Here is a 56,618-nt window from a genome sequence, read left to right on the forward strand (position 1 = left end):
TCAGGTCGGCCTGCAGGTAGACCTGGTCGATCTCCTGCGGAAGCTGTGCGGCAAACGCCTCGGTCTCGAGCGCACCACCCGCACGGAGGGCGACGGTCCACGACGGCTCGCCGCCACGATCGTCGAGAAGACCCCAGTCGACGGCGACGCGATGCATGCGGGAGACGCGCAGCGGCCACTCGGAGTCGAGCGGATACGCGCCCGTCCACAGGAGGGGCGCGACGATGCCGCCGTTCTCGGTGCGAAGGCCCGGAGGCAGCGCGTCGATGAACCCCGTCACGACGATGCGCCAGCGCGCGACGGTCGATTCGCGGAGCCAGCGCTCACCGGCATCCGTCACGATCCATTCGCGCTCGACAGCCGCCGCGAGCCCCGCCGCGGCTGCTGCTTCGACGAGGTCGTCGAGGTGCTCAGCGGATGTCACGATCCCGGCCTCTGCGAGACGCTTGCGGTCGGCGGCGCTGACGGTTCCCGCTCCGGTGCGTGTCAGAGGCGTGTGGGTGCTCGAGAGGAGCACGTCGGCGAGCGCACCGGCCGTCGCGAACGCGCGCTCGGCGGCTGCGGCATCCGAGGCGGAGGCTGCCGTCGACACGTCCGACTCGTCCGCGCGGAAAGCATCGGGTCGGGATGCCGACAGGGCCTGGACCCGGTCGGCGACGACACCGTAGAGGGCACCTGTCTCGTCCTGCAGCGCGAGATCGCTCGGGAGGGGGGCCGTGGCATCCGGTTCGGAGAGGACGGCGAGGAGCGACCGGGGGAGGTGGGTCAGCGCGCGATCGACCGAGACGGGATCGAGGAGGGCTGCCGCGGCATCGAAGAAGTCGTTCCAGTGGGCGGTGGGTGACACTCCGCGCGCGGCGAGCGTGGCAGCCAGCGCGTCGTCGTCACGGAGCGACAACCATGTCGCCAGTGCCCGTTCGTCAGAGGCCATCAGGCTCCGCGATTTGCGCGCGCCCTGCGAACGAAGCTGGAGATGAGGATGAACAGGATCATCGCGAAGGCGATGATGGGGCCGGCCCAGACGATGATCGTGACCACGGGCCACAGCCCTGTCGAGAAGTCCGCCTGTTCGAGCCCCGACCCCGTCCCGATCATGATCGAGAAGAAGCAGGCGATCGAAAGGACGAGCAGCCCGAGGGACATGAACGCCAGGATGCGATCGATACGGCGGACGGGAACGTCGTCGCCAGGGGTGTGCGTGCTCATCCTGATCAGCCTACTCCCGCGCCGCCGGTGGCGTAGGCTGGTGCGGTGGGCCCGGAAGGCCCTCTTCCGTCATGCCGTGAAAGCGGCAGTGTTACTCAGCGAGGTTTTCCATGCCCACCGGCAAGGTCAGGTTCTACGACGAGGAAAAGGGTTTCGGCTTCATCGCGTCGGACGACGGCCAGGACGTCTTCCTGCACGCGACGGCGCTGCCGGCCGGCACCGCCGCTCCGAAGCCCGGTGCGCGACTGGAGTTCGGCATCGCCGACGGCAAGCGCGGTCCTCAGGCGCTCTCGGTGCGCATGCTCGAAGCTCCCGTGAGCCTCGCCAAGCGCGCACGCAAGCCCGCTGACGACATGGCGATCATCGTCGAAGACCTCGTCAAGCTCCTCGACGGCATCGGCGGCGATCTGCGTCGCGGTCGCTACCCGAGCGGTGCCCACGCCAACAAGGTGGCCGCCGTGCTGCGCAAGGTCGCCGATGAACTCGACGCCTGACGCCCCTCAGGGTGACACCGACGCCGAGAGCGTCGAGTCACCCGTGACGGATGCCGAGACAGGCGAGGCCGCTGAGGCCGAAACGACCGAGCCCGAAACGGCCGAGCCCGAATCCGGCGCGGCCGAGCAGGACGTGACGGCAGAGCCCGAGTCGGGCACGCCGGACGTGACGTCGGACCCCGAGCCGGAGGTCACGCCGGAGCCCGAGAGCACGCCGGAGCCCGAGCTGATCGAGCCGGACCCGTCGCTGTTCGAAGCGCGCGACCTTGCACTCGCCGCGCTGCACGAGATCACGCCCGAAGCGACCGTCGGTCCGCCGGCGGGCTATCGGGTCGAGGCCGGCGGCGTCGTTTCCCTCCGTTTCGAGAACCGCCTCTCCGGGTACCCGGGATGGTTCTGGACGGTCAGCCTCGCTCGCGTCGAGGACTCGGAGCCGACGGTCCTCGAAGTCGAGCTCCTTCCCGGCGACGGTGCGCTCGTCGCGCCGGACTGGGTGCCGTGGGCCGTCCGGCTCGCCGACTATCACGCGGCGCAGGCTGCTCTCGCGGCCGTCGCCGACGAAGAGGACTCCGACCTCGACGATGATCTCGACGACGTCGATGATCTGGATGCCGCCGACTTCGACGACGACGGTTCGTCGATCCTCCACGCGGGCGACGTCGACGGCGTCGACATCGACGAGCTGTCCGAATCGGACGAGGAGGACTTCGACGACGACGAGGATGACTCCGACGAGGACGACTCGGACGAGGACGACTCGGACGAGGACGACTCGGACGCGGACGACGATGACTCGGACGACTCGGACGAGGACGACGACTCCGACGAGGAAGACTCGGACGACGACGATGAGTCGGACGAAGACGACTCCGACGAGGACGACGACCCCGACGAGGACGACGACTCCGACGAGGACGACGACCGCGACTGACGACGGTCCTCGACCGTCGCCAGCTGCGCGCGGGAGAGGAGCGGCGCCGGTGGGGCACGGAATCCCGGGCTGGCGGGGAGGGTCGCGCTCTGTACGGCGGTTTGGGGCGGCATCCGTCGTGCGGGGCGCGGATCGTGCGCCCCGGGCTGAGGGAGTGCGCCCCGGGGGTGCATAGCGCGCCCCGCTCGCGGCGAGCTGCGCGGGGGTGGAGCGGCGAGCCGGTGGGGTCGCCCTTTGTACGGCGGTTTGGGGCGGCATCCGTCGTGCGGGGCGCGGATCGTGCGCCCCGGGCTGAGGGAGTGCGCCCCGGGGGTGCTTAGCGCGCCCCGCTAGCGGCGAGCCGAGTGATCGGCGTCAGCCGAGTCGCTCCACGGTGTAGTCGATGCACTGGATGAGCTTGCGCACGTCGTCGGGCTCGATCGAGACGAACGTCGCGACGCGCAGCTGGTTGCGTCCGAGCTTGCGGTAGGGCTCCGTGTCGACGATCCCGTTCAGTCGGAGGCTCTTCGCCACAGCGGCGGCATCCACCGTGTCGTCGAAGTCGATCGTCGCGACGACGGGGGAGCGGTCGGCGGGGTCGGCGACGAACGGCGTCGCGAACGAGGTCGCCTCAGCCCACGCGTAAAGGGCGTCCGAAGACTCGTGGGTGCGCGCGTCGGCCCACTGGAGTCCGCCGTTGTCGCGGATCCACCCGAGCTGGTCGTCGAGCAGCAGGAGCGTCGCGAGCGCGGGGGTGTTGAGGGTCTGGTTGAGGCGCGAGTTGTCGAGCGCGTTCTTGAGGCTCAGGAACTCGGGGATGTATCGACCGGATGCCGCGATCCGCTCGATCCGCTCGATCGCCGCCGGTGAGACGAGCGCGAACCACAGACCGCCGTCGGACCCGAGGTTCTTCTGCGGCGCGAAGTAGTAGACGTCGGCCTCGTGCACCGAGAAGTCGATGCCGCCCGCGGCGCTCGTCGCGTCGATGACCGTGAGCGCGCCGTCGTCGCCGTGCACGCGCTCGATCGTCGAGCTCACACCCGTGGAGGTCTCGTTGTGCGGCCACGCGTAGACGTCGACGCCTTCGACGGCCTCGGCGAGGAGCCGGGTTCCCGGCTCGGCCTTGCGCACATCGGGCGCGTCGAGCCACGGGGTCTTCGCGGCAGCGGCGAACTTGCCGCCGAACTCACCGAAGACGAGGTTCTGCGAGCGGCGCTCGATGAGGCCGAACGCGGCGGCATCCCAGAAAGCGGTCGATCCACCGTTGCCGAGGATCACTTCGTACCCCGCCGGGAGGCGGAAGATCTCGCGCAGAAGAGCGCGGACGCTCCCGACGAGGTCTTTCACGGGTGCCTGGCGGTGCGACGTGCCGAGGATGGCCGCGCCGGGGCCCATGAGGGCCTCGAGCTGCGCGGGGCGGATCTTCGACGGGCCGCATCCGAATCGACCGTCGACGGGCAGGATCTCGCGGGGGAGCACGACGTGGGACATGATCCGATTCTAGAGAGGCGCGGCGACATGCCTCCGCCGCGCGGCGCCCCGTGACGCCTCCGGTGTCGTCGGGGGCAGATAGGCTGTCCTTACCTGCTTCCCAGTGCGCGAGGACTCTGCATGACCGATCTCATCGACACCACCGAGATGTATCTGCGCACGATCCTCGAGCTCGAGGAGGAGCAGATCCAGCCGCTGCGTGCGCGGATCTCGGAGCGTCTGGGGCACTCGGGTCCGACCGTGTCGCAGACGGTGGGGCGCATGGAGCGCGACGGTCTCGTCGTCGTGTCCGACGACCGGACGCTTCAGCTCACCGATGCCGGTCGCCAGAAGGCCATCGACGTCATGCGCAAGCACCGTCTCGCCGAACGCCTCCTCTCCGATGTCATCGGGCTCGACTGGGCGTATGTCCACGAAGAGGCGTGCCGGTGGGAGCACGTCATGAGCGAGCAGGTGGAGCGCCGCCTCATCGAGCTTCTGGGGCACCCGACCGAGTCGCCGTACGGCAACCCGATCCCCGGTCTCGACCAGCTCGGAGACGTGCCCGCGAACAACTTCGACCAGGGCGTCGTCGGTCTCGTCGCCAAGCTCAACGCCGCGGGCGAGCCGATCTCTGGCACCGTTCGTCGCCTCGCTGAGCCGGCCCAAGTCGACCCCGAACTGCTGCAGCAGCTCAAGAGTGCGGGTGTCCTTCCCGGAGCCAGCGGCGACTACCGCTACAACGAGGGTTACGTCCTCGTGCAGATGCACGGCAACGACGAAGGGCTCGAACTTCCCGTCGAGCTGGCATCCCATATCTTCCTCGTCGACGAGGTTCGCTGACCCACATCTTGGGGTTCGCGGCACGGTGAACGTGACAGATTCGTTACCTTCCGGTAGCCTCAGACAGTCCGCAGGCGAGAAGCCCCGCCGAAGGACTCCGCGAAGATTGCCTCTCCGGCTCGTCGTTTTCGCGGTCAAACCCGCACATCGTGCCCCGAACACCGAGTGTTGACGAGCCAGCGCCCCCGGCGCAGAGGCGCCGGAGGTCAGTTTGACTGAAGAGAACGAATCGTCCGCGATCGAGTCCGAGGTGGACGCCGCCGTCCCCGCACGACGCGATCGCTCGGCAAGAAGTCTCAAGAAGAAGAGTCCCCGCTCACCGCGCCCCGCACGTCCGGCGTCCCGAACCGCCGTGAGCACCCGAAGCGCCGCGAAGCCCCGAGCTGCCGCAAAACCCCTGCGCAGCTTCGTGATCCTCGCCATGGTCGGCGGACTCGTCGCAACCGTCGCGATTCCCGCGTACTCCGCCAGCACGCGCCTTCCCGCTGCGGAAGCGCAGACGCTTCAGCAGAGCGCGGCCGGTGACGCCCAGTCGCTCGTCGTCGCCTCGAACGCCCTGACGGCGGATCTGTCGCGTCAGAGCTACTCGGCGACGACCGAAGACGAGATCAACAAGAAGAAGGCGGCTGAGGCTGCGGCCGCGGCGGCAGCAGCGCGTGCACGTGCGCAGGTCTCTTCCGTGGCATCCGTCCCCGTCAACGTCAACCTGGTCTCACCGGGTACGGGGGAGGTGCGCTGGCCGATCCTGAACTTCACGAAGGGCCGTGGCCTCGGCGACTCCGGATACCACCAGGGCGTCGACCTGCTCGCCCCGGGCGGAACGCCGCTCTACGCGGCCGCCGCGGGCGTCGTGCGTATCTCGCAGGAGGCCTACGGCGGATACGGTGTCGCGGTTGTCATCGACCACGTCATCGGCGGACAGCGCGTCTCGACGCTTTACGGCCACATGACGTACGGCAGCCGCCAGGTCGTGTCGGGTCAGTCCGTCGAAGCGGGCCAGATCATCGGCCTCGTCGGCAGCACCGGCAGCTCGACCGCCAACCACCTCCACTTCGAGGTGCGTATCAACAACGGCATCGTCGACCCCTGGGCCTGGCTCGTCGCCAACGCCGGCTGATCCGGGCGTCGCTCCGGCCTCGCCCGGTCGGAGGATGGGCCGTTTGTCGGAGTTTGCGGGCCGGATGGCTCCGACCGGAGTGCGATTCTCCGACCGCCGCACGACCGCCGCGCACGCGCCACGGCTCCAGAAACGCGGTGCGTTGCCGACACGCAACCGTGCGTTCACCCCGGGAACGACCCTCGTCGGCCGTGCGTGGGTTAGCCTGTTCCCGACTCTGAGAGAAGCGGAGGGAGCCGATGGGCAGCAGTCCCCGCATTCGAACCACGGATGCATTGGGTCGCCTCGTCCTGCGGCATTGCACGAGCGGATGCCACGGTAGCTCCGTGGTGCCAAGGCGTTGTCTATAAGACAGCGCCTTTTTTCGTGCCCCGAAGCCGACCTCATCGTCGTAAACGAACAACCGAGAAGCCGTCCCGGCCGTTCGAGAGGATGAGGAATGCGCACTCTTGTGCTGAATGCGGGGTATGAACCCCTCGCGGTCGTGTCGTTCAAACGAGCCCTCGTGCTCGTCATGAACGAGAAGGCCACTGTCGTGGAACTCGTCGATGGTGATCCCGTCTGGGCAGCCCGAGGTTCTTACGAGAGACCCGCGGTGATCCTGCTGACCCGATACGTGCGGGTGCCCGGCGCGCGTCGCGTGCCCGTCACGAGACGCGGGGTGCTGCGGCGCGACGGACACCGGTGCGGCTACTGCGGAAAGGCGGCGTCGACCATCGACCACGTGCTTCCGCGGTCGCGCGGGGGAGCGGACTCGTGGGAGAACCTCGTCGCGTGTTGCCTGCGGTGCAACAACGTCAAGGGCGATCGCACGCCGCAGGAGATGCAGTGGGAGCTGCGCCTCAGCCCGCAGCCGCCGCGTGGCGGACAGTGGATGGTGCGCGGAGCCGAGCGTTCCGATCCGCGGTGGGAGCCGTATCTCGCCCTCGCGGCGTGAGTCCGATCAGCGGTCGTCGAGCAGCAGCAGCCAGCGTGTGAGGACACGCTCGAGGTCCGCGGCATCCGTTCGTCCTAGTTCGTCCACGAGACGGTGCTCGTTGGCGAGGTGCGCCGTGAAGGCGCGGTCGATGAGGTCGCGTCCTTCGGGGGTGAGCCGCACGATCCTGCGGCGGGCATCGGATGCTTCGGTCCGCCGCTCGACGAGTCCCCGGGCTTCGAGCCGGTCGACGCGCTTCGTCAGCCCGCCCGTCGTGACGAGGGTGTGGTCGGCGAGTTCCCCCGCTGCGCGCTCGTAGGGCTCTCCTGCGCGGCGGAGGGTCGCGAGCACGTCGAACTCCCCCTCGGAGAGTCCGAATTCGCCGTAGACGGCGACGAGGCGCTCCGTGAGTTCGAGGGCGACGCGGTGCAGGCGCCCGATGACGCCCTGCGGTGACGGGTCGAGATCGGGGCGTTCGCGACGCCATTCGCGCTGGATCTCGGCGACGCGGTCGAGGGGAGCGGCATCCATCCGTCCACTTTATCTTCCCGGTAAGGTAAAGTGTCTTCCGTGGAAGATAAGCGGTGGCGGTGGATCCTGATCACGGCGATCGCGCCGATCGCGTGGGGCGCGACGTACGTCGTGACGCGTCAGCTCCTTCCCGCAGACGCGCCGCTGTGGGGCGGCGTGCTGCGGGCGCTGCCGGCCGGACTCCTCCTGCTCCTCATCGCGCGGCGCCTGCCGAGGGGATCGTGGTGGTGGCGCTCGCTCGTGCTCGGGACGCTCAACGTGGGCGGCTTCTTCGTGCTCATCTACGTCGCAGGCCAGCGGCTGCCGTCGAGTCTCGCGGCGACCCTCATGTCGACATCGGCGGCGTGCATGCTGCTGTTCGCGTGGCTGCTGCTCAAGCGGCGGCCGCGGCTCGCGGCGGTTGCCGGTGCCGGGATCGGGCTCGTGGGCGTCGGGATCATGCTCGGCTTCGACCTCGGGGCGGCGGATGCGTGGGGAGTCGCCGCGTCGCTCGGAGCGATGGTCGCGTCGTCGCTGGGGTTCGTTCTCACGGCGCGGTGGGGCTCCGATGTGCCGGCGCTGCCGATGGCGAGCTGGCAGCTCATCGGAGGATCGGTCGTGCTGCTTCCGGCTGCGCTGCTCATCGAGGGGGCGCCTCCTACGCTCACGGTCACGTCGGCGCTCGGGTTCGCGTTCGTCTCGCTCGTCGCGACGGCGCTCGCATACGTCGCGTGGTTCACGGGACTCCGACGCCTCTCGCCGGGGGTCGTAGGGATCGTCGGGCTCCTCAATCCCGTTACGGGAGTCGTGCTGGGGGTCGCGGTGGCAGGAGAGGCGTTCGGTCTCGCGCAGGGGGTCGGGATCGCGCTCGTGCTCGGGGGTATCGCGCTCGGGGCGCTGCCTCCGAAGGGGTCCCGCCAGCGATCGGCGGTTTCGCGACGGCATCCGGCAGTCCCGGCCACCGGCGGGTCGCGCGTGGCGTGATGGGATGGGGGCATGACTCGTGCTCTCCTCGTGATCGATATGCAGCGTGCCTTCGACGACCTCGACTTCTGGGGTGCGACGACCAACCCCGCCTGCGAGGGCAACGTCGCGGCGCTCCTCGAGGTCTGGAAGGGGTCGGGGGAGCCGATCGTGGTCGTGCGGCACGACTCGACCTCGGAGGGGTCGCCGCTCGCACCCGGCAACCCGGGCAACGTGCTCGTCGACCCCGTCGCGGCCGTCGAGCCGGCGCTCTTCGTCACGAAGAACGTGAACTCCGCGTTCTATGGCGACCCCGATCTGCACGCGTGGCTGCAGGAGAACGGCATCACGCAGGTGGTGCTGTGCGGCATCCAGACCAACATGTGCGTCGAGACGACAGCGCGGATGGCGGGGAACCTCGGATACGACGTGACGGTCGCGCTGGATGCCACGCGCACGTTCGACCTCGAGACCGAGATTCCCGGCCTCGGCACCGTGACCCGCAGCGCCGACGAGCTCATGGCGACGACGGCTCTCGGCCTGCAGGCGGGCGGGTTCGCGCGCATCGCGACGACGGCGCAGCTCACGGGGTAGCCTTGTCTCGAACATAAGTGTCGGAAGTGCCCCGTATCGTCGTTCTCACAGTTGAGAGTCTAGAACATCTGTTCTAGCCTGTGGGAATGAGGGGCAGCATGCAGTCGACGGCTACGCGTGCATCCGCTGATGAACTGCAGCGTCTTCGTGCGCAGGTCGATCGGATGCAGGGGCGCAAGCTCGATGCGCCCGTGCTGCCCGTCGCACCGCCGCTCGCGGAGCTTCTTCCCGGGGGTGGTCTGCGTCCGGGGGCGGCCTATTCGCTCTCTTCGTCGACGTCGCTCCTGCTCGCGCTTCTCGCACAGGCATCGCAGACGGGATCGTGGTGCGGTGTCGTCGGGATGCCGCGGCTCGGCGCCGAAGCGGCGGAGTCGATGGGGGTCGACCTGTCGCGGCTCGTGCTCGTTCCCGATCCCGGGCAGCGCTGGCTCGCCGTGACGGCGACGATCGCCGACGTGCTGCCCGTCGTGGCCGTGCGTCCGTCGGGGCGCGCGCCCGACGGCGAGATCTCGCGGCTCGCGGGGAGGCTCCGCGAGCGCGGGGCCGTGCTGCTCGTGCAGGGTCCCTGGCCGCAGGCCGAGGCGGTGCTCGAGGTCGGAGAGCCGGGGTGGGCGGGTCTCGGGCGCGGGCACGGCTACCTCGCGGAGCGCACGGTCACGGTGACGTCGTCGTCCCGGCGCTGGCCCGTCGCGCGTCGGCGGCGCCTGTTGCTTCCGGATGCCGCGGGCCGGATCGCCGAGGCGCCGTCGCTGCTCTCGCGGGTCGAGCCGCGGCCCGAGGTGGTGGCCGATCCTGCCGAGCGCCGTGACGTGTGGTCGAAGGCGGGATAGCCGTGGCCGTCGATGCACCCGAGCGGAGCCTCGTGCTGTGGTTCCCCGACTGGCCCGTCACGGCGCTCACGCGAGCCGCCGCGACGGAGGCTCCGACGCGCACGTCTGCGGGGGGTCGGGGGAGGCGGGCATCCGGCACGACGGCGGGGTCGTCGTCCGACAGGCCGGAGCCGCTCGACCCCCGGCTTCCGATCGCGGTCGTCGAGGCGAACCAGGTCGTCGCCTGCTCGGCGGCGGCGCGGGCTGACGGCGTGCGGCGGGGGCAACGGCGGCGCGACGCGCAGGCGCGGTGTCCGGCGCTGCGGATCGTGCCGGCCGACATCGCCCGCGACCAGCGCGCCTTCGCGCCGCTCATCGCGGCAATCGAGGACCGGGCGCCCGGTGTGCAGCTCGTGCGGCCGGGGCTCTGCGCCCTCCGTGCCCGCGGACCGGCCCGCTACTACGGCGGCGAGGAGCAGTCGGCGCGCGTGCTCGTCGAGGCGCTGCGGGGTCTCGGGATCGAGGATGTGCGGGCGGGGATCGCCGACGGTCCCTTCACGGCCGAGCAAGCCGCGACGGCCGGCTCGACCGCGAGGGAGCCGGTCTTCATCGTGCCCGCGGGTGGGGCGGCAGGCTTCCTCGCGCCGCTGTCGGTGAGCGTGCTTGACTCGACGGCGCTCGCGGCGGTCGCCCCGCCGAAGGGCGGACGCACCTCGGCGAGCGACGACCTCGTCGGACTCCTCGCGCGCCTCGGGGTCCAGACGCTTGGCGCGTTCGCCGCGATGCCCGAGGAGCGGGTGCGAGAGAGGTTCGGGCCACGCGGCATCCGTCTTCACGACCTCGCGGCCGGAAGCGATTCGCGTCCCGTACAGCCACGCACCCCGCCGCCCGAGCTGCATCGCGAAGTGGCGTTCGAGCCGCCCGTCGAGATCGCCGACCAGGTGGCGTTCGGCATGCGCGTCGCCGCCGACGATTTCATCCAGGGTCTCGGCGCGATCGACCTCGTGTGCACCGAGCTGCGCGTCGAGCTCGTGGGCGACCGGGGCGAACGCAGCGAGCGGGTGTGGCTGCATCCGGCGTCGTTCGACTCCGCCGCGATCGTCGACCGCGTGAGGTGGCAGCTCGGCGAAGACGCGGAGGGCCTGCGGAGCGGTGTGACGCTCGTGCGGATCTCTCCCGAGGCGGTGGATGCGGCATCCCATCACCGTCCCGCGATCTTCGGATCGGGGCCGGAAGAGCGGGTGCACCACGCCCTCTCGCGCGTGCAGGCGATGCTCGGGCATCGGGCCGTCGTGACGCCCGAGATCGGCGGAGGGCGCTGGCTCACCGAGCGGCAGGTGCTCGTGCCGTGGGGTGACCGGGTCGTGCTCGCGAAGGAGCGGGGGCGTCCGTGGCCGGGGAGCCTTCCCGACCCGCTGCCGACGACCGTGTTCGCCGAGCCGCCGACGGTCGAGGTGACGACGCTCGGAGGGTATGCCGTCGAGATCGACGAGCGCGGCGCTCTCTCAGCGGCGCCGGGTGTGCTCGTCGAGGGCGGCAGGCGGCGGGCGATCGAGTCGTGGGCGGGTCCGTGGCCGATCGTCGAGCGCAGCTGGGACCCCGTCCGCGCGCGCCGGGCGCATCGGTTCCAGGTCGTCGATGCCGACGGGGCCGCGTGGCTCCTCGTCTGCGAGAACGGCGGCTGGACGATCGAGGGGGCATACGACTGATGGGGTTCAACAACCCGTCGGTGCCGTGGGCCGAGCTCGAGAGGGTGCTCAGCGATCGGCGGCGACCCACTGAGATCCCTACGGGCGCGAACGGCGGCGACAGTCCCGCGTGGTCGCGCAAGCGTGGTCCGTACGTGCCGGTGCCGATCGAGCGTCCCGTCGACGCCGTGCCGTATGCCGAACTGCACGCGCATTCGTCGTACTCGTTCCTCGACGGAGCCTCCTCGCCCGAAGAGCTCGCCGAGGAGGCCGAGGCGCTCGGGCTGCACGCGCTCGCCGTCACCGACCACGACGGCTTCTACGGCATCGTGCGGTTCGCCGAGGCCGCCGAGTCACTCCAGCTCAAGACGGTGTTCGGCGCCGAACTCTCGCTCGGGCATCAAGACCGGTCGCCGACTCCGCAGCGGAGGGGCGAGGCCGACCCGCTCGGATCCCACCTGCTCGTGCTCGCCCGCGGCGAAGAGGGATACCACCGGCTCGCGGGAGCCATCACGCACGCGCAGCTCCGCGGTGCCGAAAAGGGGCGGCCGCTCTACGACCTCGACGAGCTCGCCGATCAGCTGGGCGAGCACGCCGTGATCCTGACGGGATGCCGCAAGGGCAGCGTCCGTCGCGCGCTCGCCGCCGCAGGGCCCGAGGCGGCCGCCGACGAACTCGACCTGCTCGTGCAGCGCTTCGGCCGCGATGCCGTGCACGTCGAGCTGTTCGATCACGGCAATCCACTCGATACGCGCGAGAACGACCTGCTCGCCGCGATTGCCCGCGAACGGGGACTGCCGCTCGTCGCGACGAACAACGTGCACTACTCGGTGCCCAAGCGGCAGCTGCTCGCGGCAGCCGTCGCCGCGGTCCGCGCCAATCGCGGGCTCGACGAGCTCGACGGGTGGCTTCCCGTCCACTCGGGTGCGCACCTGCGGTCAGGACTCGAGATGGTGGAGCGGTTCGCGCGGCATCCCGATGCCGTCGCCCGCACGGTTCCCCTCGCCGACGAGATCGCCTTTTCGCTGCGGCGTGCGAAGCCCGCGCTGCCGAAGCAGGAGGTTCCCGAGGGGCACACGCCGATGACGTGGCTGCGGCACCTCGTGTGGGAGGCTGTGCCCCGCAAGTACCCCGACCTGAAGGACGAAGACCGGGAGCGCATCGAGCGCGAGCTCGGAGTCATCGAGCTGAAGGACTTTCCGGGGTACTTCCTCATCGTGCACGGGATCGTGCAGGAGGCCCGGCGCCGCGGCATCCTGTGTCAGGGGCGCGGATCCGCCGCCAACAGCGCCATCTGCTACCTGCTCGACATCACGGCGGTCGATGCGATCGCCTACCGGTTGCCGTTCGAGCGGTTCCTGTCGTCGCTGCGCGATGAGGAGCCCGACATCGATGTCGACTTCGACTCCGACCGGCGCGAAGAGATCATCCAGTGGGTGTACGAGAAGTACGGGCGCGATCGGGCCGCGCAGGTGGCGAACGTCATCCAGTACCGGCCGAAGAACGCCGTCCGCGACATGGCGAAGGCGCTCGGGCACTCGCCCGGCCAGCAGGACGCGTGGTCGAAGCAGGTCGACCGGTGGAGCGGCGGTTTCGATACCGGCTCAGTCGGGGGAAAGCACGACACGAGCCACGACATCCCGGATCGGGTGATCGAGTTCGCCGCGGAGCTGCTGAAGGCGCCGCGGCATCTCGGGATCCACTCGGGCGGCATGGTGCTCACCGACCGGCCCGTCGGCGAAGTCGTGCCGATCGAGCACGCGCGCATGGAGAACCGCACGGTCATCCAGTGGGACAAAGACGACGCCGCGTGGATGGGGCTCGTCAAGTTCGATCTGCTGGGGCTCGGGATGCTGGCAGCGTTGCAGTACTGCTTCGACATGATCCGCGAGTCGACGGGTGAGGACTGGGAGCTGTCGACCCTGCCGAAGGAGGAGCAGGGCGTCTACGACATGCTGTGCCGTGCGGATTCGATCGGGGTGTTCCAGGTCGAGTCGCGCGCGCAGATGGGGTTGTTGCCACGCCTGCAGCCTCGGCAGTACTACGACCTCGTGGTCGAGATCGCGCTCATCCGGCCGGGGCCGATCCAGGGTGGCGCGGTGCATCCGTTCGTCCGGCGCAAGCTCGGCCACGAGAAGGTGACGTACCCGCATCCGAAGCTCGAGCCGGTGCTCGAGCGCACGCTCGGGGTGCCGGTGTTCCAGGAGCAGCTCATGCAGATGGCGGTCGCGATCGGTGAGGTGAGTGGTGAGGATGCCGACCTCTTGCGTCGTGCGATGGGGTCGAAGCGCGGGGTGGAGCGCATCGAGTCGCTCAAACAGAAGCTGTATGAGGGCATGGCGAAGAACGGCCTGGTGGGCGATGATGCCGATGCGATCTATGCGAAGATCCAGGCGTTCGCGAACTTCGGTTTCGCCGAGTCGCACTCGCTGTCGTTCGGTCTGCTCGTCTACGCGAGTTCGTGGATCAAGCTGCACTATCCGGGTGCGTTCCTCGCGGGTCTGCTGCGCGCCCAGCCGATGGGCTTCTACTCACCCGCGACTCTCGTCGCCGACGCCCGCCGCCACGGCGTCGAGGTCCGCCGCCCCGACCTCCACCTCTCGGGCGTGGAGGCCCTCCTCGAGCCCGTCGCCGATGAGCCCGCCGCCCCACCAGACGAGCACGTTTCCGCTGGTCGAGTAGCCGGCGCAGCCGGCGTATCGAGACCCGCCCCCACGTACGAGGCCGCCCCCGACGCCCCCACCAACGAAGCCGGCACCCCAACCGCTGGTCGAGTAGCCGGCGCAGCCGGCGTATCGAGACCCGCCCCCACGTACGAAGCCAAACCACCCCCCACCGGCATGCCGTCCTGCACCCACCGCATCCAACCCCCCGTCCCTCCGTTCGACCCCAACACCCCCGACGACACCGCCGCCCACCGCCGCGACGGCGCGTTCGCCGTCCGCCTCGGCCTCGCCGGGGTCAAGGGCATCGGTGCGAAGGTCGCCGAGCGGATCGTGTCCGAAAGGGATGCCGCGGGCCCGTACCGCGATCTTCGCGACCTCGTCCGCCGCACGGGTGTCACGGGCCCGCAGCTCGAAGCGCTCGCCACTGCCGGCGCGTTCGACTGCCTCGGCATCGCCCGGCGCGAGGCGATCTGGCTCGCCGGCGCTGCCGCACAGGACCGCGTCGAATTCCTGCCCGACTCACTCGTGTCGGTGCAGCCGCCGTTGTTCACCGACCCGTCGAGCTACGACACACTCGCCGCCGACCTGTGGGCGACGGGCATCTCGGTCGACGACCATCCGATGACGCACTACCGTTCGGCGCTCGATGCGCGGGGTGTGCTGACGTCGCGCGAGCTGAGGTCGCACGAGAGTGGCCGGCGGGTCGAGGTCGCGGGGCTCGTGACTCACCGGCAGCGGCCGGCGACGGCATCCGGAATCACGTTCATCAACCTCGAAGACGAGCACGGTCTCGTGAACGTCATCTGCTCGGTGGGGGTGTGGAACCGCTACCGCCGGGTCGTGCGGGATTCACCGGCGCTCATCGTGCGGGGACTGCTGGAGCGGTCGATCGAGGGGGTGACGAATCTCGTGGCCGACCGGTTCGACGATCTGCGGGTGGGGGTGCACCACAACTCGCGGGACTTCCGTTAACGCCAGAGCGGGCCCCCGACGAATCGGGAGCCCGCTCTGTCACGCATCTCAGGCGCGGGTCGCGAGCGCGAAGCGCACGGATCCGTCCTGAGCAAGTTCTGCATCGAGGATGCGGTCTTCGAGTGCCGCGGCGGCGCCGGCGTCGAGAAACACCTGTGCTCCGTCGCTGGCGACGACGGTGTCGGTCGCCTCGGGCGCGGGTGCGACGCTGAGCTCGAAGCCTGCCTCGCCTCCCGTGTCGCGAATGCGGACTCCACCGTCGTCGGGGACGTTGGGAACACGCGAGACAATCGCCTTGACAGCCTCCGCCGCGGTGTCGGTCATCGTGAGCATGGTTGCTCTCCTTCCGGTTTGCGGGCATCGGACCGGCCACGATTCCGAGAATCCGGGCGATGTGCAAGCGTGTCGGCGCGATATCGCCCGACTCCCACCGGATACGGAGGTTCGCCGCGCCGGGGTCGATATGGTTCACCCGCGCGCGCAGAGAGCGAAGACATAGTCCTCGGATGCCGGTGTCGCCAGCCCCCGATCCCGCAGCACCGTGAGCTCCGGCGTCGCCGGGTCAGCGCACGCGTCGTCGAACGAGAAGCCCTCGACATCCGAGTACTCGATGTCGATGACGTGCTCGCCGTACACCGCCGTGTACGCCCCACATTCGTCGAACACGGCGCACTCTTCCGCAATCGCGAAGTCGAACCCCGCTGTGACGTGGAGGGTCTCGGCGTCTTCGGAGGCGTTCTTCTGCCCGGCCGCGAGTCCGCGCTCCTGGGCGATCTCGACGAGACGGGTCGCGAGCGCCAGGTTGTCGCCGAGAGTCAGCGCTCCCGCGCTGCGGGCGTAGGTGTCGAGGTTGTCGAACTCGACCGCGTCGTATCCGTCGTCGGCGCATCCCTCGATCCATGGCTCGACGATCGCGGCGATCGCATCCCGGGACTTCTCTGTCGATGTGTCGAGCAGAGCTTCATCGGGCCAGTTCGGATCGAACACGAGCTCACCGGCAGAGTCGCGCAGCAGCACCTCGTCGGGCCACGCATCGAGCTCGCCAGGCTGCGTCTGGAAGCCGTTGACGTAGCAGATCGAGTAGGCGCCCTCCGCGGGCGGGTCGCTGCGGTCACGCGCGACGACATCGATGCCATGGGGCGGGTCGTAGGCACCGCCGAGCTGGTAGTCGACCGCTCCGCTCGTCGGCGGCAACTGCACTCCGGTCGGGGGAGCGGATGCCGCGGCACACCCCGTCGCGACGAGACCCAGCGCGAGCACGGCGACAACAGCGAGGGAGGGGCGGTGCACCGTCTGACGGTACCCCGCGGGCGGGCGACTCAGAACGCGAGGGGGATGACCGCGAGGAACACGATCACCGGCGCCGCGCACAGGCCGAGGAGGGCGTAGCGGCCCCAGCTGATGGTGACGCCGACGGCTTCGAGGCGCTGGTGCCAGAGGAGGGTCGCGAGCGAGGCCCACGGGGTGATGAGCGAGCCGGCGTTAACGCCGACGAGCAGCGCGCCGAGGCGGGCGGGGGAGTTGGCGACGTTCTCGAGCGCGAGGTATGCGGGGAGGTTGTCGATCGCGTTCGCGCCGACGAGTGCCGTTCCCGCGAGGCGCCAGAGCGAGACGAGGTCGTCTCCGTGTCCGGCGATAGCGGCGATGACGGCGTCGGCGCCGAGCGACTGCAGTGCGCCGACGGTCAGGAAGAGCCCGGATGCGAAGACGACGAGCTGCCACGGAAGGAGGCTCGGCCGAACCGTCCGCGGTGCCCGCCAGAGGAAAACGGCGATGAGCACGACGGCGGCGACGGATGCCGGCATCCAGGGTGGGATTCCCGAGACGAGGAGGGGGAGAAGGATGCCGACGACGCACGCCGAGAAGATCAGCAACCCGCGATCGGCGATGGCGGGCGGGGGAGCGGGCTCGAAGTGGCCCGCGAGCGAACGGCGGCTGACGAGCGCGAGGATCGCGACGGTGACGACGATCGCGATGAGGGCCGACCATCCCATGAGTTGGATGAAGGCGAGCGGCCCGGGGGAGTCGAGTCGGTGCTCGGCGAGCAGGTTGGTGAGGTTCGAGACGGGAAGCGCGAGGGATGCCGTGTTCGCCAGCCACACCGTTGCGAGGGCGAACGGGAGGGGTGGCAGGCCGTTGGCGCGGGCGACGCCGACGACGACGGGGGTGAGGAGCACGGCCGTCGTATCGAGGGAGAGGAACGCCGTCGAGACGACGGCCATCGCGACGACGAGGAGCCAGAGGGTCCAGGTGCGTCCGCGCGAGATGCGTCCGAGGAACGACGCGATGACGTCGAAGAGGCCCGCCGTCGCGGCGAGTTCGGCGACGACCGTGATCGCAATGACGAACAGCAGGATCGGCCACACGCGGTCGAAGATCGAGCCGATCATCTCGGGCGGGAGGATGCCGGTGAGTGCAGCGACGATCCCGCACGCCAGCAGGCCCGCGCCCACGATCGCCAGTTTCACTCGTCAATCATGGTGGCTGTGGTGGATGCCGGTCGCGTCGGGGCGCGTGACACGCGGGTGCGGCAGGGCTCGGCGGCTAGACTGGGGCGGCCAGCCTCTGTAGCTCAGTGGAAGAGCCACTCCGTCCTAAGGAGCGGGTCGGGAGTTCGAATCTCTCCAGGGGCACCGTCTCTTTTTTGCTATGACCAGGGATTTATCTACTCTGTGGCGCTGCCGTCATGTCTCCCGGCACGCGGTTCGTCGTCTAAATGCCAGCCTCTTCAGTTCATGTGTTGGGTACGAGGTATCTCATGACGACGGCTCTGCGGCTACGCGCGCCCGTGTATCGCGGTTGCATCGATGTCGCCGGTCGACATCATGGATTCATTCACCAGGTAACGTCAACGGGGTGATCGTGGACTTCCCAATGGACCTCCCAGCGGATCCCGCCCGTGACGAGGTGGTAATCGACCTGAGGCGCCGCGACCCCGACGGGCAAGTCACGGGCCAAGTGCTTCGAGACACCTTCGATCAGCTCTACGACGGCGTGCGGACCCAGCGATATCGGTGGGACCAGCTCTTCAAGACAGAGAAGACCCACTTCGGAACGCTCGCCGAGATCAACCTTCAGCGGCAGTTTGAGTACGACGATGGCAGCAAACTCGATTTCAGCATTGCCGGACACGAAGTCGACGCCAAGTACAGTCAGACGCCGGGTGGATGGATGCTCCCGCCTGAGGCGATCGATGAGCTTTGCATGGTGATTACTGCGAGTGACCAGGCTTCGAAGTTTTCGGTAGGAGTCGTACGCGCCTCTGCGAGCCTACTGAACTCGGGCCAGAACCGAGACGCTAAACGGACGCTCTCAGCGGCCGGTCGAGCTTCGATCGTATGGCTTGCGCGACATGCGGAACTGCCTCCGAACACCCTTCTTCATATGACAGATGAGGACCTTGAGGCTGTCATGGGGGCGGGAGGTGGTACGGCACGCGTCTCGGAGCTGTTTCGCCGCACAATTGGCAGGGTGGTTGGACGGGCAGCGATCGCTACGGTCGCTGCCCAACTTGATGTGACGAGGCGGGTGCGTGGTGGTGAAAGCGGCTCACGAGACCCTCTTGCAAGGGAAGGTATTGTCATTCTGGGTGGAGCCTACGACTGGCAGCGCCAGGCTGCTCGCAATCTCGGCCTTCCTATCCCGCGCCGCACTGAGTACGTCGCGGGGTACGTCCGTCCCGCTCCTCAGGGATGGCGTGAGTTGGTCGCCCATGGTCCTTCCGGACTTGAAGTCGTCTCAGCTACGGCGGCAACGCGCGCGCCGTTCCCGTTGGCGTGGTACGGCGAGCGGCGGCACGGACCGCTGACCTGAGAGAACTCGGCGCGGGCGCTCCCAATGTCTGTGGCTCCTGAGAAACTGGTCTAATGATGGACGGACTCGGGCCCGAAGAGCGGCTGACAGCGGTGGAGATTTGCGCTGGGGCTGGCGGGCAGAGTCTTGGGCTCCACCTCGCCGGCTTCAGACACACGTTGGCTGTTGAGATCGATCGAGACGCCGCGGCGACTCTGGAGCGTAACTTGTCCCGCCTCGCCGAGAAGGAGGGGCATGAACCACCTCTGGTGGCAGTCGGAGATGTGGCCGACTCTTCGGTCTGGGATCCGCAGAGCTACACCGGTGTATCGCTGCTAGCGGGCGGTGTGCCCTGTCCGCCGTTCTCGATAGCGGGCAGGCAGCTTGGCTCGTCCGACGAGCGCGATCTATTTGCTTGGGCAGTCGAAGTCGCGGGCAAGATGAATCCAGACGCTGTGCTTCTCGAGAACGTACGCGGGCTATCCATGCCGCGGTTCGCGGGTTATAGACAGGCGGTGCTCGACCGTTTCGCGGAACTCGGCTACCGGGCTGACTGGCGCCTTCTTGAGGCCAAGGACTTCGGAGTGCCCCAGCTCCGCCCCCGCTTCATCTTGGTTGCTCTTCGGGAGGAGTTCGCACCCTACTTTGCATGGCCGGAGCCGATGCCGACTGTTCAGACGGTGGGCGCTGCCCTATACGACCTGATGGCGGCAAACGGATGGCAGGGTGCGGAAGCGTGGGCAAAGAGAGCGAACCGCGTTGCGCCCACGGTGGTCGGCGGTTCCAAGAAGCATGGTGGTCCCGATCTCGGCCCCACACGTGCCAAGCGCGAGTGGCGATCGTTAGGTGTCGACGGTTTGGGCATTGCTGACGCTGCGCCGGGACCAGACTCGCCTGCGGATCTCGTCCCCAAACTGACGAATCAGATGGTTGCACGGATCCAAGGGTGGGCAGGTCCCGCCTACGACTGGGATTTCGGAGACGGCAGAGGCCGAAAGACGACGACTTATCGACAGATTGGGAATGCCTTCCCGCCACCTATGGCGAGGGCGGTCGGCCTTGCTATCGCCTCTGCCCTCCGGAAGGAGGGACACCCAGCCGGTGATCACGGAACTCGCAGCCAGTACAGTGATGAGATTTATAGAGCCATGCGGGAGCACGGCGGGTATGTCTCACTGGCGGGTCTTCGAAGAGCGCTCGCCGGAACTTTGACCGAAGAGGAGATCGAACGTCGGATTGAGTTTCTGCAGCAGGACTTCGAGATCGACGTCCGCCAGCGTGGTGGTCTCCTCACCTATCGGCTCGGCAACTGGCGCGCCTTCCGTGGCCAGGATGACCACGCACGTCACGAGGCATTTGCGACAGATCGCCTCCGCTCGAAGATCAGCTGAAGAGCCATTGGGTGGCTGCTCGCGACAGGGGGCTGTGGAAGAGGGGACTGCTGCACGGATAGTGACATCTGATCTGGCTTGCCCGAGGGGTGGGCCTGGAAGGTTGTTGCTGTGCCCAAGCCCTATCCGAGCGAGTTCCGTGACGGCGTGGTGCGCGTCGCTCAGAACCGCGAGTCCGGAGTGACGATCTAGCAGATCGCGAGAGACTTCGGTGTCCACCCGATGACCCTGCAGAAGTGGTTGCAGCGCTCAAAAGTCGAGGATGGTTCCGTGTCCGGCGTTGCGGGCACAGAGTCGGCGGAGAATCGCGAGCTGCGCAAGCGTGTCCGGCTGCTCGAGCAAGAGAGCGAGGTCCTTCGTCGTGCGGCGGCGTATCCGTCGCAGGCGAACCTGCCGGAACGAGGTTCTACCCGCTCGTGATGGAGCTCGCCGCCGCAGGGATCCCTGTGACGGTGACGTGTCGGGTCCTCAAGCTCTCTCGCCAGCCCTACTACCGATGGATGGCTGCTCCCATCACCACGAGCGAGGTGGTGTAGGCGTATCGCGCGAACGCGTTGTTCGACGCGCACAAGGATGACCCCGAGTTCGGGCATCGACTGCTTGCAGACGAGGCCGCGGAGGCGGGTGAGGCGATGGCGGATCGGACCGCGTGGCGGATCGGATCAACCAACGGCTGGTTCAGCGCTTTCGGAAAGCCCAAGCGCGGCGGGGGCTACCGGCCCGGACCCGCGGTCCATGACCATCTCTGCGCCCTTACCGACGAGGACGGCAGAACGCGACATGTGTTCGCGGCCGAGGCGCCGAACGAGCTCTGACTCACCGACATCACGGAGCACGATACGAGTGAATGGAAGCTCTATCTCTGGTGATCAAGGACGTGTTGTCCGGTCGGATCGTGGGCTACTCGGTTGATTCGAGAATGAAGTCCAGATTGGCCGTCCAAGCGCTCGAGAACGCCGACGCCAGCCCCGACTCGGCGGATTGACGCCCATCGAGTTCGAGGTCATCATGAACACGACCGTCGCACTGGCGGCGTGACTAGAATCTGTCACCTATCCGTGCAGCAGTCCCATCGGAGGTTATCTGCTAGGCGCCGATGGTTGGGGTGACTTCGCGGCGCGATCCTTGGGGTGGGGCTCGAAGTCTATTCGGCTGTCAGGCAGCGGAGGTTGGTGAAGTATGCGCACTCGGCAACCGAGCTCTCGGTGCATGCCGAGGTCTCTCATGCATGGCATGCTGAAACTCGCGCACCGCGGTCCTGTCTTGTTCGATATGCTCGCCGAGATTGGGGGCAGCGATGGGGAACGGTCTGAGTGATGCGTTAGCGCGTGCCGGGTGGGAGGCACTTGAATTGCCGAATCTGGAGCGCTCGTTCACTCGAAGTCAGTCGTGCATCGCAAAGGCTCGTGATCATCTCGCTAGCGAGCTTGTTGATGCTGATCCACGTATTGATGTCGTTGTCTTTGGGTCACTCGCACGATACGAAATGACGGAGGCGTCGGATCTCGACTGGCTGGTCGTCGTGCATGCATTGCCGGACAAGCGCACATCAGTTGAGGCCGCGCTCGCCGCTGCCGATTCGCTGCGAGGTGTGATGAGTGGCGACGGCGGTGAGATTCGTGAGCACGGATCGAGCGGCGTCTTCGGGCAGATGGTGTCGGCGGTCGAACTGGTCGAGGTGATCGGACTCCAGGCAGACACGAATCACTCGCACACACGACGCATCTTGCTGATCGAGGAGTCGGTCTCTCTCCGAGACGAAGTGCTGCACCGCAACCTTCTAACAACGACGTTCCAAAGATACCTAGACGCACACCCGCCGACGTCGACTGGTGTCCCTCGATTCCTTCTGAACGACCTGCTTCGGTACTGGCGCACGGTGACGGTGGACTACCAGGCGAAGAGTCCCGCACAGTCCATGTACTCGCTCCGCTACTTGAAACTCATCGTCTCGCGAAAGCTCACATTCGCCGCATCCTTGCTCCCGCTGCTCGTGCTCGCCCTTCAGGAGCCTCGACCAGACGTGGAGGAGCTTGCCGAGAAGCTGTACGAGTCGTTTCGCCAACCCGCCCTTGTCAGACTCGTTGACTCTCTCGCCATTTTGAGCAAGATGTGCGCTGAGGTCGCTGATCCCGCCCAGCAAGTCTTGCGGATCGCAGAAGAGTTCAACGGTTTACTCGGTGACGCCGATTGGAGAGCGCGTATCAACGAGGCGAGCCGCCGTCCGAACCCTAAAGATCAGAATGAGTTCTCAGCCGCTCGGGCGCTCGGGCGCCTCCTGCAGGATAGTCTTGAGCGCATCTTCTTCGCTGAGCCGCTGCTGCCGTTGACGCGCAGCCTGCTACTGTTCTAGAATATATGTACGAATGAGGGTGACATGACACTGACGCCAGACGCCACGAGCTGCAAGACATGCGGCTTCGGCCTGTGGATCCCAATCCCCGGAGGCGACTTGAGCTCGTCTTTCATGGGGTTGTACAGTGATGCTCGCTTCCCTGGCCGTTGCATCGTGAGCCTAAACGAACACGCCGAGCACCTCGACGATCTTCCCAAAGACACTGTTTCGTCCTTCATGATCAACGTAGCGATGGCCTCAAAGGCCTTACGGATCGCGACAGACGCGCCTCGCATCAACGTTGCGATCCTGGGCAACCAGGAGGGGCACGTCCACGCACACCTCATTCCTCGATATCCCGATTCCGAGCCGCTACCCAATAAGGCCCCCTGGGAGGACCCTCGACCTCGAGGTGCTCTTGACGAAGGGGACGAGAGGCGCTTGGTCAATCTGATCGCACGCGCACTGACGCAGGTCAAAGCACGGTCCAAGGACGAGGCGGGAGCCTCGCGAATGCCCCGCCGCTCGGGGTCACGTGCGCTGCCGCTTCTCTCCTCAGGCGCTGAGTCTCTCGTCTAGTAGATGACGACGCTGCGTGCCGCAGATCTCCTTGTCGGAGGTGGGGGCATGGCACTGGGCCTCGAAAGGGGCGGATTCGAATTGGCGTACGCGATCGATGAGGATCCCGATGCAGTTCGAACGATCCGCTCAAACCGTGAGCACTGGCAAGTCGAGATGCTGGATGTCGGCGAGCTGTCGGCGAAGCAAGTTTCAGGTCTTGACCTAATTTCCGCGGGGTTGCCGTCGCCGCAACGCCCCAGTGAGTCACGCGATGCGCGTGGCGGACGCGACGCGAACGACGCCGTGATTTCTTGCGTCAACTTGGTGTCCGAGGCCCAGCCTAGAGCTATCCTTTTCGAAAGCACACGGTCACTGTTGTACGAGGTGCATAGACCTCTCTTAACCTGGATCACACGTCAGCTTGAGGAGAGTGGGTATCAACTCGAACTGCGCATGCTGGAGGCTTCAGACTTTGGGATTGCTCAACGTCGACCCCGCGTCTACCTTGTTGCGTTCCAGCGAGATGCGTTCAAGTCGTTTGAGTGGCCCTACCCTTCGTTCGAGCACGTCACTCTTGGGGAGACTCTTCACGAGGAGATGTCAGCCTTGGGATGGAGGGGCGCTGATAAGTGGGCTACCAATGCGAATCGCGTAGCACCGACAATCGTCGGGGGATCCCGACGACACGGCGGCGCAGACCTGGGGCCCTCCGGGACGAAGAGTGCTTGGTGGCGGCTGGGTATTGACCCGACCGCAATTGCCGATGCATCCCCCGGGCCGGATGACCCGATGGAACTCGCTCCTCGACTAACTCTCCGAATGATGGCGAAGCTTCAAGGTCTGGAGAACTGGCCGCTACACGGTTCGAAGAGTCATCAAGCTCGACTGATCGCCTCTGCAACTCCCCCAGCGGTCGCGGAGGGCATCGCACTCTCCATCGCTGGAGCACTTCGCACTGGTGCTTGAAGACTGCATGGGCAGTCGGACCAGAGGCCGCAACGAGATCACCGCACGCCGAGGTCCTGCTTCATCGCCGCCGCGACCGGGCTTGCGCTCATCGTTCGCACGACCGCAGAGATCCCACGATGACATGGTACCGGTCCGCCCTTCGGCCCTGACGGCGAAATCGTCGCCGATCGCGATCGTGCGTCAGGATTGTTCCGCCAGACGGTGCAGGTCGGCCTCGTTTTCACACGTCGCAATGGCCTACTTTTCGAGCGTCGTCGACAGTGGACTCGGCCACAGTCTTGGCGGCGCGGAAACGAGGCGTTCGCCATGGATGGGTGCATCGGATTCAAGACCGTGGTCGAGAATGAGTCACCCCCCGAGCCGAGGGCGAGGTGACTCAACCGTCACGACAAGGTGGAGCGCAAGCACTCCGCCAACTGGCCCAGGCCAGCCACCTCTGAGGCTTGAAGGCCGCTCAGACCGAGACTTACCAGTTCCGAAGGCTCGCCCACAATCGCGGCGCCGTTATCTTGATGACATGCAGCTTCAACACGATCCCGAGCCTTCGTCGGTGACCAGCATCTCCAAGTGGAAACGAGTACTTGCGTCTCTCGCGATCATCCCTGATCCGACAGTCCCGGTGGCACGCGACCTCCGAACAGATCTCTCGCCGCTAGAACTAGCTAACGTCATTCGACAACAGTTCTATAAGGACAGGAACTACCTCCGATTGAGGCGCAGACGCTGGATCATTGGGGCGATCGCAATTCGGCTGCTTGCTCTTGGATTGTCAGGGGCGGCGACAATCCTTCTAGGGCTCTCTAACCTGTCAGGTGCCGCTGCGTGGGGCTTTGCATTGTCGGCGCTCGTGACATCGATCACGGCGCTGGAGCCATTTTTCAACTTTCGGTCTCGATGGGTGTCGGCGGATGAGGCACTGGCGCGTTGGCATAGTGCCGAGGAGGCATTGACTCTCTACGTGGCAACACGAGCCGAGGACGAGCTTTCGACGCCTGAGGTAGTCGCCTTTGATGGAATGAGACAGGATGAGTGGTCGAGATTCACTCAAGATTGGCTCGCTGACCGTCGCAGCGCGGGTCCTGGACCGCACTCCTGAGCACGCCGCATCGCAATTGAGGCACGAGGAGCGCCAAGTCACCTATGCACGCACGACGACGCGGGTCGGAAGAGTCTGTTCGACGACCCATGACGGGGAGCAGGGCACCTGTTGCCGGGGCGAGCGGGGCGGCGGGAGAGGCTATGGACCGGCAGGTACGGATTGTGGACCCCTGTCGACGAGGGCGCCTTCGACGAGCTCGTCGGGAAGGATTCCTAGGAGTGCAGAATCATCGGGGACGCGCCGACACCTGCATCAGGCGGGTACGTGGCAGCGAGGCTGCCGCGATGCGGAGAGCCACCTACGGACTTCTTCGTCCAGGCCGGCTGGGCCCTACTGCGAGCGATGAAAGTGCGTGAGTGCGCCGCTGTGGTCACTGCAGCGCTCAACGGGATCATCGAGCTCCACCGACGCCTCGGCCGCGGCGACCGCAATCGCCAGAACTACCGACTCCGCATGCTCCTCGTCGCGGACAGCCTCACCGGTGACCCCCCGCCGGATGTCTGAAGAGCCAGCATACGTAGAGTAGAACAGGTTCCTCGCGCGGCTGAGCTTCACGTCCTCCACGCGTCCGATGGTTCTGCCGTTGAGTCGCACTGGCGGCAGGAGTTCCGCCGCGACATCTGGGTGCCTGAAGGCAGAGTAAGAGGGTCCTCTATCGCTAGTCTCAGCAGATGGAGTGGGGAAGTCTGGCCGACTGGTTTGCTGCCATAGGCACGGTGGGAGCACTGTTCGCGACTCTAAGTCTGTTCGTGCACTCGCAGCGAAGCGAGGCTCGTCGCGTCGGGCAGGAACTAAGCCTGACAGCAGAGGGTCTGTACGACGAGGATGCGTTCTCGCTGGAGAAACGCATCATCTTCAAGATGCGGTTCCGAGTTTACAACTCCGGATCAGCGCCCATACATGACGCACGCATCCTTGCCTACGAAGACGGCAAGACACTGAGCGCTCACGCACTGTCGGTCGGTGGTGAGCCGATAGAGCCTCAGAGGAGTTTCGTCTTTATATGGCCCGTGGAGAGCACCCTCGTGATGGACCGTATGTACATTCATCACACTGACCGGACCGGTCGCGAGTGGGTTCGCAACGTGCACTCCGGCGAGGTTCTCAAGCGAAGTGAGGCGAAGGAAGTCTTGAAGGCAGTCCCTTCCCTAACCAGCTACTCTTTCGAGCGCGAGGGTGGCGGCGCGGACCTGTGATGAGACTCATCGCATTTGAGGGTGTAGCCGGAGTTTGAATCCTCCGGCTTCGAGCAGTGATCGAGTGATGTAGTTCTTCGGGTTCCGGAACCCCAAGGCCGAGCCGCGGAGGTGCTGAGGTGTCTGTTGATGGCCTTCGTTGGTCTGTTCGAGGTGCGGGGGTGATCGTACAATGCCAGGACGTCGGTGGCAGGACGGGTGAGCGTGCGGCTGAGTTTGCGGAGTTTGACGAGCAGGGCCGGGATGCTGCTGGCGAGCGAGTCGATCACGGACTGCATGACGAGCTCCCCAGTTCCGGTCGGGTTGCAGGTAGGCGGTCCATCATCCGCTGGTAGATGCCCCAGGTCGCCTCGACCTCGCCGTACTCCTTGTCCGCGAACAGCGCTTCAGCCGAGCCTGCTGTTTCTCGTGAGCAGGCTTCCGCCGGTGTGGAGGGTGCGTCGGGCGTTGTAGCGGGGGTCGTCTTTCCGGCCCGCCGGCCGAAGGTGTCACGCTGAACCCGGCACTCGTCGAGCGCGTCGCTGACCAGCCTCACGGCGTGGAAGGGGTCTATCACCGTCACCGTGTCTGGTAGTTCCTCCGCGGTCGCGGTCTCCAAGCCGAACCCGTCCATCGCGACGACCTCCGGTGCGTCGCGCGAAGCTTGGGGGACGCTCGACGAGCCAGGTCTTGAACACCCCTTCGAGCGCCCCTCGACCATGTCCAGCAGCCGCGATGGGCTCGTCTTCTCGCGGATCGGGGTGAGATCGACTATCGCGGCTCCGAATGTCGTGTGGCGCCAGACATGCTCGTCGACACCGAGCACCCGAACGCCAGCGAACCGGGCAGGGTCACCGATCAGAAGCCGACGGCCCTCACCGAGAGTCGTTGTTCGCGGTGTGCCAGGACTCTCCGCGGCCGGCGGCGACAGGAGAAACGGTGAGGTGGTCGATGACGAGAGCGTCCAGCGCCCACCGCGGCCCGCCGCGCGACAACTTCGCCTTTGGCTCCGCCACCGCGGTCGAGTCCTGCTGCCAGAGCCGACCGCAGCCGGAGCAGGTGAACCGGCGGATCCGATGCAGCTCGGGACTCTGGAGGTCTCGATGCAGAACGTCTTGTAGCGGCACAGGCCGAGGTCTGGCGTGCAGCGCGAAAGGGGGAGGCGGCGATGGCGACCGATCTCTTAGCCTGGGGCGCCGAGCGCGAGCCGCGGGATCGGGATGTACAGCTGCTCTGCCACGAGGAGTTCTGAATGGGCAGACGCTTCGGCGCGTCTCGTGGGCTGTGTCGGCGCGGGTTCAGGCCGCGCTCTCAGAATCTCTTGCGTGTTCCCCTCGGAGTCTCAGTGCTTACCGACTCGGTCGGAGTGCCGAGTGCCGCCATTCAACCGATTGTCCAGCCCGTTCTCCGGCGACCGTCGGGACGAACGTCTGAGGAGCGTGACGACGGTGAGCCACGGGAATAGTCGGATACGCCTGCGCCTATCCGATATCGTCGTCGCATGATCTCACTCCCCGATGACCTGGTGACGCTCGCTGCTGAACGCCGGCTTATCCCATTCGTCGGCGCGGGTTTTTCTGCATCTTTGGGCCTTCCATCCTGGGAGAGACTGCTCGAGCAGGTCTGTGAGCATACTGATGGTGTCGTGAGCTTTGAGGAGCTGAAAGAGGCCACGAATGGGGACTACCTTCAGATTGCTGAGTATCTATATCTGCGACACGACAGGCAGATCGGGCCAATCAGGCACCAAATCGAGACCAGTTTCGCGAGCTCTGCGGCAGATCCGACTAGGTCGGGAGCGCACATCGAGCTTGTCAACTTGGACGCAGGGCAGATTTACACGACCAACTATGACGACATGATCGAGCGGTTGTTCCGATCTCTTGGCAAATCCGTGACCCCGGTCGTGCTTCCAAAAGATGTTGCTCTCGCAGATCCAGACCGAACTCAGGTCGTGAAATATCACGGCGATCTCAAGCATGAGAGAACGCTCGTGCTCACGGAGTCGGCCTACTACAAGCGGCTTGATTTTGAGTCTCCGATGGATCTGAAGTTTCGATCCGACCTTCTGGGGAAGTCCGTGCTGTTCATGGGCTACAGCTTCCGAGATGTCAATATCCGCATCATTTGGTTCAAACTCATGGAGATGATGCGCGATGTACCTGAGGCTGACCGTAGGCCATCGTACATAGTGCGCTTCGAATCCAACCCCGCTCTGGAGGCACTCTACGCCGCGGTTGGCTTGAAGACCATCGTCCTCAAACCCGACGGAAAATCACCCACTGACCGGGAGCGTAGCGACCTACTTGGAGCATTCTTGCTTGAGTTATCGCTGAGGGCTGGGCGCGAGCCTAGTCGAACTAGCGAAGGGACGAGGTACGTATCGACAGCGCTCCTTACCGCGGTTTCTCGTCTGACCAGGCGAGTCGGGGACTTGTATCCACCTGTTGGTGGGATTAGATACCGGTCGCCCATTTTCCGCGACGACCCCCGTATTGAGCGGCTCCTAACAGCCGAGGTCCCCGACGGACTCCACAGAGATTGGGAGAAGCACACGTCTGATCTTCTTCCTGCGCTAGGAGTGACCGCCGACGTACTCGCGGTACTTCAACGGGTCCAGAATCCCGATGCGCTAGCGGCCTACGTTGTGCGAGTCCTAGGCTTCAGCGGAGACCCCGAGGCTCGCGGCGACAAACTGAAGCTGCTGGCCGCGGATGTCCCATGGGACCGTGTATGGAAGGGCAAGATTTCTCTCACCGAAGCGAACGAACTGCTCGACTCGCTCTTGCGAGAAGTCACGTACCAGGCCACGCGCGCCGCCGATGAGGACATAGCCTACTTGGTCGACCTGGCCGCGCGGATGTCCAGAGGGAAGCTGCTGGACCCCGAGTCGGAACCTGGCGTCGTGGACGCGAAGGAGACGATCGAGCGTGCGGCCGCTCTGCTAACGCTCGCAACGGAGATTTACCCGTCCATCGCCACGATGAAGGTCACGGACGGACCTCCTGACCTTGCACAGCTGCTTGACGATATCGCAAAACGGCATGCCAACTTCGAACCTGTGGAGCTAGACACCGGCGTTCTGGGCCCCGCGATCGCGGGGCGCATCGTAGGAAATCGCCCGGGCGCCAATCGACAACCGCGTCCAGTCTCACGCGCGACCACTCCCGTGCCTCGCACGGTGAAGCGGCAGCCTTGACTGGCAAAGTCAGCTACCTCCAGTAAAGAAGACACCTACTCGGCTTTCGAGTGCGGCGCGATGCAGCGGACGATTCGGACCCCCGTGCGACCCCGCACTTCTTGGAGGTCTGCACCTAGCCGCTTGCACCCGCCTCGCCCTAGCGTGGACCCCAACATCCCCGTACGACTGCGCCATAGGGAGCGCCGCGGTTACCGGATGGATCTCGCCGAGACGCCCGCGAACGACCGGGAAGAGTATCTCGACTACCTCACGACGAACTGCGCTGTGCCGTTCCGCGCCAACACGGCCGACCGGGATCGCCAGCAGACGTTCGTGCACATGCACCGCGAGTTCGGGCGCATGACGGTGTTCGAGAACACGTACTCCAACTACACCGGGGTGCGTCCCAAGGGAGTAGCGCGGTCGAGCGACGAGAAGATGATCACGATCGGGATGCCGCTGGGCCCGATGGACGTCGCGCAGGGCGACGCCCAAGTGCGGGGGAGCGCGCGCTCGATGGTCGCGTTCTGGGGGTCTCGCACCCTACGGCGCCGAAGTGGGCGGCGCGATCTACTACAGCCCGCCCTTTATCGACTAGCGTTCCTTGGCGTCTCGCTTCATGTCCGCCAAGATCTTCTCGATGGTGTCCGGTCCTTCGGTGTCACGGATCGTCGTCGGCCGTTCGTTCGAGTTGAACGCATCGTCGGTGGGGGCGGGTTGGTCCTCAAGCTCCTCCGCCGTCTCTTGCGGCGCAAGCAGTTCCTTCTCCCAATCGAGCAGTGGCTCCGCTCGCGAGGTCTGTTGTTGAACTACTCGTAGGGCTCGGTCAAGGTAGCCGAACGTGCGAGCTTCGTTCTCGGTCGCCTGTTCTGCCACTGCACGAGCTGCGTCTGCTCGCCGCTGCGCTTCGGCTGCTTCCTTCCTGCTCCGACGGGCGATGACGAAGCTCACGACGGCGACAATGGCTGTCGCGAGAGTGATCGTCGCACCCACCCCGTTGAAGACGAGGTTCAAGAGATCGTAGATGTCTCGCTGCACGCGGTCAGACTAGCGGGCACGTCCCAGATCGGACGTGAGCGTTTGGGGGCGCGAGGAGGAGCCGACGGCGACTCGGCGACCGGCGTCACGGCCGGTGATTGCGCTCCGGCTTCGGTGTCACGCTCTCCGGAAAGACGCGGCAGTCGTTCCGCTGCTCGGCCGATCGTTCAGGCACGGTCGTGGAGTGTGATGTGGTAGCCGTCGAGGTCCGCAAAGGTGAACGTGCGCCCGAAGGGGCCGTCGATCGGATCAGCCACGATCATGTGCCCGTCGTTGGCGAGAGCGTCGTGAATTGCCTGGACATCCGTCGCGTGCAGCCAGATGGCAGCTCCGAGACCCGGCTGCGATACGGCATCAAGCTCGACGCCGGGCGCGAGGTCGCGGATCGCGAAGGCGATCGGCTTCGTTTCGAAGACCACCGCGTGTGGCGGCCCTGCGGGGGAACGGACCAGCCCAAGGTACTGCTCGTAGAACGCTCGCGACGCCTCGAGATCGCGAACTTGAAGGGAGATGAAGTCGGGCCCGGTGACGGCCATGATGTCCTCGTTTCGATGTAAGTCTTCTGACATTCCAAATCTATGTCAGACTTCTGACATGAGTCAAGTGGAACGCGGCGTGGACCTCGAAACATCGATGGGATACCTGCTCAAGGAGGCAGCGACCGCGCTCCGGGTTGCGATGGAAGAGGTGCTCCGCCCGCTGGGGATGACCGTCACCCACTACGCGTGCCTCGAACTTCTTGCTCAACGGCCCGGGTTGTCGAACTCGGATCTCGCTCGCGGGGCCTTCGTAACCCGCCAATCGATGAACGTGCTGCTGCAGGCGCTCGAGCGCGACGGAGCCGTGTCGCGGCCGCCGACTGCTCCCGTGGGGCGAGCGATCCCGGCACAGCTCACCGCCAAGGGTCGAGCGCAGCTGGAAGAGGCCAGCGCCGCGGTGCGCGCGGTCGAACTACGGATGCTGAACGACCTCACGCCATCCGAGCGAGAGAGTGCTTTCAGGTTGCTCGGTCAGATGACCCGCTCACTGCGGAGCACCACCGACGTCGCCTGATCCCGATCGGGATGCGGATGGACGGGGAACGCGGGTCGCCTGGGCGTTTCAGATCGGGATGCCAACGGTGCACGGTTTGGGTCTACGGTGTCGTGCATAACACACATGAAGGCGCTTCTCGGCCGGGGCTCGGAGTTGGACACGCTTCGGTCCCTTTTTGCTGCCGCCCGGAACTCAGCCGGGGGCACCTTGCTGGTGCAGGGCGATGCCGGAGTGGGCAAGACGACGTTGCTCGAAGCAGCCCTTGAAGACGTCGCGGGCATGCGGGTGATGCGAATTACCGGCTTCGCGGCCGAGTCATCGCTGGCCTTCAGCGCGCTTCAACGGCTCGGTAGACCGCTCTCGTCCTACACGGGGAGTATCCCCGAGGCTCAGCAGACGGCGCTGGGGGTGGCTTCGGGGCTCGCGATAGGTGCGCCGCCGCAGCGCGCACTTGTCGGTCTCGCATCGCTGTCGCTCCTGGCCGCGGCAGGCGACGACATCCCGACGATCTGCGTCGTGGATGACACGCATCTCCTCGATCGCGAGTCGCTGGACGTGATGGGTTTCGTTGCGAGGCGATTGTCGGCGGAGGCGGTTGCCGTCGTTTTCGCCACGCGACCCGACGAGGAGGTCTCGCGGGCGTTGGCCGGAGTCCCTCGGCTGGAGTTGGCCGGCCTCGACGCCGAGTCGGGTGCGACTCTGCTGCGCGAGTCGGTGGATGGCGAGCTGGATCCGTCGATCGTCGCAGAGTTCGTGAATTTGTCTGGTGGAAACCCGCTGGCGCTTCGTGAGCTGGGGTCGGAGTGGACGGCGGAGGAGCTGACGGCCGCAGCGATCGCGCACTCACCGACTCCCATCGGGCGTCAGCTCGAGGCGCACTACACCGAGCGCGTGCGTTCGCTGCCGGAACACACACGGCTGTGGCTGCTCGTTGCCGCTGCAGAGTCCACGGGGGATGCATCCGTTGTCCGGTCCGCCGCGACCGCTCTGGGCCTGGACGATGCGGCATCCGCGACGGCCGAGCGGGCTGGACTGGTGTCAGTGCACGACTCGGTGCGGTTCCGGCATCCGTTGGTGCAAGCGTCCGTCTACAACAGCGCGGCGGATCCGGATCGTCGCCGCGTGCACGGCGCCTTACGAGCAGAGACTGCGGCTCGCGGGCAGCGGGAGCTGGCCGCCTGGCATGCCGCTGCAGCGAGCAGCGGACTGAGCGCGGAGGTCTCGGAAGAGCTCGCCGCCGTCGCCGACCTCGTCGCGGCGCGCGGTGGACTGGGATCGCGCGCTCGTCTGCTCGCTCGTGCCGCGGAGATCGCCCCCGAGCCTGCGGCGAGCCACCAGTTGCTCGTGTCGGCAGCGGAGGCGGCCATCGGATCGGGCGCCGCATTGCTCGCCCGCCAGCTGCTCGAGCGCGTCGACACGTCGCAGCTCGATCGTATCGGGCGCGGCCGGACGCTCATGGTCGGCGCACTGTGCGCCCTCTTTCTCTCCGACCCCGTCGAACTCCGGCACGGAGTCGTGGGTCTGCTCGAGGCCGCCGACGAGTTCCACGACATCGCGCCCGAACTCGAACAGAAGCCGCTCCTGATGGCGCTGACCTTCGCCCACACCAGCGAGCAGGGCACCCAAGGCGTGACGATCGACCAGGTCGCGCGACGCGTACGCGAGGGAGCCGGCGTTCTCGACGGCCACTACGCGGTCGCGCTGGCCGCCACGAGTTCATTCATCCTCGACGACTACGCCACCGCAGCCCCACGGCTGCGGGACGCGGTGACGATGTTGCGCGAGCTCGACGACGCGGCACTGCTCGAGTTCAGCTTTTACTCCGTCAATCCGACCGTCGGGTTGTGGGATGCCGATGCCGCATCGGAACTTCTCCGCCGAACAGTCCGCGTTGGGCAGCAGATGGGAGCCCTGCGCGAGGTCGATGCCGCACTGTGGGTGCTCAGCGCCGTCGAGCTGTCTCGCGTAAACCCGCGGCTGGCAGGTGAGTACCTTGCGCAGGCGGACGAACTCCGGCGCGCACTCGGCTATGTCGAGCAGCAGATGGTCAACTCCGCACTTCTGGCCTGGCAGGGGATGCCACGTGCCACGGTCGAGCAGATCTCACACGGGATGCGCGAAGCTGGCTTCGGGGGCATCGCCCGCATGACGATCGGGGCTCTCGCGATCAACGAGATCGCGGATGGCGAGTACCAGCGGGCCTTCGATCGCTTGTCCGACCTCGTCGCGAACCCGCAGATGCAAGCGTCGTTCCACCACATCCCGGAGCTGATCGAGGCCGCCGTCCGCAGCGGCAACCGCGACGCGGCTCGCACCGCCGCGCAAGACCTTCACCGGTACGCCGAGGTCGCCGGCACTCCGTGGGTGCGGGGGCTGGACGCGCGGTGCCGGGCCCTGTTGGCGACGGATGCCGACGCCGAGACGTACTTCGAGGAATCCATCGCCCATCTGAGTGCAGGCAGTCATCGCAGCGACCAGGCCCGCACCCGGCTTCTTTTCGGCGAGTGGCTGCGGCGAGTTCGCCGCCGCACCGAGGCGCGCGCGCAGCTCACTCGGGCGCTTTCGATCTTCGAAGACGTCGGAGCCGACGCTTTTGCTCGACGCACGAGGCGTGAGCTGGCGGCCGGGGGAGACCCGCAACGAGCGACGCCTCCGCTGCGGGGTGATCTCACCGCCCAGGAGGCGGAGATCGCGCGGATGGCCGGGCATGGCGCCACCAACGCGGAGATCGCGGCTGCCCTGTTCATCAGCGCCAACACCGTCGACTACCACCTGCGGAAAGTCTTCCGAAAGCTCGATGTGACGTCGCGTCGTCAGCTCGCCGAGCACTTTCCGCAGACCACGTAGCGCGCTCATCGCGTCGCAGCCGAGGCACCCTCGCCGTCGGACTACGAACGCCACGTGGTGCGCCGTGGTGAGGTGGACGAGCACGATGGCGGCATCCAGAACCACAGGAGGATGTCATGCCCTACGTCACGACCGAAGACGGCACCCAGATCTTCTACAAAGACTGGGGGAACGAAGGCTCGCCGGTCCTCCTCAGCCACGGCTGGCCGCTCAACTCGGATGCCTGGGAGGCGACAGCACTCTTTCTCGCCCAGAACGGGCACCGTGCGATCGCCCACGACCGCCGCGGGCACGGTAAATCGACCCAGACGTGGGGAGGCAACGAGATGGATACGTACGCCGACGATCTCGCCTGCCTGATCAACCACCTGGATCTCCGCGACCTCACCCTCGTCGGTCACTCGACAGGCGGGGGCGAGATCGTCCACTACGTCGGACGCCACGGCACGGAGCGCGTCGCTCGCGTCATCCTCGTGTCGGCGGTTCCGCCCCTCATGGTGCAGTCCGACGACAATCCCGGCGGGCTTCCGATCGACGTGTTCGACGGGATTCGTGCGGGCGAGGCCGCCAATCGGTCGCAGCTGTACCGCGACCTCGCCGACGGCCCGTTCTTCGGCAACAACCGCACGGGCGACGTGCCGCAGGGGACACGGGATGCCTTCTGGCTCCAGGGCCTCGCATCGGGAACCCGCAACGCCTACGAGTGCATCGCGGCATTCAGCGCGACCGACTTCCGGCCGGATCTCGCCAAGATCGACGTCCCCACGCTCGTCATCCACGGCGACGACGACCAGATCGTGCCGTTCCCGATCAGCGGCAAGCTCTCGGCCGAGCTCGTTTCCGGCGCCGAGCTCATCGTCTACGAGGGCGGCGCCCACGGCCTCCCCGACACTGACCGGGAGCGCCTCAACACCGACATCCTGACCTTCATCACCCGCTGACCGCTCCACCCCGCCACGAGATCGGAAGGACCGTCCCTCATGAGCACCACCGACAAGCCCGACACCATCGTCCTCATCCACGGCCTGTGGGTCACGCCCCGCAGCTGGGAGGAGTGGAAAGCCCGCTACGAAGCGAAGGGGTACACGGTTCTGACGCCGGCATATCCCGGCTTCGAGATCGAAGTCGAAGCGCTCCGCGAGAACACCGACATCATCGCGAACCTCACGGTTCCCGAGACCGTCGACCACCTCGCGGGCGTCATCGAGGCGCTTCCGAAGCCGCCGATCATCATGGGGCACAGCTTCGGCGGCATCATGACGCAGCTGCTCCTCGCCCGCGGACTCGGCGCTGCCGGAGCCGTCATCGACTCGGCGCCCACGGAGGGCGTCCGCATCACGCCGCTCTCGCAGGCGCGGTCGCTGTTCCCCGCCCTCAAGAACCCCGCCAACTTCCACAGGGCGGTCGGGTTCACGAAGGAGGAGTGGCACTACGCCTTCGCGAACACGCTGTCGCGCGAAGAATCGGATGCCTCGTGGGAACGCTACGCGATCGCCGCGCCCGGCAACTGGGTGTGGGCGTACGGGCTGCTGGCGAACTTCCAGCCCGGACACCAGGAGACGTGGGTCGACTACTCCGTCGAACGCGCTCCGCTGCTGTTCATCGGCGGGAGCGAGGACCACATCATGCCGCCGGCGGTCAACAAGTCGAACGCGAAGCACTGGGCGAAGTCGCCGAGCCTGACGGAGTACCACGAGTTCGAGGGCCGCGACCACTGGACCTGCGGGGCACCCGGGTGGGAGGCTGTCGCCGACTACGCCCTGGAGTGGACCGTCGCCCACGCGCAGCCCGTCACCGACCGAACGAACGCCTAGCACACCGTCGCACCCCCGCCTCAGCCCGCCCCTGGGGATCGAGTTGTCGTAAATGTCGCGTGGACGCCCCGAAAGGGCAACATTTACGCCAACTCGATCCCGGTGGGAGGACCGTCCTCAGGAGAGACCATGCGCGTCACACGAGTCGGGGGTCCGACGGTCTTCATCGCGCTCGACGGATGGCGGGTCCTTGTCGATCCGACCTTCGATCCGCCGGGGCGCCGCTATCGCTTCGCGTTCGGCACATCGAGCGTCAAGACCCTCGGGCCCACGGTCGGAGCGGACGAGCGCGGCCCTTTCGACGTCATCCTGCTGAGCCACGATCACCACTCCGACAATCTCGACGACGCCGGCCGCGCGCTCCTCCCCGGAGCGGAGCATATCGTCACGACGATGAGCGGGGCCGCGCGCCTCGGATTGCCGACGGTTCACGGGCTCGCCGCCGACGACTCGGTCGTACTGGAGAGTGCGGGGCGCGAACCGCTCCGCATCACGGCCACGCCCGCCCGGCACGGCCCGGCCCTCACCACGCGGATCGTGGGCGACGTCATCGGCTTCCGCATCCGCCGACGATGCCACCTGCGCGACGACGTCTGGGTGACAGGCGACACCGTGCTGACGCGTCGCCTCCGTCGCGTCGCGCAGCACCTGAACGTCGACGTCGCGATCGTGAACGCCGGGGGAGTGCGGTTCGGCGCGACGGGTCCGCTCGAGTACACGATGACGGGTGCGGATGCCGTGGCCCTCGTCTCCGAGCTCGAGCCGGTCATCGCGATCCCGGCGCATTACGACGGCTGGTCGCACTTCCGCGACGGCGAGGCAGGGATGCGCGCGGCGATCCGTGACGCACCGGCATCCGTTCAGGCGCGGTTCCGGTGGCTTCCCGACGACGGATCGGCGGTGGATCTCACGCCGGAACTCGAGGCCGCCCGGAGCGGGCGCGAGGGCACCGTCCGCTGAACCAGCCGCGATTTTCGGCTTACGATGCCGACATGGGTGGTGACAAAACGATCGACGGCGTCACGGTGACTGCGCTGCAGACCGCCGCGCCGCACTCACCACGGCGCGACCCGTGAGCACCGGGCCAGCACCGCTCACGCCGTTGCCAGCGGAATCGACGAGGGCAGTACTGCTGAACGCCCTCGCCTGGGCAACGATCATCGCGGCGCCGCTCCTTCCCGGCATGCTCAGCAGCGCCACTGTGTCCGCCGCACGCCTCCCGCTGGAGACGATCGTCCTCCTGCTCCTCACCCTCGCCCTGCCGCACGCCACACCGCAACGCCTCGTCGCCTACGCTTTCGCAACCTTCACCGTCGTCGCCGCGGCGATCGCCCTGCTCGATCTGGCGTTCCTCGCGACGATCGATCGCGGCTTCGCTCCCACTGAGGACTGGCGCGCGCTGATCAACGCCTACCGGGTGGTGGAAGATGTCGCGGGGCCGGTCATCGCCACACTCGTTGCCGCGCTCGTCGTCGCTCTCGCGATCGCTGCGATCGCGGTGATTGCGAGATGCGCGCTCCGATGCGCACGCACGCTCTCCGACGCCGGCCCCCGCGGGCGCGCCGCGGTCGCAGCGGCCGCGATTGCCTGGAGCGTCCTCGCGATCACCGGGGTGCAGCATCCATCCGGCGCGTCTTTCGCCGCGGCCGATATCACCACATCCCTTTCCACGACAGTCGCGCAGACGGCACAGAGCATCCGCGACCGGGATGCCTTCGCCGAGGCTCTGCGAGAAGACCCGCTGGCCGAACGGCCGACCGACCACCTCCTCACCGCGCTCCGTGGCAAGGACGTCGTCATCGCATTTGTCGAGAGCTACGGTGAGGTCGCTGTGTCTGGCACCGGGCCGATGGCGGGCATCAGCCGCGTCATCGACGAGCACGCGGCGCGGTTGACTCGCAGCGGATACCGCGCCGAGAGCGCGTTCCTCACCTCACCGACCTTCGGCGGCGTGAGTTGGCTCGCCCACGGCGCCCTCCAGAGCGGCACGTGGGTCGACTCGCAACAGAAGTACGACACCCTGCTAGCGAGCGACCGCCTGACGATCAGTCGCCTTTTCGGCGACGCGGGCTGGCGCACCGTCGCTGTCAACCCCGCGCACACCGAGCCCTGGCCCGAGGGCGCCGCGTTCTACGGCTACGACCGGTTGCTCGACGAGCGTGCCCTGGCCTTCAACGGGCCCGCCTTCGGCTTCGCGCGCGTACCCGACCAGTTCACGTGGCACCGCTTCTTCGACGAAGAGCTATCGCAGAACGGCGCCCCGATCATGGCCGAGGTCGATCTTGTCTCGTCGCACACGCCATGGACGCCGACTCCGCGGCTCGTCCCGTGGGTCGACGTCGGCGACCACGCGACTTTCGACACCCAGCCGCGCGACACCGGGGAGGGCGTCTGGCCCGATCCCGAGCGCGTGCGCGCCGCGTACGCCGAGTCCATCCAGTACTCCCTCGGCTCGACGCTGTCGTTCCTCGAGACCTACGACCCAACGAACCTCGTGCTGGTGCTCGTCGGCGATCATCAGCCCTCACGCATCGTCAGCGGCGAGACAGCCGACGCCGACGTGCCCATCACGATCGTGTCGAAGGATCCCGAGGTATTCGAGCGCACACGGGAGTGGGAGTGGGATGCCGGATTCCGTCCGTCGCCCGACGCTCCGGTGTGGCGAATGGATGCCTTTCGTGACAGGTTCGTCGCCGCATTCAGCGACGCAGGGTGAGCTGGGCCCGCCGATCCCCGAACACGATCACCGTGGCGACGACCAGGACGACCACCCCGATCGATTCAACGATCACCGTCTCAGGAACGAGTGGGTAGTCCCATCGCGACTGGATGCCGAACAGCCCCACGGTGAGGGCGATCACGAGCGCCCCGAGGCTCGCCACCATGAACAACAACCCGAGTGCCGTGACGCCGAGCAGGAATCGACGCGGGACCACGAGCATCCCGACGCCCAGCACCAGGCCGGCGATGAAGTTGAGCACGAAAGCAACGCCCAGCAGGCCGCCCGTGCCGGTGAAGACCAGGAACAGATGGATGCCGCCTGCCGCCAGCAACGCGAGGGCGCTGACGATCCGCACGATCAAAATGACGCGGTGGTGGGTGTCTGGCGTCGACATGTGCGCTCCGGATCCTCGGCGGCCATCGGTGGGGAGATCGTCACGTTACACCCCGCGCGTCTCGTGTAGCTCGTCGCCGGCGTGCGGTGGGCGTAACCCGGTGTCTTCCACGCCGGCGCCTCGGCAGCCTCCACGGCGCGGATATCTCGAGATGCAGAACCATAAGCCTGTGCGTCAAGCGATGGATCCGCAGCGATCGATCGGCCACTGGACCGAGTTCGTCATGTCGGCGATTCGCGACTCGCCGGCATCCCTCTGGGGGGGGGGGGGCTCAGCTGCGCCGCCAGGCGGGATCGAACTCCCAGCCGGACATCACCGCCGCCGTCGAATCAGTGGCGCTCGGCGAACCTGTCAACAGTGCTCGGCGGGCCGGACAGCGGGTGGCCTCACCGGAGCGGTCCATAACTCAGTCTCAGCGGTGTTCGCACCCGACCTCAGCCGCGGAATTCCGGGCTGAGGCGGCGGTGTCGAGTCCATCGAGGCGGAGTTATGAACCGCGCACCGATGAGAGCGCACACGATTCGGGGGATCTCGCGCTTCGGGTCCGGTTCTCGACGGCGCTGACGCCCGGATCGTCGAACTGGCCGGCGAGTATGGGTATAACCCCGACACGGCGCTCCTCAGTGCCGACCAGCCCAGGTCCTCGCACTGACCGACCGGCACCCACCGCGGAGCCCGACTGTGTGGAACCATGGGGCGCGTGGCTATCACGGTGAATGCTGATAATTTCGTTCGCGCCGAGACAGATCGGATGTTCCACGACCTGCAGCAGACTGCGGGTGGGATCAACCGGTTCTTGCACAACACCGAGCCGGCGGCGATCGACAAGCAGACGGTGATTCGGCTGAATCGAGACACTCTCTACAGCTTCGCCGTGGTCGATGTGGCGAACGGTGCGACCCTGTCGCTCCCCGACGCGGGGGAGCGGTACCTGTCGGCGATGGTCGTTAACGACGACCACTTCGTCGAGGCAATCTTCCACGACGCGGGCGAGCACGAACTCCTCGCCGACGAGCTGGGGAGTCGCTACGTGTTCGTGGCCGTTCGCATCCTCGTCGACCCGACCGACCCCGCAGATGTGGCCGAGGTGACGACGCTTCAGCAGCAGGTCACCCTGGCGAGCAACTCCGCCGAGCCCTTTTCGTACCCCGACTACGACGACGAGACCTTCGACGAGACGCGGGATGCGCTCCTCTCTCTCGCCCGCAACCTCACGGGGTTCGAGCGCATGTTCGGCACGAAGGACGAGGTCGATCCCGTTCGCCACCTCATCGGCACGGCGGCCGGATGGGGCGGCTTGCCGGGCAGCGAAGCCGCCTACATCGGCGTCGACCCGCGCCTCCCGGTCGGGCAGTATGAGCTCACCGTCGGCGATGTTCCCGTCGACGGGTTCTGGTCGATCTCGGTCTACAACGCGCAGGGCTTCTTCGAACCGAACGACCGCGACGCCTACACCGTCAACAACATCACGGCGGTCAAGAACGACGACGGATCGACGACCGTGCGTTTCGGTGACTATCCCGAGGGCACGCCGAACGCGATTCCGGTCACCGATGGGTGGAACTACCTCATCCGTCTGTACCGTCCGCGCCCAGAGATCACCGACGGCAGCTGGGTGTTCCCCTCGATCGCCTCGTGAGCGGTGCGCGCATGCCTGTCTCGTCGCGCAGCCGACGCCTGCCTGCGATCGTCATAGCGCTCGTGCTCGGCGCGACCGCGCTCGCCGGGTGCATGTCGCCCTCAACCCTGCCTCAGATGCCCGGGGAGGAGCAACGCGTCGAGAGCCAGGCTCAGGTTGATGTCGCCGAGCTGGTCAGGGCAATGGACGGGCGCCTCATCGACGACATCAACGGCTGGGCGCGCTCAGCCGTGGCGAAAGCGCAGAGCATGCCCTTCGGTTTCCCGCACATCGACCTGATCCGTATCGCGGCTCTTGAAGCGACCGAGCTCATCGATCCCGTGGGGCAATTGGACTTCCGTGTCAATCCGACCGAGAACCCGTACGGCGAAGCGATCGCGCACTGCTATCGCGTCGCCTTCGACTACTACGGAAAGGTCGGGGAGTGGTCGACGTCTGACGGGGTCGAGCCGATCGACTGCCCCGCGGATGCTGCGCCGGTCACCCCGCCGCCGGACACACGGATCGTCGAGGTGGTCGTCGACAACGCGCAGGACGTCATCCACGCGGTTCTGCTCGAGCGGATCCAGACCGGGTCGCCCGCGAGCGAGAGCGACATCGCCGCGACGATCGTCTCGCGCCTCGACACACCCACCGGGGAGTACGAGGTAGCGGCTGCTCCTCGCGTGCTCATCGACTCGTCTTCCGGCAAAGAGCGAGTCGGCGTCGCGATGGGACAGGGCTACGACTGCACGCTGGTCAAGAGCGAAGACGGCGTCGTGACGGACGTCCACGCGCCCATCGAACTCGTGCAACCCGGCGAGTACGGCTGCAACCCCGACACGGCTCTCCTCAGCGCCGACCAGCTCCGCCCCTCGCACTGAGCGGACTGCGCGTCAGCAAGAGACCGGGACCGACTCTGCCGGGGGCGCTCTGCGAAAGAAGAACCCTCTTCGAGTCAGTCGCCTGCAGCGACAGCGCACGCGCTTTGGAGGTCGATGTGAACCAGTCCATCGATCGTCGTTGAGTCCAGGATGCTCATTCGCTCGACCGGCATCGTCGCGCTGTAGCGGATGTCCTCCTGCATTGCTCGATCGGCTAGGTAGTCGGCGGAATCCCATCGGGCGAGGATGGCTGCAACCGACCGGGGGTTGTCCGACGTGCTCACGTCGATTGCTGCGGTGTAGCGGGTGCCGGAATCGCCGCAAGCCTCCGCCCGCAACATGCTCGGGTCTGTGATGAATGCCAATCCGTCTTGGCCGATGACAGGTGGTGAGGCCGCGGCAAGGCTGCCCTCGATCATCGCGAGCATGTCGGCTCGGGCCTGCTCGATCGTGAGGGCGGGCTCGGCGGACGTGTCGCTCCAACCTCGAATGGCAGCGGGTGTGTTGCCGACCGCATCCGTCCCGCGTTGAGCGAAGGCGTCGAGCTGACCAGCCGCCGACGTCACGACGAGGAGCGCAGCGGTAAGAAGGATGCTGCAGACGATTCCCATGACAGTCGACAAGCTCCGGCGGAGATGCGCGCCACCGATGGCGACGGCGAAAGTGACGAAGACGCAGATGGCGAGGAGTGTCGTCGTGCGAAGGAGTAGCTGCGCCGAGCCGTTCAGCTCTTCGATCCACCCTGCTGCGGTTGACGGATCGTCGTATCCGCCGCCCACGCCGAGGAGGGCGACCAGAGCCGACCATCCGCCCACGAGGACTGTGCCGATGAAGATCGTGGCCGAGACCAACACGTCGAGCGCTCGCGCTTCTTGACGGGTGAGGGGCGCCATCGGCTTGCCGAGATCATCTATCGAGATTCGATCGAAGTGCATCGAATAACGATAGGTCACGCTTTGCTACTGCGGCAGCTCCTCCCGCGGTCGCGCCAGATTGGCGGCATTGATGAGGTAGGAGCACCTGAGAGCGATCGTGTACTTCGTCGCTGGCGAGACGGATCCGGGGTCATTGACGGCCCGCTTGAGATCGTCGAGGTCGACGCGGGTCAACTGTGCGATGTTCTCCAACGTGAGCCGACATTCGGCCGTCAGAGACTCGAGGATGCCGCGAAGCCGTTCATCGTCGTCGATCTCGGCAACGTGCGTCAGCAGCGCTGTGAGAACGGAGACGCGGGTGCTCTCTGCGTCCGTGAGTGGCGGTGCATCCGACGCCACGTTGACAGTGCCGTGGTGCTCCTCATGGAGCAATGCCGTCAGTCTGTCGGAGTCGATTCGGGTGATCGCGGTCAAAGCCTGGAGGGAGATGTGCCCCGACGCGAGGAGTCGGTTCAACTCCTTCGCAACCTTCTGCGACTGCGTCATTGGCACTCCCCACTCTTCCGGATGGCTCCCACTCTGCCCCACGTAAGCGAGCTCAAGTGCAGAAGGACATCGGGATCTCGTCTGCGGTCACGCTGATCTCTGCTACGACGCCGATCTCGATGCGAGAGAACTTGCGTCGTCGCGGCACGTCGAACTGGCGACGTCGTGGACCGTCCGGGAGAGCTCATCAGCTTCAACGCTGACACCCGTGTCAAGACGTGGAATGGGATCGGCGACGAGATCGAGGTGATGCTCGAAGTCGACCGCGCACCGCGAGCGGTTGAGGTGCCGGAGGCGCTCCAGGTCGCGCTGAACCGCGTTCACGTCAGGGTGCGGTGGTCGCCTCCACGCGGAAGCTGTGCTTCTGGAATTCGCCAGAGGGAGGCGTGCGCCAGTGCAGGGTGATCCTGTCGCGTTCACGGGCTTCGTAGCGAACAGTGATCGCATCGCCGCTGCCCACCTTGATGGGCAGGCTGAAGTCGGTGTCGACCGTCGAGTGTGACGACCAGGGCTTGATGAAGCGCAGCTCCGTCGGGAGGCCCGTGTTGGTGAACGTGAGGACCCCCGGCGCGGTGTACTCGCGGTTCCACTGGGTGGTGGGGGCCGTATCGGTGCGGGGCTCCCTCGCCGGTGAGGCCACGAGCGCGCGACGGTCTCGAGACCAGACGGTCAGTCCCGCGACGACGAGCGCTGCGCCTCCGATGATGGTCAGGATGCCGAGCGCGACCACCCAACCGAGCCAAGACTCGCGTGCCCAGAGCGCCGGTGCGCCGAGCGCGATGGCCACGCCGACACCGACGATGCCGATGCCGTAGCCGATCCGGTTCTTTCCGCGCACCCGTGAACTCTAGCGACATGCGCCAGGTCGGTGCTCGCTCAGCGGTGGGTCGGGCGCATCGGGGGGAGGGTCGAGACGAGCACGCTGTCGGGGCTCGTCTCCTTGAGCGCCTGTCGACGGGTCTCGTCGAGATATCCGACGTGGTTCTGGAACGCGGCACGTGCTCCGTCGGGGTCGCTCGCCGCGATCGCGAGGTAGATCGCCTCGTGCTGTTGCGACACGAGGTCGCGGTCGAGCTGGTCGACGAAGACGGAGTTCGTCGCGGGTCGTGCGAGATGCACCGACGTCATCGCGAGCTCGAGGATGGGGTTTCGCGCCGCGCGGGTGATCGCCGTGTGGAACGTGAGGTCGAGATCGAGCCACTCCGGCATGGGCAGCGACGGGTCGGTGCTGGCATCCACCGCCTGCTTGATCGCCGCGAGGTCGTCGTCGTCGCGACGGAGCGCGGCGAGCTCGACGCAGTGCATTTCGAGCACCCAGCGGGCCTCGTCGACGTCGCGCACGGAGACGTTGCCCGCCCGGTACCAGAGTTGGATCGCATCGGCGAGCTGCTCCGCGACCTCTTCCGAGTCGGGGACGGCGACGAACGTGCCGCCGTTGCTGCCGCGCGCCGATACGACGAGCCCCATCGCTGACAGCAGCTTGAGCCCTTCGCGGGCGGTGGCCCGAGACACGTCGAAGGCCTCCGCGAGCTCGACCTCGGAAGGGAGGCGCTCGCCGGGGGACCAGATGCCGTCCGAGATCGCGGTGCGCAGCTGGCGCGCGATCTGGCCCGAGGCATCCCGTCTTCCCAGCGGCTCGGGCGTGAAGATTCCCATCCGTCTCCTTCGTCCACTGCCTATCGAAACACATGGTTTACAAGTCGGCCACGCTGAAGTAATAATTCGAACGTTGAATGTTAGACAATCAACCCGAGAGGCTCGACATGAAACGCTCCCTCCTTCCCGCGGCCGCACTGCTGCTGTCCGCCATCGCCCTTTCCGCCTGCAGCGCCCCGACGCCGGCAACGGATGCCGGTGCGCCGAGCACCAGCGCGACCGCCGTCGCCGACGACTCGGCCATGGCGACGACGATCGAGTACCTCGACGCGGGTCTTCCCGACCTCGAGGGCGCGACGATCGCCTACCTGACCGAGTGCGCCGCGGCCAACGCCTACTGCCAGACGCGCCTCCAAGGTGCGGAGGACATGGCCGCTGAAGCGAACGCCGAGCTCGTCGTGTTCGACGCCAACTTCGACCCCGCCGCACAGCTCGCGCAGGTGCAGGACGCCGTCCAGCGCGGCTTCGACGGATACCTGTTCTCGCCCGTCGCGTCGACCTCGGGATGCTCCGACCTCGACGTCCTCCTCGAAACCGGCAAGCCTGTCGCGACCATCAACAGCCCCATGTGCGGCAACCCCGACTACACCGAGGGCACCGTCGGATTCGTCGGGATGCAGACGGAGTCGTTCTTCACGGAACACGTCAAGAACGCCTTCGCGTCGTGCGAAGGCGAATGCGAGGCCGTCGCCGTCGGCGGCTTCGTGGGAAGCGACCTCTTCACCCGCTGGGAGAGCGCGATCGCCGCGGCATCCGCGGAATACCCCAACGTGACCGTCGTGTCGGACCAGCCCGGCAACTTCGATCCCGCTGCGGCGCTCACTGTCGTGCAGGACGCGATTGCAGCGAACCCCGACGTCTCGATCGTCGTGTCGTCGTGGGATGACATGACGCGCGGCGTCGAGCAGGCCATCACGGCCAGCGGAAAGACGCCCGGCACCGACGTGCGCATCTACAGCGTCGGCGGCACGACCGACGGCGTCGCGAAGGTGGTCGACGGCGCCTGGAGCGGCACCTCGGTGCTCCTTCCCTATGAAGAGTCGGCCTACGGCTTCGTGCAGCTCGCGCGCGCGATCGAGACGGGGGAGTCGACCCCCGGCTTCACGTTCCTCGGCGACGCACCCGTCGTCGTCGATGGTCCGGGCTCGATCTTCATCACGAGCGACAACGCGGACACCTTCACACCGGAGTACTGAGCCATGATCGTCCCCTCGTCCGGAGAGCGCATCGCCCTGTCGATGCGAGACCTGCGCAAGGCATACCCGGGAGTCGTCGCGCTCGACGCCGTGAGCCTCGACGTCTCCGCCGGCCAGGTCCACGGGATCGTCGGAGAGAACGGAGCCGGAAAGTCGACTCTCATGAAGACGATCGCCGGTGCTGTCACTCCGGACGAGGGGACCGTCCTCGTCGACGGTGCCGCCGTTCCCGCCGATGTCCACGCCGCCTCCGCGGCGGGGATCGCCATGATCTACCAAGAGCTCACGATCATCCCCGAGCTCACGGCGTGCGACAACGTCTTCCTCGGAGATCCGCCGCGGAGCGGTGTCATCCTCTCCCGCCGCCGCGCTCGCGCTCGCTTCCGCGAGATCGGTCAGCGCCTCGGGGTCGACATCGCGCCCGGCGCGCGTGCCGGGTCGCTCTCGACGAGCGCGCAGCAGCTCCTCGAGATCATGCGCGCGCTCGCCCGCGACCGGCGCATCGTCGTGATGGATGAGCCCACGGCATCCCTCGGTCCTGCCGACATCGAACGGCTCCATGGCATCATCCGCGACCTCCGCAGCCGCGGCGTCACGGTGCTCTACGTCTCGCACGACCTCGATGCGGTCCTCGACGTGTGCGACACCGTGAGCGTTATGAGGGCGGGACGGATGGTCGCGACCGCCCCCGCGGCGGAGTGGACGCACCACGCTCTCGTGACGGAGATGGTCGGTGCCGTCTCGCCGCCCGAGCCCCGCGCGCCGCGCGACCAGGAGCATCCCGTCGTCCTCGATGTGCGCGGCGTGCGCGGCCCCGGCGTCGACCTGCCCGACCTCACGGTGCGCGCCGGCGAGATCGTCGGTCTCGCGGGACTCGTCGGGTCGGGACGCTCACGCCTCCTCACGGCGCTCGCGGGAGCGGGCACGCTCGAGGCCGGCTCGATGTCGATCGATCGCCGCCCCGTCGCCTGGCCGCGATCACCGCGGGCGGCCGCCCGGATCGGCATCGTGCTGGCTCCCGAAGACCGAAAGGCGCAAGGCCTCGTGCTCGATCGCGCGTCGAGCTGGAACGTCGCGATCGGCGCGTTCGCGCGTGCTGCCGGTGCGATTCGCGTCACGCGACGCCGCATCGCACGCTGGGCGAAACCCTTCGCGACGCGTGCGGCGCTCCCCGAGCATCGGCTGGCGGTTTCCGTCGGAACGCTCTCGGGAGGCAACCAGCAGAAGGTCCTCCTCGCGCGCCAGATCAGCCGCGAGCCTCGCCTCCTTCTGCTCGACGAACCCACGCGGGGAATCGATGTCGGAGCGAAAGCGCAGGTGTTCGGGATGCTGCGCTCCCTCGCCGACGAAGGCCTCGCCATCGTCTGGGCGAGCAGCGAACTCGAAGAGGTCGCGCGCTACTCGGATCGCGTCATCGTGCTTGCGCAGGGTCGCGCCGTCGCCGAACTGCCCGGCGGATGCGACGTGCACGACATCCTCACCCACTCGTTCTCGCAGACCCACCGGAAGGCCGCCGCATGAGCGTCGCCACCAAGACCGCGTCACCCGTCCCGCTCCGCGACGCCCTGACTCGCGTGCGTTCCTTCGGCGTCGTGCTCGCCCTCATCGTGCTCGTCGTCATCGTGACGGTCGCGCAGCCCGCGTTCCTCGCGCCGGGGAACCTCATGAACATCCTGAGTCAGTGGGCTCCCATCGCGATCATGGGCGTCGGCATGACGTACGTCGTCATCACGGGCGGATTCGACCTGTCGGTCGCAGCCGTCTTCGCGCTGGGGGGAGTCGTCGCGGCGGGCCTCGGACAGACGATGGCCCCGATGATCGCGTTCCTCGTCGCTGTCGCCGTGGGCGCTCTCGCGGGCCTCCTCAACGGATTCATCGTGACCGTGCTGCGGGTGAACCCCTTCATCGCGACACTCGGCAGCTCGCTCATCCTCGGCGGTGTCGCGCTCGTCGTGACTGCCAACCGCCCCTTCGTCGTCGCGTTCGCCGACTTCGGAATCCTCGGATCGGGGCGATTCCTCGGTGTTCCGTACTCGGGAATGGTCGCGATCCTCGTGATGGTCGTCGGCGGACTCGTCCTGGCCTACACGGCGTATGGCCAGAACGTCTATGCCGTGGGCGGCAACCTCGAAGCCAGTCACCTCTCCGGCATCCACACGACGCGTGTCGTGAGCCTCGCCTACGTGCTGTCGGGAGCGTGCGCGGGACTCGCGGGCGGCATCAGCGCGTCGCAGCTCAGCTCCGCTCAGGCGAGCATGGGCGCCAATCTCCTCTTCGACGTGCTCACCGTCGTGATCGTCGGAGGAACGTCGCTCGCCGGCGGCAAGGGAGCCGTCTGGCGCACGGCGGTCGGCGTCGGCATCCTCGCGACGTTGCAGAACGGCTTCAACCTTCTCGACGTCGATCCGTACTACCAGAACATCATCAAGGGCCTCATCATCATCGCGGCGCTGGCGAACGTACGGTTCTCGCGTCGCATCCGCCCGGCCGCGTAGGCGCCGGTCTTCAGCATCCACCCCCAGACTCACCCGCCAGACTCGACACAAAGGAGAACGACATGTCCGTACCTCAGATCGAAGAACTCACCATCGCCGCCGCTCACGAGGGATTCCGCTCGGGCGCGTTCACGGCCCGCGACCTCGTCGACGCCTACCTCGACCGCATCGCCGCGGTCGACGCGGCAGGTCCTGCGCTGAACTCGATCATCACGATCGCCTCCGACGCGCGGGATCAGGCCGATCGACTGGACGCGGAGTTCGCCCGCACGGGAGACCTGACGGGTCCGCTCCACGGCGTCCCCGTGGTCGTGAAGGACCAGATCGAGACGGCCGACATGCCGACGTCCTTCGGCAATGTCGCCGCTGCGGAATACCTCCCCGCGCAGGATGCCACGGCGATCGCGAAGCTCCGTGACGCGGGCGCGATCATCCTCGGCAAGACGACGCTTCCCGACTTCGCGACCTCGTGGTTCTCGACGTCGTCCCGCAGCGGTGTGACCAAGAACCCCTACGACCTCGCGCGTGACCCGGGCGGATCGAGCAGCGGTTCGGCGACGGCCGTCGCGGCGAACCTCGCCCTCGTCGGCATCGGTGAGGACACGGGCGGGTCCATCCGGCTTCCCGCGTCCTTCTGTGGACTCGTCGGTGTGCGCGTCACCCCGGGGCTCATCAGCCGCGCGGGCATGTCGTCGCTCGTCGTCCCGCAGGACACAGCAGGCCCCATGACGCGCACGGTCGAAGATGCCGCGCGTCTGCTCGACGTGCTCGTCGGATACGACGCACGCGACGAGTTCACGGGTGCCGTCGTCGTGGACGGTGGGGGAGCGACCTACGCCGAGTCGGCGGCGCCGCGCTCCGTCGAGGGGTTGCGTCTCGGTGTGCTGCGCCAGGCCTTCCCCGACGAGACCGACCCCGACGGCGCACAGGCGGCATCCGTTCTCGAGACGGCCCTCGCAACCCTCGCCGACGCCGGAGCCGACCTCGTCGAGATCGAGATCGACCGGCTCGACGAGCAGGTCGGATTCACGTCGCTCTACACGACGCGCTCGCAGCAGGACATGGATGCGTTCGTCGGAGCGCGGCCCGACCTTCCGGTGCAGTCGATGCGGGCGATCGTCGAAGCGGGGGAGTACCACGAGAAGCTCGACCTGCTCGAAGCGATCGTTGCGGGTCCGCTCGACCCCACCGACGACCCCGCGTACCTCGAGCGGGTGCTCGCGCAGACGGCGTTCCAGCGGCAGGTGCTCGGCATCATGGCCGCGCACGACCTCGACGCGATCGTCTTCCCCGACTCGAAGCTCCCGGCCCCGACCCACGCCGACATCTTCGCCGACCGGTGGACGTGCCTCACGTACCCGACCAACACCGTCATCGCGTCGCAGCTGCTCTTCCCGGCCATCACCGTCCCGGCCGGGTTCACGGCGCACGGACTGCCCGTGGGGCTCGAGATGATGTCGGCTCCCTACTCGGAGCGCGCGCTGCTCGGCGTCGCGGCCGCGATCGAAGGTGCGATCGGCGCACGTCGCGCACCCCGCCTCGACACGGTCGAGGCATGAGGCGCGTCACCGTCAACGCTGATCTCGGTGAGGCCATCGGCATCCACTCCTTCGGCAACGACGATGCGCTCCTCGACATCGTCGATTCCGTCAACATCGCGTGCGGCATGCACGCCGGCGACCCGAGCGAGATGCGCCGGGTCGTCGCGAAGGCCGCCGAGCGGGGTGTGACGATCGGAGCTCACCCGGGCCTCCCCGACCTCGTGGGCTTCGGGCGCCGGGCGATGGCGATGGATGCCGGTGAGGTGCGCGACCTCGTGCGGTACCAGGTCGGTGCGCTCGTGGCGTTCCTCGACGACGTTGGTGCAGCGCTTCATCACGTCAAGCCGCACGGCGCGCTCTTCGGCATGGCGATGGCCGACGTCGACATCATGCGGGGGGTCTGCGAGGTCGCGGCGCAGTTCGACGCCGGCGTCTACGGCCTTCAGGGCACGGCGCACGAAGAGGCGGCGCGCGAGGTCGGCGTGCCGTTCTTCTCGGAGCTCTACGTCGACCTCGACTACGACGACGACGGTGTGCTCGTCATCGAGCGGCGTGCGCGGCCGACCGAAGTGGCATCCGCTCGACAGCGGACACGGGATGCCGTCGGCTCCGGCCTGCTGCGCACCGTCTCCGGCCAGAGCCGCACCGTCACGGTCGACACGGTGTGCGTGCACTCCGACCTGCCGAACGCCGTCGAGGTCGCGACAGCCGTGCGAGAGGAGATCGACGCGCTCGCGGCGGAGTGACGCGGATCGGACGGGGGTCGTTGCTCCTCTTCAGTCCCCTGAGAAGGAACGACGACCCCTGCCATTCCTTCGAGGGTCGTCGGCAGTGTCGGAGCTCGGGGCGAGGATAGGTGCATGAAGCGCCTGGATCTCGCGTGGCGGGGGATCGACGACGAGGCTCGAGTTGACCGCGCCCGAGTACGCGTCGATGACGACGGGATGATCGCTCACGGCACCTCGATCACCGACGACTACGCCCTGTCGTGGAGCCTGGACGCGACCGAGGGGTGGATCACACGCACGCTCGGTGTGACGGTGCATGGTGACGGATGGTGGCGCGCGCTCGCCCTCGCCCATTCCCACGAGGGCGTGTGGACGGCACACGTCGAGACGCACGGCGACGTCGATCTGCCGCTCGCGGGCATCGAAGACGACGCGGCACTGGGCGGTGCGCTCGACTGCGACCTCGGACTGTGTCCCGTGACCAACACGATGCCCATCCGCCGACTGGGGCTGCTCGATGCCGATGCCGATGCCGATGCCGACATCTGCACGACGCTCGTCATGGCGTGGGTGGAGGTCCCGTCTCTTCGTGTCCTCCGCAGCGACCAGGTCTACCGGTATGCGGGTCCCGCTCTCATCGGGTTCCGCAGCGGTGACTTCGCTGCCGAGATTTCGGTCGACGGTGATGGGTTCGTCATCGACTACCCCCAGCTTGCGCGGCGTGTCCCGTCGCCGTGATCAGGCGCTTGACAGATCCAATGCCGCGTGGGGTGTCGGCGTCGATCTGGTGATGCGCTGGCACGGATCGCGCAACTCGTGAACCGGCGTGGTGGGATGGACACGTGACCGCACCCCAGAACGCCCTCTCGCTGACGATCGCCGGAACCCCCGACTTCGGAAGTGTTGTGCTGCAGTCGCTCTACCGCATCACTCGCCGATCGACCCCCGAGCTACGCCGCTCCATTCGCTCGGGTGAGCCTGTCTACACCGCGACACTCTTCGGCAACGAACACATCGACGTCGTTCCCCGGCTCGAGAAGACCGCCGCCTACCTCGAAGAGATCGGCGTTCCGTTCGTCATTCACGAATGGGTCGATGGTGAGCGCGAAGAGATCTCGATCGAGCTCATGCGAGAGATCATCGAGTCCGCCGACGGTCAGTTCGCCTGAACGGCGACGACGTGGCCGGCGTGGATGATCTGTTCAGCAATCGGCCGACATGATGGGCACGTGGAGCACCCCGAACGACAACGTCGCTGGATGCCGTTCGTCGTCACACTGCTGATCTGCGCGCCGATTGCGGTGCTGCTCGCCTGGCCACAGCTCTTCGGCGTCCAGACCGCGCTGGTGGTGTCGCAGCTGGTCGCATTCCGGATGCCGATCGCGTTGCTCCTCCTCATCGGAGCCGCAGCCTTCGGCGCGACGGCGCTCCTGCGCCGCCGCTGGGGGATTGCGGCCGGACTCGCGGTGGTGCTCGCCGTCACCTCGATCACCAGTGGGGGTGTGGCTCTGGCGCGCGGGCTCGGCGGGTCGATGCCCGTTGGTGACCTCACGGTCGTGGCCTGGAACACTCTCGGCGGAGCGGCGTCGCCGGAGAGCATCGCCCGGTTCCTCCTCGATTCCCATGCCGACATCGTGAGCCTGCCCGAAATGGACGAGACCGCCGTGGCAGAGGTGGCACGCCTCTTGTCGCTGGCAGGCGTCAAGATGAACGCCCACACCACCTACGGTGAGACGGGCTACTCCGAGATCCCGACGTCGGTGCTGGTCTCCGCCGACCTGGGGGAGTACCGCATCGATGCGTCGGCGGGGTCCACTCCCGACCTGCCGAGCGCTGTCCTTCGCCCCGTGGGAGGCGAAGGGCCGACGATCGTCGCCGCGCACCCGATGCCGCCGCTGCCGTTCTCGATGGGCCAATGGCGTGCGGGACTTCAGTGGGTGGCCGATCAGTGCACGGAGCCTGACACGATCGTCGCGGGCGACCTGAACGCGACCCTCGACCACCTCTCCGGCCTCGGCGTCGACGGCGGCACCGTGGGTGAGTGCCGGGATGCTGGGCTCGAGGCGGGTGCGGCAGGGGTGGGCACATGGCCGATCTCGGCGCCCACGTGGCTCGGGGCACCGATCGACCACGTGCTCGTGGGCTCCGCGTGGAAGGTGCGCGGCTTCGAGGTCATCACATCGGTCGACGACGCCGGCAGCGATCACCGTCCCGTCGTCGCAGTGCTCGACGCCCGCTGACCCGCGGAGAGCTCTTGCTCAGAGCCGCAGAATGCCCACGCGCTCGCCGAAGAGCTCCTCGCCCGTCGGCACGAAACCGAGCGTGAGATAGAACTTCTCGGGGCCGTCGTCACCCGGTTCCCACAGCACGGTGATCGCATCGAAGCCGCGGCGGCGGGCCTCGTCGGCGACCTGCATGACCGCGAAGCGGCCGACGCCCCGGCCCTGCGCCGCGGTGTCGATGTTGAGGCGCCACACGCCGGCGCGGAATGCGGCGATCTCGTTCTCGGCGTCGAAGTTCGCCATGACGAACCCGACGACGTTCTCTCCGTCGAGGATGGCTCTCGGCCACGCGGTGGGGGTGACGTAGGCCTCGGCGAGCGAGTAGACGACGGGCGCGACGTTGGCGGGTTCGCTGGGTCGCGGAGGCAATGCGACGAGCGCATCCAGCAGGTCTGGTGAGGGAGGTTCGAGTCTGAGGTCGGACATGCGCGTCACGATAGCCCGCGCCACCGACACCAGCTGGATGACCTCGTCCCCGTGCAGATGTTTCCGTTTGGTAAAGCCTCGAATTCCTTCTTGCCAGAACGGCGTGGTCCCGTTTACGGTAAACCAAAGCGGTTTGGCAAAGCGCTTTGGAAGGAAGCACCGTGGTATCGATCGCAGACGTCGCATCCCGGGCGGGAGTGAGCCCGACGACGGTCTCGCATGCCCTCAGCGGCAAGCGCAAGGTGAGCGAGAGTGTTCGCGATCGCGTCGAGCGCGCCATGCAGGAACTCGGCTACGTGCCCAGCCGCACGGCCCAGAGTCTCGCGAGCGGACGGACGCGCATCATCGGCCTCATCGTTCCCGACATCAGCAACGAGTTCTTCGCTGAACTGACGCGCGGGGTCGAGATGGCGGCCGTCGACCGCGGCTACAACGTCATCCTCTGCACGACGGGATTCGATCACGCACGCGAAGTGCACTATCTCACGATGATCCGCTCGCGTGCCGTCGACGGCCTCGTCTACGCGGCAGGATCGCCCCCCACGACCTCGGAGCTCGGTGACATCCTCGGCAACCTCCCCCTCGTGCTCGTCGATGAAGAGGTCCCGGGCTCCGAGGCGCCATCGTTCGTCTCCGACAACGAGACGGGAGGACGGATGCTCGCCGAGCATCTGCTCTCCCTCGGTCACCGCCGCGCCGTCGTCCTGGCCGCAGAGGGCGACCTCGTCAGCAGCGACCAACGCGTCCACGGATTCCGCGAAGCGTGGACGGTGGCGGGGGAGGAAGCCCCGCCCGTGTACACCGGCAGCTTCACGGCCGAGGGTGGCCGGTCGGCGATCGCGCCGCACATCCGCTCGCTCATCGACGACGATGTGACGGCCGTCTTCGCCGCGAACGATCTCATGGCGCTCGGTGCCATCGAAGAGCTCGAGCAGCACGGCGTCGCCATCCCCACCGATCTGTCCGTCGTCGGCTTCGACGACATCACCGCGGGCCGCTTCGCCCGCCCGCGTCTCACGACGGTGCGGCAGAACGTCGCCGAGCTCGGTGCCCGCGCCATCGAAGCGCTCGTGGCTCAGCTCGACGACGCCGCGTATGCACCGTCGGGCCCGGCCGAGCGCACGGTCCTTCCCGTCACACTCACCGTCCGCGAATCGTCAGCGCCCGCCCGGCGCGGAAAGGAGCGATGAGATGTCCGACATCGTCATCAATCGCGTCTCGAAGGTGTTCGCCACCGCACGCAAGCGCACCGTCGCGCTCAACGAGACGACCCTCGAGATCTCCACGAATGAGACCGTCTGCATCGTCGGGCCGAGTGGTTGCGGCAAGACGACACTGCTCAACCTGATCGCGGGGTTCATCGCCCCGACAAGCGGCACGATCACGGTCGACGGTCGCAGCGTCAAGGGTCCCGGCTCGGACCGGGCGGTCGTCTTCCAGTCCGATGCGGTCTTCCCGTGGCTGACGGTCGCCGACAACGTGTCTTACGGCATGCGGATGCAGGGCGTCCCGGCGGCCGAGCGTCGGTCGCGCACCGACCACTACCTCGAGCTCGTCGGTCTCGCCGACTTCCGGAAGGCGTACCCCAAGGAGCTCTCCGGCGGAATGCGCAAGCGCGTCGACCTCGCCCGCGCGTACGCGAGCGGCCCGGGAGTCCTGCTCCTGGATGAACCGTTCGGCGCGCTCGACCTCTTCACGAAGGAGGCGATGTGGCTCGCACTCGCGGGTGTCATCGCCGCCGAGCCCAAGACGAGCGTCTTCGTCACCCACGACATCGAGGAAGCCCTCTTCCTCGGCGACCGCGTCGTCGTCATGACCCCGCGACCGGCCCGGGTGCACAGCATCCTCGACATCCCCTTCGGCGCCGATCGCGATCTCGCGCTGCGCGCCACCACCGAATTCCAGTCCCTCCGCAATCAGATCGCGAACACCCTCCGGGAGGTCCACGATGACGCAGCTTGACGTCCCCACCGCCGCAACCGGCGGCATCCCGGCGCCCGAGGACTCACCCGCCTTCGGCGCACGCCCGCGCCGCAACGTCGGTCCGCTGCTGAGCGTCCTGTCCGTCGCCGTCGTGCTCGTGCTCTGGTGGGTGCTGACGACGGGCACCGGCTTCATCCGTCCCCTGTACTTCCCGAGCCCCGAGTCGCTGTGGACCGCGGCGGTCACGCTCAATACCCAACTCGTGAGCGATGCCGCAGCGACGCTCCTTCGCGTCGTCGTCTCATGGGTCGGAGGGTCGATCCTCGGCGTCGTCGTCGGACTCTTCATGGCCCGCAGTCGCTGGTTCTTCTACGTCATCAATCCGATCGTCGAAGCCGTCCGCCCCGTCCCGCCTGTCGCGCTCATCCCGTTCGTGATCCTCTGGTTCGGCATCGGAGACGACGGGAAGATCTTCCTCGGTGCTCTCGCGTGCTTCATGGTGATGGTCGTCAACACGACGGTCGCGTGCGGCAACGTTCCGCCCGTCTACATCCAGGCCGCCGAGTCGCTGGGCGCCAAGCGCAACCAGGTGTATCGCACGGTCGTTCTGCCGGCGATCATCCCCGAAATCCTCTCGGGCTTCCGGATCGGCAGCGCGCTCGCCTTCGCTGTCATCGTCGCCGCCGAGTTCCAAGGAGCCGACGTCGGAATCGGTCGCCTCATCATGCAGGCGAGCCGCACGCTGAACACTCCCGTCGTGCTCCTCGGCACGGTCGTGATCGCGATCATGGCCGTCCTCCTCGATCTCGGCATCTCGCGCCTCAGCAGATACATCACCCGCTGGTCAGCGCAGCGCTGACGTCCCTGAACCACGCCGAAACCCCCTCAGACCCACTCCAGCACCACCCGACACTGCAGATCCGCCCCAGGAGCGGAA

At 67.0% G+C, this 56,618-nt stretch carries 54 protein-coding genes and 1 tRNA gene (1 of these 55 only partly in view); 39 read left to right on the top strand and 16 right to left on the bottom strand.

Annotated elements, in window-relative coordinates; all coding sequences use genetic code 11:
• Together FBY39_RS09425 and FBY39_RS09430 are read right to left on the bottom strand one after the other, a co-directional pair.
• Positions 1–931, bottom strand: partial view of a helicase-associated domain-containing protein gene (locus FBY39_RS09425; protein WP_186336940.1) — the 5' portion only. Its footprint begins 776 nt before the window's first position; 931 of the gene's 1,707 nt are visible here — the first part of the coding sequence; the start codon lies at positions 929–931; its stop codon lies beyond the left edge, outside the window.
• The gene (locus FBY39_RS09430) at positions 931–1,206 is read right to left on the bottom strand and encodes a multidrug ABC transporter ATPase (RefSeq protein WP_141932062.1); all 276 of its coding nucleotides are present in this window, start codon (positions 1,204–1,206) and stop codon (positions 931–933) included. Before FBY39_RS09430 ends, FBY39_RS09425 begins: the two co-directional genes overlap by 1 nt.
• 110 nt (positions 1,207–1,316) lie before the next feature.
• Here FBY39_RS09430 and FBY39_RS09435 point away from each other — a divergent pair, with 110 nt between their 5' ends.
• Both FBY39_RS09435 and FBY39_RS09440 read left to right on the top strand, forming a co-directional pair.
• Complete coding sequence (locus FBY39_RS09435; protein ID WP_141932063.1) at positions 1,317–1,700, top strand: cold-shock protein; 384 nt, start codon at positions 1,317–1,319, stop codon at positions 1,698–1,700.
• On the top strand, positions 1,684–2,631 hold the full coding sequence (locus FBY39_RS09440; RefSeq protein WP_141932064.1) for a DUF3027 domain-containing protein: 948 nt from the start codon (positions 1,684–1,686) through the stop codon (positions 2,629–2,631). Before FBY39_RS09435 ends, FBY39_RS09440 begins: the two co-directional genes overlap by 17 nt.
• Before the next feature lie 354 nt (positions 2,632–2,985).
• Here FBY39_RS09440 and serC read toward each other — a convergent pair whose 3' ends face one another.
• Positions 2,986–4,101, bottom strand: coding sequence for a phosphoserine transaminase (gene serC / locus FBY39_RS09445; protein ID WP_141932065.1), 1,116 nt, complete (start codon positions 4,099–4,101; stop codon positions 2,986–2,988).
• Between the two features lie 120 nt (positions 4,102–4,221).
• Between serC and FBY39_RS09450 the strand changes: the two genes are divergently transcribed.
• The 3 genes from FBY39_RS09450 (at position 4,222) to FBY39_RS09460 (ending at position 6,977) form a co-directional block, all read left to right on the top strand.
• Positions 4,222–4,923 (top strand): metal-dependent transcriptional regulator, encoded by a 702-nt coding sequence (locus tag FBY39_RS09450; RefSeq protein ID WP_141932066.1) that lies wholly within the window; start codon positions 4,222–4,224, stop codon positions 4,921–4,923.
• Positions 4,924–5,275: 352 nt separating this feature from the next.
• Positions 5,276–6,040, top strand: coding sequence for a M23 family metallopeptidase (locus tag FBY39_RS09455; protein WP_313901691.1), 765 nt, complete (start codon positions 5,276–5,278; stop codon positions 6,038–6,040).
• Positions 6,041–6,479: 439 nt separating this feature from the next.
• Complete coding sequence (locus FBY39_RS09460; protein ID WP_141932068.1) at positions 6,480–6,977, top strand: HNH endonuclease; 498 nt, start codon at positions 6,480–6,482, stop codon at positions 6,975–6,977.
• Between the two features lie 6 nt (positions 6,978–6,983).
• Here FBY39_RS09460 and FBY39_RS09465 read toward each other — a convergent pair whose 3' ends face one another.
• The gene (locus FBY39_RS09465; protein WP_141932069.1) at positions 6,984–7,487 is read right to left on the bottom strand and encodes a MarR family winged helix-turn-helix transcriptional regulator; all 504 of its coding nucleotides are present in this window, start codon (positions 7,485–7,487) and stop codon (positions 6,984–6,986) included.
• A 39-nt stretch (positions 7,488–7,526) separates the two neighbouring features.
• Between FBY39_RS09465 and FBY39_RS09470 the strand changes: the two genes are divergently transcribed.
• The 5 genes from FBY39_RS09470 to FBY39_RS09490 all read left to right on the top strand — a co-directional run bounded on the left by FBY39_RS09470 (position 7,527) and on the right by FBY39_RS09490 (position 15,158).
• On the top strand, positions 7,527–8,450 hold the full coding sequence (locus tag FBY39_RS09470; protein WP_260837550.1) for a DMT family transporter: 924 nt from the start codon (positions 7,527–7,529) through the stop codon (positions 8,448–8,450).
• Positions 8,451–8,462: 12 nt separating this feature from the next.
• Positions 8,463–9,023, top strand: coding sequence for a cysteine hydrolase family protein (locus FBY39_RS09475; protein WP_141932070.1), 561 nt, complete (start codon positions 8,463–8,465; stop codon positions 9,021–9,023).
• Between the two features lie 86 nt (positions 9,024–9,109).
• Entirely contained in the window at positions 9,110–9,853 is a 744-nt protein-coding gene (locus tag FBY39_RS09480) for a hypothetical protein (protein ID WP_260837553.1), read from the top strand.
• A gap of 2 nt (positions 9,854–9,855) precedes the next feature.
• Entirely contained in the window at positions 9,856–11,541 is a 1,686-nt protein-coding gene (locus FBY39_RS09485) for a DNA polymerase Y family protein (RefSeq protein WP_141932071.1), read from the top strand.
• The gene (locus tag FBY39_RS09490) at positions 11,541–15,158 is read left to right on the top strand and encodes an error-prone DNA polymerase (protein ID WP_141932072.1); all 3,618 of its coding nucleotides are present in this window, start codon (positions 11,541–11,543) and stop codon (positions 15,156–15,158) included. The genes FBY39_RS09485 and FBY39_RS09490 overlap by 1 nt, the downstream gene beginning before the upstream one ends.
• Before the next feature lie 48 nt (positions 15,159–15,206).
• Here FBY39_RS09490 and FBY39_RS09495 read toward each other — a convergent pair whose 3' ends face one another.
• From FBY39_RS09495 to FBY39_RS09505, 3 genes are all read right to left on the bottom strand, one after another.
• Positions 15,207–15,491, bottom strand: a complete 285-nt coding sequence (locus FBY39_RS09495) for a Fe-S cluster assembly protein HesB (RefSeq protein WP_141932073.1) — start codon at positions 15,489–15,491, stop codon at positions 15,207–15,209.
• Between the two features lie 135 nt (positions 15,492–15,626).
• Complete coding sequence (locus FBY39_RS09500) at positions 15,627–16,448, bottom strand: endo alpha-1,4 polygalactosaminidase (protein ID WP_141932074.1); 822 nt, start codon at positions 16,446–16,448, stop codon at positions 15,627–15,629.
• Positions 16,449–16,477: 29 nt separating this feature from the next.
• Positions 16,478–17,626 carry an SLC13 family permease gene (locus FBY39_RS09505; RefSeq protein WP_141932075.1) on the bottom strand — a complete coding sequence of 383 codons (1,149 nt, stop codon included), beginning with the start codon at positions 17,624–17,626 and terminating at the stop codon, positions 16,478–16,480.
• Between the two features lie 93 nt (positions 17,627–17,719).
• Here FBY39_RS09505 and FBY39_RS09510 point away from each other — a divergent pair.
• From FBY39_RS09510 to FBY39_RS09545, 9 genes are all read left to right on the top strand, one after another.
• Positions 17,720–17,791: transfer RNA gene (locus tag FBY39_RS09510), tRNA-Arg, on the top strand.
• A gap of 223 nt (positions 17,792–18,014) precedes the next feature.
• On the top strand, positions 18,015–18,971 hold the full coding sequence (locus FBY39_RS09515; protein ID WP_160133063.1) for a NaeI family type II restriction endonuclease: 957 nt from the start codon (positions 18,015–18,017) through the stop codon (positions 18,969–18,971).
• 53 nt (positions 18,972–19,024) lie between these two features.
• Positions 19,025–20,341 (top strand): DNA cytosine methyltransferase, encoded by a 1,317-nt coding sequence (locus FBY39_RS09520; RefSeq protein ID WP_260837572.1) that lies wholly within the window; start codon positions 19,025–19,027, stop codon positions 20,339–20,341.
• Between the two features lie 222 nt (positions 20,342–20,563).
• Entirely contained in the window at positions 20,564–20,761 is a 198-nt protein-coding gene (locus FBY39_RS09525) for a hypothetical protein (RefSeq protein WP_141932077.1), read from the top strand.
• Positions 20,762–21,638: 877 nt separating this feature from the next.
• The gene (locus tag FBY39_RS09530; RefSeq protein WP_141932078.1) at positions 21,639–22,694 is read left to right on the top strand and encodes a nucleotidyltransferase domain-containing protein; all 1,056 of its coding nucleotides are present in this window, start codon (positions 21,639–21,641) and stop codon (positions 22,692–22,694) included.
• A 114-nt stretch (positions 22,695–22,808) separates the two neighbouring features.
• The gene (locus FBY39_RS16850; RefSeq protein ID WP_396652300.1) at positions 22,809–23,255 is read left to right on the top strand and encodes an HIT family protein; all 447 of its coding nucleotides are present in this window, start codon (positions 22,809–22,811) and stop codon (positions 23,253–23,255) included.
• 3 nt (positions 23,256–23,258) lie between these two features.
• Positions 23,259–24,203 (top strand): DNA cytosine methyltransferase, encoded by a 945-nt coding sequence (locus FBY39_RS16855; RefSeq protein ID WP_141932079.1) that lies wholly within the window; start codon positions 23,259–23,261, stop codon positions 24,201–24,203.
• Between the two features lie 1,468 nt (positions 24,204–25,671).
• Positions 25,672–25,809: a hypothetical protein gene (locus FBY39_RS09540; RefSeq protein WP_160133069.1), complete on the top strand. Its 138-nt coding sequence runs from the start codon at positions 25,672–25,674 to the stop codon at positions 25,807–25,809.
• 167 nt (positions 25,810–25,976) lie between these two features.
• Positions 25,977–26,501, top strand: a complete 525-nt coding sequence (locus tag FBY39_RS09545) for a hypothetical protein (protein ID WP_141932080.1) — start codon at positions 25,977–25,979, stop codon at positions 26,499–26,501.
• Positions 26,502–26,766: 265 nt separating this feature from the next.
• On the opposite strand, the gene FBY39_RS16435 is transcribed toward FBY39_RS09545, so the two are convergent.
• Entirely contained in the window at positions 26,767–27,306 is a 540-nt protein-coding gene (locus tag FBY39_RS16435; protein ID WP_160133071.1) for a transposase, read from the bottom strand.
• A gap of 675 nt (positions 27,307–27,981) precedes the next feature.
• On the opposite strand from FBY39_RS16435, the gene FBY39_RS09555 reads away from it, so the two are divergent.
• Positions 27,982–29,679 carry an SIR2 family protein gene (locus FBY39_RS09555; RefSeq protein WP_141932082.1) on the top strand — a complete coding sequence of 566 codons (1,698 nt, stop codon included), beginning with the start codon at positions 27,982–27,984 and terminating at the stop codon, positions 29,677–29,679.
• A gap of 576 nt (positions 29,680–30,255) precedes the next feature.
• On the opposite strand, the gene FBY39_RS09560 is transcribed toward FBY39_RS09555, so the two are convergent.
• Both FBY39_RS09560 and FBY39_RS09565 read right to left on the bottom strand, forming a co-directional pair.
• Positions 30,256–30,675 carry a hypothetical protein gene (locus tag FBY39_RS09560; protein WP_141932083.1) on the bottom strand — a complete coding sequence of 140 codons (420 nt, stop codon included), beginning with the start codon at positions 30,673–30,675 and terminating at the stop codon, positions 30,256–30,258.
• A gap of 191 nt (positions 30,676–30,866) precedes the next feature.
• Positions 30,867–31,235, bottom strand: a complete 369-nt coding sequence (locus FBY39_RS09565) for a VOC family protein (RefSeq protein WP_141932084.1) — start codon at positions 31,233–31,235, stop codon at positions 30,867–30,869.
• A gap of 58 nt (positions 31,236–31,293) precedes the next feature.
• On the opposite strand from FBY39_RS09565, the gene FBY39_RS09570 reads away from it, so the two are divergent.
• The 6 genes from FBY39_RS09570 to FBY39_RS09595 all read left to right on the top strand — a co-directional run bounded on the left by FBY39_RS09570 (position 31,294) and on the right by FBY39_RS09595 (position 39,111).
• On the top strand, positions 31,294–31,752 hold the full coding sequence (locus FBY39_RS09570; RefSeq protein ID WP_141932085.1) for a MarR family winged helix-turn-helix transcriptional regulator: 459 nt from the start codon (positions 31,294–31,296) through the stop codon (positions 31,750–31,752).
• 105 nt (positions 31,753–31,857) lie between these two features.
• Complete coding sequence (locus FBY39_RS09575; protein WP_141932086.1) at positions 31,858–34,581, top strand: AAA family ATPase; 2,724 nt, start codon at positions 31,858–31,860, stop codon at positions 34,579–34,581.
• Between the two features lie 116 nt (positions 34,582–34,697).
• The gene (locus tag FBY39_RS09580) at positions 34,698–35,522 is read left to right on the top strand and encodes an alpha/beta fold hydrolase (RefSeq protein WP_141932087.1); all 825 of its coding nucleotides are present in this window, start codon (positions 34,698–34,700) and stop codon (positions 35,520–35,522) included.
• Positions 35,523–35,561: 39 nt separating this feature from the next.
• Complete coding sequence (locus tag FBY39_RS09585; RefSeq protein ID WP_141932088.1) at positions 35,562–36,395, top strand: alpha/beta hydrolase; 834 nt, start codon at positions 35,562–35,564, stop codon at positions 36,393–36,395.
• Between the two features lie 129 nt (positions 36,396–36,524).
• Positions 36,525–37,355, top strand: coding sequence for an MBL fold metallo-hydrolase (locus FBY39_RS09590; RefSeq protein ID WP_141932089.1), 831 nt, complete (start codon positions 36,525–36,527; stop codon positions 37,353–37,355).
• A gap of 112 nt (positions 37,356–37,467) precedes the next feature.
• Positions 37,468–39,111, top strand: a complete 1,644-nt coding sequence (locus FBY39_RS09595) for a sulfatase-like hydrolase/transferase (protein WP_141932090.1) — start codon at positions 37,468–37,470, stop codon at positions 39,109–39,111.
• On the opposite strand, the gene FBY39_RS09600 is transcribed toward FBY39_RS09595, so the two are convergent.
• Positions 39,095–39,511: a hypothetical protein gene (locus FBY39_RS09600; RefSeq protein WP_141932091.1), complete on the bottom strand. Its 417-nt coding sequence runs from the start codon at positions 39,509–39,511 to the stop codon at positions 39,095–39,097. The two genes, FBY39_RS09595 and FBY39_RS09600, sit on opposite strands and share 17 nt — an antisense overlap.
• A gap of 751 nt (positions 39,512–40,262) precedes the next feature.
• Here FBY39_RS09600 and FBY39_RS09605 point away from each other — a divergent pair.
• Complete coding sequence (locus FBY39_RS09605; RefSeq protein ID WP_141932092.1) at positions 40,263–41,150, top strand: DUF1214 domain-containing protein; 888 nt, start codon at positions 40,263–40,265, stop codon at positions 41,148–41,150.
• Positions 41,151–41,266: 116 nt separating this feature from the next.
• Positions 41,267–42,013 carry a hypothetical protein gene (locus FBY39_RS09610; protein WP_141932093.1) on the top strand — a complete coding sequence of 249 codons (747 nt, stop codon included), beginning with the start codon at positions 41,267–41,269 and terminating at the stop codon, positions 42,011–42,013.
• 74 nt (positions 42,014–42,087) lie between these two features.
• On the opposite strand, the gene FBY39_RS09615 is transcribed toward FBY39_RS09610, so the two are convergent.
• From FBY39_RS09615 to FBY39_RS09630, 4 genes are all read right to left on the bottom strand, one after another.
• Entirely contained in the window at positions 42,088–42,948 is an 861-nt protein-coding gene (locus tag FBY39_RS09615; protein WP_141932094.1) for a hypothetical protein, read from the bottom strand.
• A gap of 24 nt (positions 42,949–42,972) precedes the next feature.
• Positions 42,973–43,434: an HTH domain-containing protein gene (locus FBY39_RS09620; RefSeq protein WP_141932095.1), complete on the bottom strand. Its 462-nt coding sequence runs from the start codon at positions 43,432–43,434 to the stop codon at positions 42,973–42,975.
• Positions 43,435–43,759: 325 nt separating this feature from the next.
• Complete coding sequence (locus FBY39_RS09625; protein ID WP_141932096.1) at positions 43,760–44,272, bottom strand: hypothetical protein; 513 nt, start codon at positions 44,270–44,272, stop codon at positions 43,760–43,762.
• Positions 44,273–44,310: 38 nt separating this feature from the next.
• Complete coding sequence (locus tag FBY39_RS09630) at positions 44,311–45,090, bottom strand: FadR/GntR family transcriptional regulator (RefSeq protein ID WP_141932097.1); 780 nt, start codon at positions 45,088–45,090, stop codon at positions 44,311–44,313.
• Between the two features lie 107 nt (positions 45,091–45,197).
• Here FBY39_RS09630 and FBY39_RS09635 point away from each other — a divergent pair, with 107 nt between their 5' ends.
• The 8 genes from FBY39_RS09635 (at position 45,198) to FBY39_RS09670 (ending at position 53,290) form a co-directional block, all read left to right on the top strand.
• Positions 45,198–46,286, top strand: coding sequence for a sugar ABC transporter substrate-binding protein (locus tag FBY39_RS09635; protein WP_160133075.1), 1,089 nt, complete (start codon positions 45,198–45,200; stop codon positions 46,284–46,286).
• Positions 46,287–46,289: 3 nt separating this feature from the next.
• Positions 46,290–47,807: a sugar ABC transporter ATP-binding protein gene (locus FBY39_RS09640; protein WP_141932099.1), complete on the top strand. Its 1,518-nt coding sequence runs from the start codon at positions 46,290–46,292 to the stop codon at positions 47,805–47,807.
• Complete coding sequence (locus FBY39_RS09645) at positions 47,804–48,781, top strand: ABC transporter permease (RefSeq protein WP_160133077.1); 978 nt, start codon at positions 47,804–47,806, stop codon at positions 48,779–48,781. The genes FBY39_RS09640 and FBY39_RS09645 overlap by 4 nt, the downstream gene beginning before the upstream one ends.
• Positions 48,782–48,843: 62 nt before the next feature.
• Positions 48,844–50,340 (top strand): amidase, encoded by a 1,497-nt coding sequence (locus tag FBY39_RS09650; protein WP_141932101.1) that lies wholly within the window; start codon positions 48,844–48,846, stop codon positions 50,338–50,340.
• The gene (locus tag FBY39_RS09655) at positions 50,337–51,068 is read left to right on the top strand and encodes a 5-oxoprolinase subunit PxpA (RefSeq protein ID WP_141932102.1); all 732 of its coding nucleotides are present in this window, start codon (positions 50,337–50,339) and stop codon (positions 51,066–51,068) included. The genes FBY39_RS09650 and FBY39_RS09655 overlap by 4 nt, the downstream gene beginning before the upstream one ends.
• Before the next feature lie 114 nt (positions 51,069–51,182).
• Complete coding sequence (locus FBY39_RS09660; RefSeq protein WP_141932103.1) at positions 51,183–51,788, top strand: putative glycolipid-binding domain-containing protein; 606 nt, start codon at positions 51,183–51,185, stop codon at positions 51,786–51,788.
• 104 nt (positions 51,789–51,892) lie between these two features.
• Complete coding sequence (locus tag FBY39_RS09665; protein WP_141932104.1) at positions 51,893–52,219, top strand: hypothetical protein; 327 nt, start codon at positions 51,893–51,895, stop codon at positions 52,217–52,219.
• Positions 52,220–52,279: 60 nt separating this feature from the next.
• Complete coding sequence (locus FBY39_RS09670; protein WP_160133079.1) at positions 52,280–53,290, top strand: endonuclease/exonuclease/phosphatase family protein; 1,011 nt, start codon at positions 52,280–52,282, stop codon at positions 53,288–53,290.
• Positions 53,291–53,308: 18 nt separating this feature from the next.
• Here the strand turns inward: FBY39_RS09670 and FBY39_RS09675 are convergent, their stop codons facing one another.
• Entirely contained in the window at positions 53,309–53,758 is a 450-nt protein-coding gene (locus FBY39_RS09675) for a GNAT family N-acetyltransferase (RefSeq protein WP_141932106.1), read from the bottom strand.
• A 161-nt stretch (positions 53,759–53,919) separates the two neighbouring features.
• On the opposite strand from FBY39_RS09675, the gene FBY39_RS09680 reads away from it, so the two are divergent.
• The 3 genes from FBY39_RS09680 to FBY39_RS09690 are packed head-to-tail and all read left to right on the top strand — an operon-like array spanning position 53,920 to position 56,540.
• A complete protein-coding gene (locus tag FBY39_RS09680; protein WP_160133081.1) occupies positions 53,920–54,948 on the top strand; it encodes a LacI family DNA-binding transcriptional regulator in 1,029 nt (342 codons plus the stop codon).
• A gap of 1 nt (position 54,949) precedes the next feature.
• Complete coding sequence (locus FBY39_RS09685; protein WP_141932108.1) at positions 54,950–55,720, top strand: ABC transporter ATP-binding protein; 771 nt, start codon at positions 54,950–54,952, stop codon at positions 55,718–55,720.
• On the top strand, positions 55,707–56,540 hold the full coding sequence (locus FBY39_RS09690; protein WP_141932109.1) for an ABC transporter permease: 834 nt from the start codon (positions 55,707–55,709) through the stop codon (positions 56,538–56,540). Before FBY39_RS09685 ends, FBY39_RS09690 begins: the two co-directional genes overlap by 14 nt.
• Positions 56,541–56,618 lie beyond the last annotated feature (78 nt).

The sequence above is a fragment of the Microbacterium sp. SLBN-146 genome (assembly GCF_006715145.1).
Lineage (GTDB): Bacteria > Actinomycetota > Actinomycetes > Actinomycetales > Microbacteriaceae > Microbacterium.

Excerpts from the sequence above, each read along its gene's own strand:
- FBY39_RS09430 (WP_141932062.1), bottom strand. The coding sequence starts at position 1,206 with ATGAGCACGCACACCCCTGGCGACGACGTTCCCGTCCGCCGTATCGAT.
- FBY39_RS09435 (WP_141932063.1), top strand. The coding sequence starts at position 1,317 with ATGCCCACCGGCAAGGTCAGGTTCTACGACGAGGAAAAGGGTTTCGGC.
- FBY39_RS09440 (WP_141932064.1), top strand. The coding sequence starts at position 1,684 with ATGAACTCGACGCCTGACGCCCCTCAGGGTGACACCGACGCCGAGAGC.
- serC (WP_141932065.1), bottom strand. The coding sequence starts at position 4,101 with ATGTCCCACGTCGTGCTCCCCCGCGAGATCCTGCCCGTCGACGGTCGA.
- FBY39_RS09450 (WP_141932066.1), top strand. The coding sequence starts at position 4,222 with ATGACCGATCTCATCGACACCACCGAGATGTATCTGCGCACGATCCTC.
- FBY39_RS09460 (WP_141932068.1), top strand. The coding sequence starts at position 6,480 with ATGCGCACTCTTGTGCTGAATGCGGGGTATGAACCCCTCGCGGTCGTG.
- FBY39_RS09465 (WP_141932069.1), bottom strand. The coding sequence starts at position 7,487 with ATGGATGCCGCTCCCCTCGACCGCGTCGCCGAGATCCAGCGCGAATGG.
- FBY39_RS09475 (WP_141932070.1), top strand. The coding sequence starts at position 8,463 with ATGACTCGTGCTCTCCTCGTGATCGATATGCAGCGTGCCTTCGACGAC.
- FBY39_RS09480 (WP_260837553.1), top strand. The coding sequence starts at position 9,110 with ATGAGGGGCAGCATGCAGTCGACGGCTACGCGTGCATCCGCTGATGAA.
- FBY39_RS09490 (WP_141932072.1), top strand. The coding sequence starts at position 11,541 with ATGGGGTTCAACAACCCGTCGGTGCCGTGGGCCGAGCTCGAGAGGGTG.
- FBY39_RS09495 (WP_141932073.1), bottom strand. The coding sequence starts at position 15,491 with ATGCTCACGATGACCGACACCGCGGCGGAGGCTGTCAAGGCGATTGTC.
- FBY39_RS09520 (WP_260837572.1), top strand. The coding sequence starts at position 19,025 with ATGATGGACGGACTCGGGCCCGAAGAGCGGCTGACAGCGGTGGAGATT.
- FBY39_RS09525 (WP_141932077.1), top strand. The coding sequence starts at position 20,564 with ATGACCCTGCAGAAGTGGTTGCAGCGCTCAAAAGTCGAGGATGGTTCC.
- FBY39_RS09530 (WP_141932078.1), top strand. The coding sequence starts at position 21,639 with ATGGGGAACGGTCTGAGTGATGCGTTAGCGCGTGCCGGGTGGGAGGCA.
- FBY39_RS16850 (WP_396652300.1), top strand. The coding sequence starts at position 22,809 with ATGGGGTTGTACAGTGATGCTCGCTTCCCTGGCCGTTGCATCGTGAGC.
- FBY39_RS16855 (WP_141932079.1), top strand. The coding sequence starts at position 23,259 with ATGACGACGCTGCGTGCCGCAGATCTCCTTGTCGGAGGTGGGGGCATG.
- FBY39_RS09545 (WP_141932080.1), top strand. The coding sequence starts at position 25,977 with ATGGAGTGGGGAAGTCTGGCCGACTGGTTTGCTGCCATAGGCACGGTG.
- FBY39_RS09555 (WP_141932082.1), top strand. The coding sequence starts at position 27,982 with ATGATCTCACTCCCCGATGACCTGGTGACGCTCGCTGCTGAACGCCGG.
- FBY39_RS09565 (WP_141932084.1), bottom strand. The coding sequence starts at position 31,235 with ATGGCCGTCACCGGGCCCGACTTCATCTCCCTTCAAGTTCGCGATCTC.
- FBY39_RS09570 (WP_141932085.1), top strand. The coding sequence starts at position 31,294 with ATGAGTCAAGTGGAACGCGGCGTGGACCTCGAAACATCGATGGGATAC.
- FBY39_RS09575 (WP_141932086.1), top strand. The coding sequence starts at position 31,858 with ATGAAGGCGCTTCTCGGCCGGGGCTCGGAGTTGGACACGCTTCGGTCC.
- FBY39_RS09580 (WP_141932087.1), top strand. The coding sequence starts at position 34,698 with ATGCCCTACGTCACGACCGAAGACGGCACCCAGATCTTCTACAAAGAC.
- FBY39_RS09585 (WP_141932088.1), top strand. The coding sequence starts at position 35,562 with ATGAGCACCACCGACAAGCCCGACACCATCGTCCTCATCCACGGCCTG.
- FBY39_RS09590 (WP_141932089.1), top strand. The coding sequence starts at position 36,525 with ATGCGCGTCACACGAGTCGGGGGTCCGACGGTCTTCATCGCGCTCGAC.
- FBY39_RS09600 (WP_141932091.1), bottom strand. The coding sequence starts at position 39,511 with ATGTCGACGCCAGACACCCACCACCGCGTCATTTTGATCGTGCGGATC.
- FBY39_RS09605 (WP_141932092.1), top strand. The coding sequence starts at position 40,263 with ATGTTCCACGACCTGCAGCAGACTGCGGGTGGGATCAACCGGTTCTTG.
- FBY39_RS09610 (WP_141932093.1), top strand. The coding sequence starts at position 41,267 with ATGCCCGGGGAGGAGCAACGCGTCGAGAGCCAGGCTCAGGTTGATGTC.
- FBY39_RS09615 (WP_141932094.1), bottom strand. The coding sequence starts at position 42,948 with ATGCACTTCGATCGAATCTCGATAGATGATCTCGGCAAGCCGATGGCG.
- FBY39_RS09620 (WP_141932095.1), bottom strand. The coding sequence starts at position 43,434 with ATGACGCAGTCGCAGAAGGTTGCGAAGGAGTTGAACCGACTCCTCGCG.
- FBY39_RS09630 (WP_141932097.1), bottom strand. The coding sequence starts at position 45,090 with ATGGGAATCTTCACGCCCGAGCCGCTGGGAAGACGGGATGCCTCGGGC.
- FBY39_RS09635 (WP_160133075.1), top strand. The coding sequence starts at position 45,198 with ATGAAACGCTCCCTCCTTCCCGCGGCCGCACTGCTGCTGTCCGCCATC.
- FBY39_RS09640 (WP_141932099.1), top strand. The coding sequence starts at position 46,290 with ATGATCGTCCCCTCGTCCGGAGAGCGCATCGCCCTGTCGATGCGAGAC.
- FBY39_RS09645 (WP_160133077.1), top strand. The coding sequence starts at position 47,804 with ATGAGCGTCGCCACCAAGACCGCGTCACCCGTCCCGCTCCGCGACGCC.
- FBY39_RS09650 (WP_141932101.1), top strand. The coding sequence starts at position 48,844 with ATGTCCGTACCTCAGATCGAAGAACTCACCATCGCCGCCGCTCACGAG.
- FBY39_RS09655 (WP_141932102.1), top strand. The coding sequence starts at position 50,337 with ATGAGGCGCGTCACCGTCAACGCTGATCTCGGTGAGGCCATCGGCATC.
- FBY39_RS09660 (WP_141932103.1), top strand. The coding sequence starts at position 51,183 with ATGAAGCGCCTGGATCTCGCGTGGCGGGGGATCGACGACGAGGCTCGA.
- FBY39_RS09675 (WP_141932106.1), bottom strand. The coding sequence starts at position 53,758 with ATGTCCGACCTCAGACTCGAACCTCCCTCACCAGACCTGCTGGATGCG.
- FBY39_RS09685 (WP_141932108.1), top strand. The coding sequence starts at position 54,950 with ATGTCCGACATCGTCATCAATCGCGTCTCGAAGGTGTTCGCCACCGCA.
- FBY39_RS09690 (WP_141932109.1), top strand. The coding sequence starts at position 55,707 with ATGACGCAGCTTGACGTCCCCACCGCCGCAACCGGCGGCATCCCGGCG.